General features: G+C 66.2%; 55 protein-coding genes and 2 tRNA genes (2 of these 57 only partly in view). 24 read left to right on the plus strand and 33 right to left on the minus strand.

Features of this window, described 5'->3' with window-relative positions:
• Both AB4Z10_RS16440 and AB4Z10_RS16445 read right to left on the minus strand, forming a co-directional pair.
• Positions 1 to 149: the 5' portion of a prephenate dehydratase gene (locus AB4Z10_RS16440; RefSeq protein WP_441471452.1), read on the minus strand. Its footprint begins 706 nt before the window's first position; only the first 149 of its 855 coding nucleotides appear in the window; its start codon is at positions 147 to 149; the stop codon falls past the left edge of the window.
• Between the two features lie 82 nt (positions 150 to 231).
• Entirely contained in the window at positions 232 to 966 is a 735-nt protein-coding gene (locus AB4Z10_RS16445) for a 3-deoxy-manno-octulosonate cytidylyltransferase (protein ID WP_441471453.1), read from the minus strand.
• A 203-nt stretch (positions 967 to 1,169) separates the two neighbouring features.
• Here AB4Z10_RS16445 and AB4Z10_RS16450 point away from each other — a divergent pair, with 203 nt between their 5' ends.
• The 6 genes from AB4Z10_RS16450 to AB4Z10_RS16475 all read left to right on the plus strand — a co-directional run bounded on the left by AB4Z10_RS16450 (position 1,170) and on the right by AB4Z10_RS16475 (position 8,890).
• Complete coding sequence (locus AB4Z10_RS16450) at positions 1,170 to 1,712, plus strand: c-type cytochrome (protein WP_441471454.1); 543 nt, start codon at positions 1,170 to 1,172, stop codon at positions 1,710 to 1,712.
• A gap of 196 nt (positions 1,713 to 1,908) precedes the next feature.
• The gene (locus AB4Z10_RS16455; protein WP_441471455.1) at positions 1,909 to 3,777 is read left to right on the plus strand and encodes an extracellular solute-binding protein; all 1,869 of its coding nucleotides are present in this window, start codon (positions 1,909 to 1,911) and stop codon (positions 3,775 to 3,777) included.
• A gap of 7 nt (positions 3,778 to 3,784) precedes the next feature.
• Positions 3,785 to 4,870, plus strand: coding sequence for a microcin C ABC transporter permease YejB (locus AB4Z10_RS16460; RefSeq protein WP_441471456.1), 1,086 nt, complete (start codon positions 3,785 to 3,787; stop codon positions 4,868 to 4,870).
• A 2-nt stretch (positions 4,871 to 4,872) separates the two neighbouring features.
• Positions 4,873 to 6,045 carry an ABC transporter permease gene (locus tag AB4Z10_RS16465; protein WP_441471457.1) on the plus strand — a complete coding sequence of 391 codons (1,173 nt, stop codon included), beginning with the start codon at positions 4,873 to 4,875 and terminating at the stop codon, positions 6,043 to 6,045.
• A complete protein-coding gene (locus tag AB4Z10_RS16470) occupies positions 6,042 to 7,670 on the plus strand; it encodes an ABC transporter ATP-binding protein (protein ID WP_441471458.1) in 1,629 nt (542 codons plus the stop codon). The genes AB4Z10_RS16465 and AB4Z10_RS16470 overlap by 4 nt, the downstream gene beginning before the upstream one ends.
• A 2-nt stretch (positions 7,671 to 7,672) precedes the next feature.
• Positions 7,673 to 8,890 (plus strand): phosphopentomutase, encoded by a 1,218-nt coding sequence (locus AB4Z10_RS16475; RefSeq protein WP_441471459.1) that lies wholly within the window; start codon positions 7,673 to 7,675, stop codon positions 8,888 to 8,890.
• A 100-nt stretch (positions 8,891 to 8,990) separates the two neighbouring features.
• Here AB4Z10_RS16475 and AB4Z10_RS16480 read toward each other — a convergent pair whose 3' ends face one another.
• The 8 genes from AB4Z10_RS16480 to AB4Z10_RS16515 form a co-directional block, all read right to left on the minus strand.
• A complete protein-coding gene (locus AB4Z10_RS16480) occupies positions 8,991 to 10,448 on the minus strand; it encodes a methyl-accepting chemotaxis protein (RefSeq protein ID WP_441471460.1) in 1,458 nt (485 codons plus the stop codon).
• A complete protein-coding gene (locus AB4Z10_RS16485) occupies positions 10,445 to 10,714 on the minus strand; it encodes a hypothetical protein (protein WP_441471461.1) in 270 nt (89 codons plus the stop codon). The genes AB4Z10_RS16480 and AB4Z10_RS16485 overlap by 4 nt, the downstream gene beginning before the upstream one ends.
• A 284-nt stretch (positions 10,715 to 10,998) precedes the next feature.
• Positions 10,999 to 11,403 (minus strand): arsenate-mycothiol transferase ArsC, encoded by a 405-nt coding sequence (locus AB4Z10_RS16490; RefSeq protein ID WP_441471462.1) that lies wholly within the window; start codon positions 11,401 to 11,403, stop codon positions 10,999 to 11,001.
• A gap of 101 nt (positions 11,404 to 11,504) precedes the next feature.
• A complete protein-coding gene (locus AB4Z10_RS16495) occupies positions 11,505 to 11,993 on the minus strand; it encodes a UPF0262 family protein (RefSeq protein ID WP_441471463.1) in 489 nt (162 codons plus the stop codon).
• Positions 11,994 to 12,030: 37 nt separating this feature from the next.
• On the minus strand, positions 12,031 to 13,323 hold the full coding sequence (gene hisD, locus AB4Z10_RS16500) for a histidinol dehydrogenase (RefSeq protein WP_441471464.1): 1,293 nt from the start codon (positions 13,321 to 13,323) through the stop codon (positions 12,031 to 12,033).
• A 206-nt stretch (positions 13,324 to 13,529) separates the two neighbouring features.
• Positions 13,530 to 13,976: a DUF2948 family protein gene (locus AB4Z10_RS16505; protein WP_441471465.1), complete on the minus strand. Its 447-nt coding sequence runs from the start codon at positions 13,974 to 13,976 to the stop codon at positions 13,530 to 13,532.
• 45 nt (positions 13,977 to 14,021) lie between these two features.
• The gene (gene murA, locus AB4Z10_RS16510) at positions 14,022 to 15,311 is read right to left on the minus strand and encodes a UDP-N-acetylglucosamine 1-carboxyvinyltransferase (RefSeq protein WP_441471466.1); all 1,290 of its coding nucleotides are present in this window, start codon (positions 15,309 to 15,311) and stop codon (positions 14,022 to 14,024) included.
• A 55-nt stretch (positions 15,312 to 15,366) separates the two neighbouring features.
• The gene (locus AB4Z10_RS16515) at positions 15,367 to 15,528 is read right to left on the minus strand and encodes a hypothetical protein (protein WP_441471467.1); all 162 of its coding nucleotides are present in this window, start codon (positions 15,526 to 15,528) and stop codon (positions 15,367 to 15,369) included.
• A 446-nt stretch (positions 15,529 to 15,974) separates the two neighbouring features.
• Between AB4Z10_RS16515 and AB4Z10_RS16520 the strand changes: the two genes are divergently transcribed.
• From AB4Z10_RS16520 to AB4Z10_RS16535, 4 genes are all read left to right on the plus strand, one after another.
• Complete coding sequence (locus AB4Z10_RS16520; protein WP_441471468.1) at positions 15,975 to 16,916, plus strand: enoyl-CoA hydratase-related protein; 942 nt, start codon at positions 15,975 to 15,977, stop codon at positions 16,914 to 16,916.
• 132 nt (positions 16,917 to 17,048) lie between these two features.
• Positions 17,049 to 19,379, plus strand: a complete 2,331-nt coding sequence (locus AB4Z10_RS16525; RefSeq protein WP_441471469.1) for a putative bifunctional diguanylate cyclase/phosphodiesterase — start codon at positions 17,049 to 17,051, stop codon at positions 19,377 to 19,379.
• A gap of 103 nt (positions 19,380 to 19,482) precedes the next feature.
• A complete protein-coding gene (locus tag AB4Z10_RS16530) occupies positions 19,483 to 20,934 on the plus strand; it encodes an FAD-dependent oxidoreductase (RefSeq protein ID WP_441471470.1) in 1,452 nt (483 codons plus the stop codon).
• A gap of 11 nt (positions 20,935 to 20,945) precedes the next feature.
• On the plus strand, positions 20,946 to 22,424 hold the full coding sequence (locus tag AB4Z10_RS16535) for a sensor histidine kinase (protein WP_441471471.1): 1,479 nt from the start codon (positions 20,946 to 20,948) through the stop codon (positions 22,422 to 22,424).
• A 52-nt stretch (positions 22,425 to 22,476) separates the two neighbouring features.
• Here AB4Z10_RS16535 and AB4Z10_RS16540 read toward each other — a convergent pair whose 3' ends face one another.
• Positions 22,477 to 23,106, minus strand: a complete 630-nt coding sequence (locus tag AB4Z10_RS16540) for a S24 family peptidase (RefSeq protein ID WP_441471472.1) — start codon at positions 23,104 to 23,106, stop codon at positions 22,477 to 22,479.
• 166 nt (positions 23,107 to 23,272) lie between these two features.
• Between AB4Z10_RS16540 and AB4Z10_RS16545 the strand changes: the two genes are divergently transcribed.
• Positions 23,273 to 23,617, plus strand: a complete 345-nt coding sequence (locus AB4Z10_RS16545) for a DUF952 domain-containing protein (RefSeq protein WP_441471473.1) — start codon at positions 23,273 to 23,275, stop codon at positions 23,615 to 23,617.
• Positions 23,614 to 24,702 carry a quinone-dependent dihydroorotate dehydrogenase gene (locus AB4Z10_RS16550; RefSeq protein ID WP_441471474.1) on the plus strand — a complete coding sequence of 363 codons (1,089 nt, stop codon included), beginning with the start codon at positions 23,614 to 23,616 and terminating at the stop codon, positions 24,700 to 24,702. Before AB4Z10_RS16545 ends, AB4Z10_RS16550 begins: the two co-directional genes overlap by 4 nt.
• Positions 24,703 to 24,806: 104 nt before the next feature.
• On the opposite strand, the gene AB4Z10_RS16555 is transcribed toward AB4Z10_RS16550, so the two are convergent.
• From AB4Z10_RS16555 to AB4Z10_RS16565, 3 genes are all read right to left on the minus strand, one after another.
• Positions 24,807 to 25,061: a DUF6460 domain-containing protein gene (locus tag AB4Z10_RS16555; RefSeq protein ID WP_441471475.1), complete on the minus strand. Its 255-nt coding sequence runs from the start codon at positions 25,059 to 25,061 to the stop codon at positions 24,807 to 24,809.
• A gap of 291 nt (positions 25,062 to 25,352) precedes the next feature.
• Entirely contained in the window at positions 25,353 to 26,033 is a 681-nt protein-coding gene (locus tag AB4Z10_RS16560; protein ID WP_149130743.1) for a response regulator, read from the minus strand.
• Positions 26,034 to 26,180: 147 nt separating this feature from the next.
• On the minus strand, positions 26,181 to 27,818 hold the full coding sequence (locus AB4Z10_RS16565; RefSeq protein ID WP_441471476.1) for a cisplatin damage response ATP-dependent DNA ligase: 1,638 nt from the start codon (positions 27,816 to 27,818) through the stop codon (positions 26,181 to 26,183).
• A gap of 113 nt (positions 27,819 to 27,931) precedes the next feature.
• On the opposite strand from AB4Z10_RS16565, the gene AB4Z10_RS16570 reads away from it, so the two are divergent.
• Positions 27,932 to 28,702 (plus strand): SGNH/GDSL hydrolase family protein, encoded by a 771-nt coding sequence (locus AB4Z10_RS16570; protein ID WP_441471477.1) that lies wholly within the window; start codon positions 27,932 to 27,934, stop codon positions 28,700 to 28,702.
• Positions 28,703 to 28,838: 136 nt separating this feature from the next.
• Here AB4Z10_RS16570 and AB4Z10_RS16575 read toward each other — a convergent pair whose 3' ends face one another.
• Complete coding sequence (locus tag AB4Z10_RS16575) at positions 28,839 to 29,906, minus strand: ligase-associated DNA damage response exonuclease (RefSeq protein WP_441471478.1); 1,068 nt, start codon at positions 29,904 to 29,906, stop codon at positions 28,839 to 28,841.
• A 23-nt stretch (positions 29,907 to 29,929) separates the two neighbouring features.
• On the opposite strand from AB4Z10_RS16575, the gene AB4Z10_RS16580 reads away from it, so the two are divergent.
• Positions 29,930 to 30,889, plus strand: coding sequence for a methyltransferase domain-containing protein (locus tag AB4Z10_RS16580; protein ID WP_441471479.1), 960 nt, complete (start codon positions 29,930 to 29,932; stop codon positions 30,887 to 30,889).
• A 38-nt stretch (positions 30,890 to 30,927) separates the two neighbouring features.
• Here AB4Z10_RS16580 and AB4Z10_RS16585 read toward each other — a convergent pair whose 3' ends face one another.
• Complete coding sequence (locus tag AB4Z10_RS16585) at positions 30,928 to 31,731, minus strand: YqhA family protein (RefSeq protein WP_441471480.1); 804 nt, start codon at positions 31,729 to 31,731, stop codon at positions 30,928 to 30,930.
• Between the two features lie 104 nt (positions 31,732 to 31,835).
• Between AB4Z10_RS16585 and AB4Z10_RS16590 the strand changes: the two genes are divergently transcribed.
• The 3 genes from AB4Z10_RS16590 to AB4Z10_RS16600 all read left to right on the plus strand — a co-directional run bounded on the left by AB4Z10_RS16590 (position 31,836) and on the right by AB4Z10_RS16600 (position 35,225).
• A complete protein-coding gene (locus tag AB4Z10_RS16590) occupies positions 31,836 to 34,322 on the plus strand; it encodes a ligase-associated DNA damage response DEXH box helicase (RefSeq protein ID WP_441471481.1) in 2,487 nt (828 codons plus the stop codon).
• Positions 34,319 to 35,038 (plus strand): ligase-associated DNA damage response endonuclease PdeM, encoded by a 720-nt coding sequence (gene pdeM / locus AB4Z10_RS16595; protein ID WP_441471482.1) that lies wholly within the window; start codon positions 34,319 to 34,321, stop codon positions 35,036 to 35,038. Before AB4Z10_RS16590 ends, pdeM begins: the two co-directional genes overlap by 4 nt.
• Before the next feature lie 112 nt (positions 35,039 to 35,150).
• A tRNA-Thr gene (locus AB4Z10_RS16600) sits at positions 35,151 to 35,225 on the plus strand.
• 276 nt (positions 35,226 to 35,501) lie between these two features.
• Here AB4Z10_RS16600 and AB4Z10_RS16605 read toward each other — a convergent pair.
• Together AB4Z10_RS16605 and AB4Z10_RS16610 are read right to left on the minus strand one after the other, a co-directional pair.
• Positions 35,502 to 35,765, minus strand: a complete 264-nt coding sequence (locus AB4Z10_RS16605; RefSeq protein WP_441471483.1) for a PilZ domain-containing protein — start codon at positions 35,763 to 35,765, stop codon at positions 35,502 to 35,504.
• A 382-nt stretch (positions 35,766 to 36,147) separates the two neighbouring features.
• A complete protein-coding gene (locus tag AB4Z10_RS16610) occupies positions 36,148 to 37,083 on the minus strand; it encodes a VOC family protein (RefSeq protein WP_441471484.1) in 936 nt (311 codons plus the stop codon).
• 408 nt (positions 37,084 to 37,491) lie between these two features.
• On the opposite strand from AB4Z10_RS16610, the gene AB4Z10_RS16615 reads away from it, so the two are divergent.
• Positions 37,492 to 37,566, plus strand: a tRNA-Gly gene (locus tag AB4Z10_RS16615).
• Positions 37,567 to 37,811: 245 nt separating this feature from the next.
• A complete protein-coding gene (locus tag AB4Z10_RS16620) occupies positions 37,812 to 38,201 on the plus strand; it encodes a RidA family protein (protein WP_441471485.1) in 390 nt (129 codons plus the stop codon).
• A gap of 121 nt (positions 38,202 to 38,322) precedes the next feature.
• On the opposite strand, the gene AB4Z10_RS16625 is transcribed toward AB4Z10_RS16620, so the two are convergent.
• From AB4Z10_RS16625 to AB4Z10_RS16655, 7 genes are all read right to left on the minus strand, one after another.
• Positions 38,323 to 38,796: a nucleoside deaminase gene (locus tag AB4Z10_RS16625; RefSeq protein WP_441471486.1), complete on the minus strand. Its 474-nt coding sequence runs from the start codon at positions 38,794 to 38,796 to the stop codon at positions 38,323 to 38,325.
• Between the two features lie 11 nt (positions 38,797 to 38,807).
• Positions 38,808 to 39,401 carry an ankyrin repeat domain-containing protein gene (locus AB4Z10_RS16630; RefSeq protein ID WP_441471587.1) on the minus strand — a complete coding sequence of 198 codons (594 nt, stop codon included), beginning with the start codon at positions 39,399 to 39,401 and terminating at the stop codon, positions 38,808 to 38,810.
• Positions 39,402 to 39,585: 184 nt separating this feature from the next.
• Positions 39,586 to 40,524 carry a DMT family transporter gene (locus AB4Z10_RS16635; RefSeq protein WP_441471487.1) on the minus strand — a complete coding sequence of 313 codons (939 nt, stop codon included), beginning with the start codon at positions 40,522 to 40,524 and terminating at the stop codon, positions 39,586 to 39,588.
• Between the two features lie 58 nt (positions 40,525 to 40,582).
• Complete coding sequence (locus AB4Z10_RS16640) at positions 40,583 to 41,872, minus strand: ArgE/DapE family deacylase (RefSeq protein WP_441471488.1); 1,290 nt, start codon at positions 41,870 to 41,872, stop codon at positions 40,583 to 40,585.
• Between the two features lie 179 nt (positions 41,873 to 42,051).
• Entirely contained in the window at positions 42,052 to 42,225 is a 174-nt protein-coding gene (locus AB4Z10_RS16645) for a hypothetical protein (protein WP_441471590.1), read from the minus strand.
• A gap of 95 nt (positions 42,226 to 42,320) precedes the next feature.
• Positions 42,321 to 43,115 carry a bestrophin-like domain gene (locus tag AB4Z10_RS16650; protein ID WP_441471489.1) on the minus strand — a complete coding sequence of 265 codons (795 nt, stop codon included), beginning with the start codon at positions 43,113 to 43,115 and terminating at the stop codon, positions 42,321 to 42,323.
• Positions 43,116 to 43,231: 116 nt separating this feature from the next.
• Positions 43,232 to 43,837 (minus strand): helix-turn-helix transcriptional regulator, encoded by a 606-nt coding sequence (locus tag AB4Z10_RS16655; protein ID WP_441471490.1) that lies wholly within the window; start codon positions 43,835 to 43,837, stop codon positions 43,232 to 43,234.
• A 139-nt stretch (positions 43,838 to 43,976) separates the two neighbouring features.
• Here AB4Z10_RS16655 and AB4Z10_RS16660 point away from each other — a divergent pair, with 139 nt between their 5' ends.
• Entirely contained in the window at positions 43,977 to 44,840 is an 864-nt protein-coding gene (locus tag AB4Z10_RS16660) for a PfkB family carbohydrate kinase (RefSeq protein WP_441471491.1), read from the plus strand.
• Between the two features lie 143 nt (positions 44,841 to 44,983).
• Positions 44,984 to 46,108, plus strand: coding sequence for a helix-turn-helix transcriptional regulator (locus AB4Z10_RS16665; RefSeq protein ID WP_441471492.1), 1,125 nt, complete (start codon positions 44,984 to 44,986; stop codon positions 46,106 to 46,108).
• 141 nt (positions 46,109 to 46,249) lie between these two features.
• Here AB4Z10_RS16665 and AB4Z10_RS16670 read toward each other — a convergent pair whose 3' ends face one another.
• The 5 genes from AB4Z10_RS16670 to AB4Z10_RS16690 form a co-directional block, all read right to left on the minus strand.
• Positions 46,250 to 47,374, minus strand: a complete 1,125-nt coding sequence (locus AB4Z10_RS16670; RefSeq protein ID WP_441471493.1) for an anhydro-N-acetylmuramic acid kinase — start codon at positions 47,372 to 47,374, stop codon at positions 46,250 to 46,252.
• Positions 47,371 to 47,682: a DUF1330 domain-containing protein gene (locus tag AB4Z10_RS16675; protein WP_441471494.1), complete on the minus strand. Its 312-nt coding sequence runs from the start codon at positions 47,680 to 47,682 to the stop codon at positions 47,371 to 47,373. Before AB4Z10_RS16675 ends, AB4Z10_RS16670 begins: the two co-directional genes overlap by 4 nt.
• A 3-nt stretch (positions 47,683 to 47,685) precedes the next feature.
• Complete coding sequence (locus tag AB4Z10_RS16680) at positions 47,686 to 47,973, minus strand: DUF1330 domain-containing protein (protein WP_441471495.1); 288 nt, start codon at positions 47,971 to 47,973, stop codon at positions 47,686 to 47,688.
• A gap of 38 nt (positions 47,974 to 48,011) precedes the next feature.
• Positions 48,012 to 48,719, minus strand: coding sequence for an orotidine-5'-phosphate decarboxylase (gene pyrF / locus AB4Z10_RS16685; RefSeq protein WP_441471496.1), 708 nt, complete (start codon positions 48,717 to 48,719; stop codon positions 48,012 to 48,014).
• 141 nt (positions 48,720 to 48,860) lie between these two features.
• On the minus strand, positions 48,861 to 49,196 hold the full coding sequence (locus AB4Z10_RS16690) for a hypothetical protein (RefSeq protein ID WP_441471497.1): 336 nt from the start codon (positions 49,194 to 49,196) through the stop codon (positions 48,861 to 48,863).
• Between the two features lie 666 nt (positions 49,197 to 49,862).
• On the opposite strand from AB4Z10_RS16690, the gene AB4Z10_RS16695 reads away from it, so the two are divergent.
• On the plus strand, positions 49,863 to 51,650 hold the full coding sequence (locus tag AB4Z10_RS16695) for a peptide ABC transporter substrate-binding protein (protein ID WP_441471498.1): 1,788 nt from the start codon (positions 49,863 to 49,865) through the stop codon (positions 51,648 to 51,650).
• A 154-nt stretch (positions 51,651 to 51,804) separates the two neighbouring features.
• Here the strand turns inward: AB4Z10_RS16695 and AB4Z10_RS16700 are convergent, their stop codons facing one another.
• Positions 51,805 to 52,419, minus strand: a complete 615-nt coding sequence (locus tag AB4Z10_RS16700; RefSeq protein ID WP_441471499.1) for an LbetaH domain-containing protein — start codon at positions 52,417 to 52,419, stop codon at positions 51,805 to 51,807.
• Between the two features lie 249 nt (positions 52,420 to 52,668).
• Here AB4Z10_RS16700 and AB4Z10_RS16705 point away from each other — a divergent pair, with 249 nt between their 5' ends.
• Complete coding sequence (locus AB4Z10_RS16705; RefSeq protein WP_441471500.1) at positions 52,669 to 52,884, plus strand: hypothetical protein; 216 nt, start codon at positions 52,669 to 52,671, stop codon at positions 52,882 to 52,884.
• 332 nt (positions 52,885 to 53,216) lie between these two features.
• On the opposite strand, the gene AB4Z10_RS16710 is transcribed toward AB4Z10_RS16705, so the two are convergent.
• Positions 53,217 to 53,693: a hypothetical protein gene (locus tag AB4Z10_RS16710; RefSeq protein WP_441471501.1), complete on the minus strand. Its 477-nt coding sequence runs from the start codon at positions 53,691 to 53,693 to the stop codon at positions 53,217 to 53,219.
• A 253-nt stretch (positions 53,694 to 53,946) separates the two neighbouring features.
• Between AB4Z10_RS16710 and AB4Z10_RS16715 the strand changes: the two genes are divergently transcribed.
• Positions 53,947 to 54,711: a TSUP family transporter gene (locus tag AB4Z10_RS16715; RefSeq protein ID WP_441471502.1), complete on the plus strand. Its 765-nt coding sequence runs from the start codon at positions 53,947 to 53,949 to the stop codon at positions 54,709 to 54,711.
• A 25-nt stretch (positions 54,712 to 54,736) separates the two neighbouring features.
• Here AB4Z10_RS16715 and AB4Z10_RS16720 read toward each other — a convergent pair whose 3' ends face one another.
• Positions 54,737 to 55,367, minus strand: the 3' portion of a protein-coding gene (locus tag AB4Z10_RS16720; protein ID WP_441471503.1) for a DsbA family oxidoreductase. 83 nt of this gene lie beyond the right edge of the window; 631 of the gene's 714 nt are visible here — the last part of the coding sequence; its start codon lies beyond the right edge, outside the window; its stop codon occupies positions 54,737 to 54,739.

Raw genomic sequence — 55,367 nt, forward strand, 5'->3', positions numbered from 1 at the left:
ATGCCGTAGCGCGCCTTGCCGTCGCTGACGGCGGCGAGCGCATCCTCGAAGGTGGGGCAGGGCAGCAGCTCGCAGTCCGGAAACACCTGGAGAGCCGCCTGCGAAGAGAAAGCGCCGGGCTCACCCTGGTAGGACACGACGAAGGACATGGGGATTCTCAGGCTCCTCAGCTTCTTGTTTTAACGCAGCTCCGAACGCAAAGCCGCCATGCCGCTTTGCGTTCGGAGCTGCTTAGCGGGACTTCAGGATCGCGCGGGCGCGATCGAGATCGGGGGGCGTGTCGACGCCACGCGGCACATGGTCGATGACCATGACGTCGATGCGCATGCCGTCTTCGAGCGCGCGCAGCTGCTCCAGCTTCTCACGCAGCTCCAGCGGCGACTGCGGCAGGCTGACGAAGCGATCGAGCGCGGCACGGCGATAAGCGTAGAGGCCGACATGGTGATAGAGCGGCCCCTCGCCCGCCGGTGCCGTCGCGCGCGTAAAATAGAGCGCACGCATATGGCCGGGCGCGATCTCGCTCCCGACAAGCTTCACGACACTCGGCGCGATCTTCTCTTCTTCGTCGGTGATCACGCCTGCAAGCGTCGCGATATCCACAGCCGGATCGGCGAGCGGCTTCACCGCCGCGGCGATGGCCGAGGGTTCCAGCGTCGGGAAATCGCCCTGCACATTGACGATGATGTCGTAATGCCGCTGCGGATCGAGGATGTCCGCGGCTTCCTTGATGCGGTCCGAGCCGGTCTGGTGGTTGACGCTGGTCATCACCGCCCGGCCACCAGCTGCCTCGATGGCGGCGGCGATTTCCGGCGCATCCGTCGCCACGGCGACGTCTCCGGCCCCGGATTCGACAGCCCGGCGCCAGACATGAACGATCATCGGCTCGCCGTTGATGTCGGCGAGCGGCTTGCCTGGAAGGCGGGTCGCCTGCATGCGGGCGGGGATCAGGATCAGCGGATTCGACATGTTTCCGGGCGGGCTCGGCAGGGATGCGGTTGGGTGCGGCGGGCGGCGTCAAAAGGTCTCAAAGCGGTGCGTGCTTATACGAGTTGCAATGAAGCGCGCAAAGCGGTTAAGCAACGGCGGAGGCTGGAGGCTTTCGAGACTCCGGCTATGCGCTATCTCGTCTCCCGGGCCTCGGCCGCGGAGGGCACCAAGGTTCGGATACGATGAATATCGAAGCCAACAAGATCGCCGGCGCGGTTCTCTCCACGCTGCTTGTCGTGATGAGCCTCAACATGGCGGCGGGCATCGTCTTCGCGCCGAAGAAGCCTGCCGTTCCGGGCTTCGACCTGCCGAGCGAAGAGCCGGCCGCTGCCGGCGGTGGCGCCCCTGCAGCCGCTGCTGAAGAGCCGATCACCGTGCGCCTCGCCAAGGCCGACCCCGCCAAGGGCGAGAAGGCCACCGGCGCCTGCAAGGCCTGCCACACCTTCGAGAAGGGCGGCGCCAACAAGGTCGGCCCGCATCTGTTCGGCGTCTATGGTCGCAACGAGGGCTCTGTCGACGGCTTCGGCTACTCGGCCGCGATGAAGGGCCGCAACGACAAGACCTGGGACGCCGACGCGCTCGACCACTTCCTGAAGAACCCGAAGGCCTATGTGCCGGGCACCGCGATGGCCTTCGCAGGCATCAGCAAGCCCGAGACCCGCGCCGACGTCGTCGCCTATCTGAATTCGCTGGCGGATGCGCCCCAGCCGCTGCCGAAGCCCTGATCGGCCGAAGCTGCGACCATTTGCTTCAGAAAGCCGGGCCTTTGCCCGGCTTTTTTGTTTGGCACCGCCTTGCTCCCGCCTTCGGCTTGCCCGCACAATCGCCGCTTGCCGACCCCGCCAGGTCTCGCCGGCCATTGCCGTAACCCGCCGCGCAGGCGAGATAGAAAAGCGGCGAATCAGACGGAGACGCGAAACGATGGCGATGCGCATCACACGCCGCAGATTGCTGGAAGCCGCAGGCACTGCCGCGGTGGCGGGCGCCCTGCCCGGTCTTCCCGGAGCGGCGCTGGCGCAGGATGTCGAATCGTACGGACTGTCGACCTTCGGCGAACTCGCCCTGCCACCGGATTTCCCGCATTTCGCCTATGTGAACCCCAAGGCGCCGAAGGGCGGCCTGCTTACCGTCCAGATCAAGCGGGGCGGCGGCAACCAGAGCTTCGACACCTTCAATACGCTCAACACCTTCGTCCTGCAGGGTGACGGCGCCGCCGGCATGGATGCGTGCTTCGACACGTTGATGGCCGGCTCCGGCGACGAGCCAGGCTCGCTCTACGGGCTGCTGGCGAAGAGCGTCATCGTCTCCGCCGACAAGCTGACCTATCGCTTTCGCCTGCGGCCGGAGGCACGCTTCCACGACGGCTCGCGCGTCACCGCCCGCGACGCCGCCTTCTCGATGAACATCCTGAAGGCGAAGGGCCATCCCTCCTACCGGCTCCTGCTCAACGAGCTCGTCTCGTCGGAAGCCGAGGGCGACGACATCTTGGTCGTGAAGCTATCGCCGAAGCGCGGGCGCGACCTCCATCTCGTCGTCGCCGGTTTGCCGGTCTTCTCGGAAAAGTACTGGTCGACGCGGGACTTCACCGCCTCGACCCTGGAGCCCCCGCTGGGTTCCGGCCCCTACAAGGTCGGACGTCTCGAGCAGGGCCGCTTCATCGAGTTCGAGCGCGTGCCGAACTACTGGGCCAAGGACCTGCCGGTCAATATCGGCACCAACAATTTCGACCGGGTGCGCTGGGAGTATTTCCGCGACCGGCAGGTCGCGTTCGAGGCCTTCAAGAGCGGCGTGATCACGTTCCAGGAGGAGTTCACCTCGCGCATCTGGGCTACGGGCTACGACTTCCCTGCCGTCCATGAGGGCAAGGTCAAGAAGGAAGCCCTGCCGAAGACCGAGCCTGTCGGCTCGCAGGGCTGGATCTACAACACCCGGCGCGAGAAATTCGCGGACCCGCGCATCCGCGAGGCGCTCGGACTTGCCTTCGACTTCGAATGGACGCGCAAGACCATCATGTTCGGCTCCTATGAGCGCATGACGTCCTATTTCGAGAACTCGGATTCCAAGGCGGTCGGCAAGCCCTCACCGGAGGAGCTGGCACTGCTCGAGCCCTGGCGCGGCAAGGCGCCGGACGAGGTCTTCGGCGAGCCCTTCCTGCCACCGGTCTCGGATGGCTCAGGCAGCGACCGCGCCCTGCTGCGCAAGGCCGACGAAATGCTGCGCGCCGCCGGCTGCAAGCGCGACGGCAATGTGCTGAAGCTGCCGAACGGCCAGCCCTTCGAGATCGAGTTTCTCGATTCCAGCCCGGCCCTGCAGCCGCATACGCAGCCCTTCCAGGCCAATCTCAAGCGCCTCGGCATCAACGCCACCTCGCGCCTCGTCGACCCCGCGCAGTATCAGCGCCGCCTCGACGAGTTCGATTTCGACATCATCAGCCGTGCGATGTCGGGCGGCGCGATCCCGAGCGATACGCTCAGCATCATCTATGGCTCGGAAGCAGCCAGGACCAAGGGCTCGCGCAATGCCGCCGGCATCAGCGATCCCGCCATCGATGCGATGATCGAGAAGATCGGCCAGGCCAAGAGCTATGCCGAGGTCGTCGTCGCCGCGAAATGCCTCGACCGGCTACTGCGCGCCGGGCGCTACTGGATCCCGATGTGGTGGAACGACGAGGAATGGCTGGCCTATTGGGACATGTACGACCGGCCGGCGACCAAGCCGAAATACTCCTCCGGCGCACCTGCGATCTGGTGGTACGACGCCGAGAAGGCCAAACGGATCGGAAAGGCGTGACCGGGGCATGCTGAGCTACATCGCCCGGCGCCTCGCGCTGATGGTACCGACGCTGTTCGGCATCTTGCTCGTCTCCTTCGTCATCGTGCAGTTCGCGCCGGGCGGGCCGGTCGAGCGCGTGATCTCTCAGCTCCAGAACCCCAACAGCGGCGCAGCCGATCGCGTCGGCGGCGGCCAGATGGGCGATGCCGGGGCGCATGGCGAGGCATCGGCCTATCGCGGAGCGCAGGGGCTCGACCCCGCCTTCATCAAGGAGCTGGAAAAGCAGTTCGGCTTCGACAAGCCGGCGTATGAGCGCTTCCTGAAGATGCTCGGCGACTATGCCCGCTTCGATTTCGGCCGCAGCTATTTCCGCGACGCGCCGGTGCTGCAGCTCATCAAGGAGAAGCTGCCGGTCTCGATCACGCTCGGCCTGTGGATGACGCTGCTGTCCTACGCGATCTCGATCCCGCTCGGCATCCGCAAAGCGGTGAAGGAGGGCTCGCGCTTCGACACCTGGACGAGTGCCGTCGTCATCGTCGGCTACGCCATCCCGAGCTTCCTCTTCGCGATCCTGCTGATCGTGCTCTTCGCCGGCGGCTCGTTCTGGCAGATCTTCCCGCTCAGGGGCCTCACCTCGGACAACTGGGGGGAACTCAGCCTCTTCGGGAAGGTGATGGACTATCTCTGGCACATCACGCTGCCGGTCCTGGCGATGGCGCTCGGAGCCTTCGCCACCTCGACGCTTCTGACCAAGAACTCCTTCCTCGACGAGATCCGGAAGCAATACGTGTTGACCGCACGGATGAAGGGCCTCAGCGAGCGCGGCGTGCTCTACGGCCATGTCTTCCGCAATGCGATGCTGATCGTTATCGCCGGCTTCCCCGGCGCCTTCGTGCATGCGCTTTTCGCCGGTGCGCTCCTGATCGAGACGATCTTCTCGCTCGACGGGCTCGGGCTGCTGTCTTTCGAGGCGATCGTCAACCGCGACTATCCTGTCGTCTTCGCCAATCTCTACATCTTCTCGCTGATCGGCCTCGTGGTGCATCTGATCACCGACCTGACCTATAGCTGGGTCGATCCCCGCATCGATTTCGAGAGCCGGGAGGCGTGAGCATGGACACGCTGATCGATGCCCCGCCGTCGGCCCTGCGCAGCGACATCCCGCTGGCGCCGGCCGAGGCGCAGCAGGGCTGGCTCAAGCTCTCGCCGATCAACCGGCGCCGGCTCAACAACTTCAAGGCGAACAAGCGGGGCTGGTGGTCTCTCTGGCTCTTCCTCGCCCTGTTCCTGCTCTCGCTCGTCGCCGAGTTCATCGCCAACGACCGCCCCCTCGTCGTGCGCTACAAGGACGAGTGGCTGTTCCCCATCGCGGTGAACTATCCCGAAGAGAAGTTCGGCGGCTTCCTCGCGACCACCGACTACCGCGACCCTGTCATCGCCAAGGAGATCGCCGCCAACGGCTTCGCGATCTGGCCGCCAATCCGCTACAGCTACCGCACGCATAATCTCGACCTGCCGGTGCCCGCCCCGGCGCCGCCGACTTGGACGCTCAGCGACGCGCAGTGCAAGCCGATCGCCGAGCGCACCGGCGGATCGACCTGCCGCGACCTCGAATGGAACTGGCTGGGCACCGACGATCAGGGGCGCGACGTGGTCGCGCGCCTGATCTACGGCTTCCGCATTTCCGTGCTGTTCGGGCTGATCCTCTGCGCCTTCTCCTCGGTGATCGGCATCGCGGCCGGCGCCATCCAGGGTTATTTCGGCGGCTGGACCGACCTGATCTTCCAGCGCCTGATCGAGATCTGGACCTCGATCCCGGCGCTCTACCTGCTGATCATCGTCGCGGCGATCATCACACCGAGCTTCTTCGTGCTGCTCGGCATCCTCCTGCTGTTTTCCTGGGTGGCCCTCGTCGGCGTGGTGCGCGCCGAGTTCCTGCGGGCGCGCAACTTCGAATATGTGCGGGCGGCGCGCGCGCTGGGTCTCTCCAACCGCACGATCATGATCCGGCACCTGCTGCCGAACGCGATGGTGGCGACACTCACCTTCCTGCCCTTCATCCTGAACGGCTCGATCACCACGCTCACCTCGCTCGACTTCCTGGGCTTCGGCCTGCCGCCGAGCTCGCCTTCGCTGGGCGAGTTGCTGGCGCAAGGCAAGGCGAACCTCCAGGCGCCCTGGCTCGGCCTCTCAGGCTTCATGGTGATCGCGCTGATGCTGTCGCTGCTGATCTTCATCGGCGAAGCCGTGCGCGACGCCTTCGACCCGCGGAAGACCTTCGCATGAGCGCGCCGCTTCTCTCCGTCGAGGACCTCTCCGTCGCCTTCCGCCAGGGCGGGCGGGAGACGCTCGCGGTCGATCATGTCTCCTTCTCCATCGCCAAGGGCGAGACGCTGGCGCTGGTCGGGGAATCCGGCTCCGGCAAGTCGGTCTCGGCGCTGTCGATCCTGAAGCTGCTGAACTATCCGGCGGCGCATCACCCCTCGGGCAAGGTGCTGTTCAACGGGCAGGACCTGATCGCCGCCGACGAGGACGCGATGCGCAAGGTCCGCGGCAACGACATCACGATGGTGTTCCAGGAGCCGATGACCTCGCTCAACCCGCTGCACAGCATCGAGCGGCAGATCGGCGAGATTCTCGAACTGCACAAGGGCTTGCGCGGCGAGAAGGCCCGCGCCCGCACGCTGGAGCTGCTGGAACTCGTCGGCATCCGCGACGCGAGGAGCCGGCTGGACGCCTATCCGCATCAGCTCTCCGGCGGCCAGCGCCAGCGCGTGATGATCGCGATGGCGCTCGCCAATGAGCCGGAGCTGCTGATAGCCGACGAGCCGACCACGGCCCTCGACGTCACCGTGCAGGCCCAGATCCTGAAGCTGCTCAAGGAGCTTCAGGCCCGGCTCGGCATGGCGATGCTGTTCATCACCCATGACCTCGGCATCGTCCGCCGCATCGCCGACCGCGTCTGCGTGATGCTGAAGGGCAAGATCGTCGAGCAGGGGCCGGTCAGCGAAATCTTCGCCAATCCGCAGCACGAATATACCAAGCGGCTGCTCGCCGCCGAGCCGAAGGGCCGCCCCTCCCCTGTCCCGACTGACGCCGCGACGCTGCTCGAAGCCGGGCCGGTCAAGGTCTGGTTCCCGATCAAGTCCGGCCTGATGCGCCGCGTAACCGGGCATGTGAAGGCCGTCGACGGCATCTCGGTGAAGGTCCGCGAGGGCGAGACGCTGGGTATCGTCGGGGAATCCGGCTCGGGCAAGACCACGCTCGGGCTGGCGATCCTCCGGCTGATCGCCTCTGAGGGGCCGATCGTCTTCCTCGGCGACCGCATCGACGGGCTCTCCAGCAAGCAGGTGCGGCCGAAGCGCAAGAACCTCCAGGTCGTCTTCCAGGACCCCTACGGCTCGCTCTCGCCGCGCATGTCGGTGGCGGAGATCGTGGCGGAAGGGCTCGCCATCCAGCAGCCCGACCTCACCTATCAGCGCCGCCGCGAGATCGTGGCGCAGGCGCTCGCCGATGTCGGGCTCGATCCGGCGGCGATGGACCGCTATCCGCACGAATTCTCCGGCGGCCAGCGCCAGCGCATTGCCATTGCACGGGCGATGGCGCTCGATCCGAAATTCGTGGTGCTCGACGAGCCCACATCGGCACTCGACATGTCCGTGCAAGCGCAGATCGTCGAATTGCTGCGCGGCCTGCAAACCAGGCGCAAACTGGGCTATCTCTTCATCAGCCACGACCTCAAGGTCGTACGGGCGCTCTCGCATCGGGTGGTGGTGATGCAGAACGGCAAGGTGGTCGAGGAAGGCCCGGCGGAGGCGATCTTCGCCCGGCCGCGCGAGGCCTATACCCAGGCGCTGCTGGCAGCCGCGCTCAATCTCGAAATCGCCAACGCCACAGCGGTGAGGGACTGAGCATGGCCCGCGCGCTCCTGATCGTGCTGGATTCGGTCGGCTGCGGCGCCGCCGCGGATGCGGCTGCCTATGGCGATGCGGGTTCGGACACACTCGGCCACATCGCCGAGGCCTGCGCGGCAGGCCGCGGTGACCGCGAGGGTGTGCGCAGCGGGCCGCTGCAGCTGCCGAACCTGGTGAGGCTCGGCCTCGCCCATGCCTGCGAGATTTCGACCGGCCGGCCGCTCGCCGGCATCGCGAAACCCGCGCGCCCGGAGGGGCGCTGGGGCTATGGCGTCGAGGTCAGCCAAGGCAAGGATACGCCGTCCGGCCATTGGGAGATCGCCGGTTGCCCTGTGCCATTCCAATGGGGCTATTTCACCGACCTTGCGAACTCCTTTCCGCCGGAGCTGATCGCCGGCATCGTCAAGGAAGGCGCCCTGCCCGGCATCCTCGGCAACAAGCACGCCTCAGGCACGGTGATCATCGAGGAGCTCGGGGCGGAACATATCCGGACGGGCAAGCCGATCTGCTACACGTCGGTCGATTCCGTTCTCCAGATCGCCGCGCATGAGGAGCATTTCGGGCTCGATCGGCTCTATGTGCTCTGCAAGACGGTGCGAGGCCTCGTCGATCCGCTGCGGATCGGCCGCGTCATCGCGCGGCCCTTCGTCGGCTCACCGGAGGAGGGCTTTACCCGCACCGGCAACCGCAAGGACTTCGCCATCCCGCCGCCGGACGAGACGATCCTCGACCGGCTGGCGGCGCAGGGACGCACGATCGTCACCGTCGGCAAGATCGGCGACATCTTCGCCCATCGCGCCACCGGCACCGAGATCAAGCCCTTCGGCAATGCCGCCATGGTCGAGGCGATGCTCGAAGCCTGGGAGGGACTGAACGACGGCGGCTTCTGCTTCGTGAACCTCGTCGATTTCGACACCGAATACGGCCATCGGCGCGACATTCCGGGATACGCGGCGGCGCTGGAGGCCTTCGACCGGCTTGTGCCCCATATCGAAGCGGCACTGAGGCCGGGCGACATCGCCGTCATCACCGCCGATCACGGCAACGATCCGAGCTGGCGCGGCACCGACCATACCCGCGAGCATGTGCCGATCCTCGCCTTCGGTCCCGGAATTGCCCCCRTGCCGCTCGGCCGGCGCGAAAGCTTCGCCGACATCGCGGCGAGCCTCGGCATCTTCCTCGGCATCGGGCCGGTCGGCCCCGGCCGCCACTGGTAGCTTACGCCACGCGTCCTAGCCGACGCGAAGTGGCGATCCATCTCTTTGTCTCGGCATCGGATTTTTCCGAAAGCTGGCTTCCACCTTTCGGTCCGATGCTCTAGGCGGCCGCGACCCGGTTGCAGAAGCTCGCAACCTCGCGGCGGATTTCCTGCGCCTGCTGAGCCAGCGCATTCGCAGCGCCCTGAAGCTGTTGCGCTGCGCCATGGGTCTGCTGCGTCATGACCTCGAAGCCACCGGCGACGTCGGCGCTCCGTTGCGCCCCTTCGAAGGACAGGCGAACCTGATGTGCGATCTCGGCAGTTGCCCGACCTTGCTCGCCGACGGACCGCGCGATTGCGTCGGCGACGCTGTCGACCTCGCCGATTGCCTCGACGATCTCGCGGATCGCCTTGAGCGAACGCTGTGACGCCTGCTGCATCGCGCCGATCTGGTGCGAGACCTCGTCCGTCGCCTTGGCGGTCTGGGCCGAGAGCGTCTTCACCTCGCTGGCGACGACTGCGAAACCGCGGCCCATCTCGCCTGCGCGCGCCGCTTCGATCGTGGCGTTGAGCGCGAGCATGCTGGTCTGTGCCGCGATGCCGCGAATGATCTCGACCACGGCGCCGACATTTTCGCTGCTATGGGCGAGGTTCTCGATCTCGTCGCTCGCGTGGCGCGCCAGTGACGCGGCCGATTTCGCACCATCGGCGGAATGGCCGGCGTTGCGGCCGATCTCGCCGATCGAGGCGACGAGTTCCGTGCTCGCCGCCGAGAGATGCTCGATGCTCTCCATCGTACCCGCCGCCGAGGCCGAGACCAGGGCCGTCTGGCAGCGCACCTGATCGGAGGTGCTCGTCAAGGCGCCAGCCTCCGCCTTCATCGTCATGGCGGACTGATCGAGCACAGCCATGGCCTGCTCCATCTGGACATGAAAACCGGATACGACATCGCGCAGCTTTGCGGCCCGGCGACCCAGCTCCTCTGCCAAATTGCGTTCCTTCTCGCCTGCGACGCGCTCGCGCTCGGCCACAGCCTCGGCCCGCGCGAGATTGGCCTCGTTCATCGTGAACATGCGCTGCAGGATCACAGCGAACACGGCGAGGAAGGCGGTTTCGATGATGACGATCACCGCATGCAGCAGAACCCTGAGCAAGCTGCCGCCCTGATAGAACACTGCGGCCGGCAGCGCATATTGCAGGACGAGATGATGCAGCGCGGTCAGCAAGGCGCCCAGCACGATCGGCCGCCAGTCGCAGAACCCTGCGAGCAGCGCCAGGATCGCGAAATAGTACATGTGCATGTCCGGCTGCCAGAGATGGCCGGCAAAGCTGAAGACCAGGATCGAGACCTGCCCGATCAGCATCGTCGCGATGACGAGCTGGGTCACGATCGCCGGCCCGTTCAGGCGATAGGACGCCAACGCCAGCAAGGCTGACAGCGCCGCGATGGTGACCGGCACGAACCCGTTATCGCCATGAGCCCGAAAGACCAGCGCCAGCAGCGGCACATGCAGGAGCCCAAGCGCGAGCAGGACCTGCGCCACCCTGCGGCGAACGGCGGGGAGTGACCAGATCATCGCGAGGCTTCCACCGCCGCAGCCGCATCGAGGCAGCCGGCGAGACCGGTCAGGACCAGGGAGAACCAGGCGCCTTGCGGCAGCGCCGCCGCCGCGTGTGCCGGGCCTTCTGGCGCGACCACGACGATAGAAGGCAATCGCCCGCTGCGCAGCACGCGATGACCGGTTGCAAGGCTGAGGGAAATGGCTTCGGCCGCGCCCACCCAGGGCGGGAAGACGATCGCTGCCGGCACGCTGCCGTCCTGCGCGCGCGGCAGGCTTGCCATGGCTCCGAAGCTGACGACCAGGCAAAGGCAAGCAACCAGGAGGCCATCGGAAAACGACAGCCTCTCCTCGCGCGCCGCGCAAGGCTCCAAGACGGGGATTGAAGGCATAGGCAGGAACCGGTGGGACGATGGCCGCTCGCCGACACCCAAGCCGCTCCGCGTAAAATTTCACTTAAGCGCGTCATCCGCGTGCAGGCTCAATTGACTGCGGCACCTCGACATGGAACTCGGTCAGGGGGACAGCCGGGCCGCCGGCACAGGCCGCGCCGGAGCGGCAGGCGCCTTCAGCGCTGCAGGCGCTGCTTGATCCGCTTGATCAACGTGTCGCGGACTTCGCGATAGGCATCGAGCTTCTGCTCGCGCGAGACCTGGAACACCGTCGGATCGACGGTCGGCCAGTATTCGACCTCGGCAGCGTGGGTGCGGGTGAGCTCCAGCGCCTTGTGATGCGCCTCGGGCGAAAGCGAGATGATCAGATCGAAGTTGAGGCCTTCCCATTCCTCCAGCTCCTCGACCGATTTCGGCTTGTGCCGGCTCAGATCGATGCCGATCTCGTCGAGGACTGCGAGCGCGAAACCATCGGGCTCGCCTTTGCGGGCACCGGCCGACTGGACATAGATCGACTTGCCGAAGAAGTGCTTGGCCAGCGCCTCGGCCATCGGCGAGCGCACGGCGTTCATCGCACACATGAAAAGCACGCTCTGGATCTTGCGCGGCAGAGCCTGCGCCGCATCTTCTTCACGCGAACCGGCTTCCACCTCGCTTGAAGATATTTTGCGCTCCAAGCCCGTCAGCCCTTCCAATGGAGGGCATAGATCAGTGTGAAGAGACGGCGAGCCGTGTCGAAGTCGATCTCGACCTTGTTGGCGAGCCGCTCGGCCAGGATGCCGGCCGCCTCGTCGTGGAGGCCGCGCCGGCCCATGTCGATCGCCTCGATTTGCGTCGGCGTCGCCGTGCGGATCGCAGCGTAGTAGCTCTCGCAGATCAGCTCGTAGTCCTTGATGATGCGCCGGAACGGGCTGAGCGAGAGATGGTGCGTCACGACCGCCGAGCCGTCCGCTTCCTTGACCTCGAAGACGAGGCGCCGCTCGACCATGGCCAGATGGGCAAGATAGGGGCCGCCATCATGCTCCGGCACGACGAAGCGGTTGCGCTCGATCAGGTCGTAGATGGCGACAGCGCGCTCATGCTCCTGATCGGGCGAGCCGCGCCCCAGCGAGTTCTCGTCAAGTGTTACGCCGACAAGACACTGCTTCTTGGAAGTCGAAACGTCGGACATCGCTCCTCCCGCCGCAGCGCCGCTCGGTGACCGACGCTCAGAGATTGAGCCTGATCGTCACGGATCGGCCATGCGCCTGCAACCCCTCCGATTCGGCGAGCTGCGTCGCGGCCGAGGCCAGTGCCCGCAGGCCATCGGGGCCACACTTCAACAGCGAGGTCCGCTTCATGAAGTCCCCGACGCCGAGGCCGGAGGAGAAGCGGGCCGAGCGCGCCGTCGGCAGCACATGGTTGGGGCCGCCGACATAGTCGCCGATCGCCTCCGGCGTATGGCCGCCGAGGAAGATCGCCCCGGCATTGCGGATGAGGCCGGCCAGACGCTCGGGCTCCGCCGTCATGATCTCGAGATGCTCCGGCGCGATGCGATCGACCAGCGGCACCGCCGCTTCGAGATCGGCGACCAGCAGGATCGCGCCGAACTCCTGCCAGCTCCTGCCGGCGATCTCGGCGCGCGGCAGCGTCGCGAGCTGGGCCATGATCGCCTTCTCGACCTCGGCAGCGAGCACAGCATCATCCGTCATCAGGATCGACTGGGCCGAGACGTCATGCTCGGCCTGCGCCAGCAGATCGGCGGCGATCCAGTCCGGATTGGCGGTCCGATCGGCGATCACGAGCACTTCGGAGGGGCCGGCGATCATATCGATACCGACCTGGCCGAAGACGCGGCGCTTGGCCGCCGCAACATAGGCGTTGCCGGGGCCGACGATCTTGGCGACCGGCGCGATGGTTTCCGTGCCATAGGCCAGCGCCGCGACGGCCTGGGCACCGCCGATACGATAGACCTCGTCGACACCGGCGAGCCGCGCGGCCGCGAGCACGAGCGGATTGGTCTCGCCACGTGGCGTCGGGGCGACCATGACGATGCGCGGCACGCCGGCGACTTTCGCCGGAATCGCGTTCATCAGCACCGAGGACGGGTAGCTCGCGGTTCCGCCGGGCACGTAAAGGCCGACGGCCTCGATCGCGCTCCAGCGCCAGCCGGCTTCGACGCCCATGGCATCTTTGACCCATGAATCCGCGGGCCTCTGACGCTCGTGATAGACGGCGATGCGATCGCGCGCCGTCTCCAGCGCGGCGAGCAGCTCCGCGGAGCAGGCGGCAACCGCAGCATCGATCTCGGCTTCGCTGACGCGCAGCGTCGCCGGCGCGAGGTCGAGGGAGTCGAAGCGGCTGGTATAGCCGATAAGCGCGGAGTCGCCTTGCTCGCGCACCGCGGCGATGATGTCGGCCGCGATCCGATCGACCTCCTCCGAGACCTCACGCTTGGCGGACAGCAGAGCTGCGAAGCCTTCTGCGAAACGTGCGTCCCTGTCGTCGAGCCTGATCGGCATTGGTATCCTCGGGCGTATCCGAATTTATAGCCGTCCTTCCGGGCGTAGCGCAGCGAAGACCCGGAATCCACCATGAGGCGCCAAAGGCCTTCGATGGATCCCGGATCGGCGCCGCTTCGCGGCTTGTCCGGGATGACGCAGCGTTCTTAGACGACGGGTGTCGCGGCTTGAAGCCGGCACAGCCGGAAAACTGGAGAGCCGCCTCGTCAGGCGCCGTTGGGATGGCCGGGCGTCGCCACGGCTTCCCACACCGGCCCCAGATCCTTCATCTGAGCCTCGACGCATTCGACCGAGAGGCGGATCGCAGCGCCTTCTGAAAAATTCAGCGTCACGTTGCCGGCGGGATCATCGCCTTGGTCGAAGGTGATGGCGAGCAGGTTCAGCACCTTGTCCGGATCGTTCTTGTCGAGCTTGGCGCTGCGGACCGAGAGCACCCGGTCGAAATGCAACGCCGCAAGCCGGCGGCGGCGCTTGCCGTGCTGTGCGCCCTCCCAGTCGAAGCGGCGCAGGGCAAGCGCAAAGCGCTTCTCAGCCGGCAGATAACGGAGATCGGCGGCTTTCAGCACCGCATCCTGAAGATGTGCCGAGACGACCGCGAGGTCGTCGGCATCGAGCGCGATGAGCTTAAGTGGATCGGCGGCATCGTCTGACATGATCGTGTTCTGACGAGCCGCCTCAAGAAAATCAACAGTCCAGAATCAACTGCTGATGCGTTCCACCACCGCGCCGCAGCGCGTGAGCTTCGCCTCCAGCGACTCGAAGCCGCGGTCGAGATGATAAACGCGGTTGATGGTGGTGTCGCCCTCGGCGGCGAGACCGCCGATGACGAGCGAGACCGAAGCCCGCAGATCGGTCGCCATCACCGGAGCGCCGGTGAGCTTCTCGACGCCCTCGACATGGGCGACGTCGCCGTCGAGCCGGATCTTCGCGCCGAGCCGGGCGAGTTCCTGCACATGCATGAAGCGGTTTTCGAAGATGGTCTCGCGAATGCGCGAAGTGCCTTTGGCCTTCGTCATCAACGCCATGAACTGCGCCTGCAGATCGGTCGGGAAGCCGGGGAAGGGATCGGTGTCGATATCGACCGCCTCGATGCCGCGGCCGTTGCGACGCACGCGAATGCCTTCATTGGTCTCATCGATATCGACGCCGGCCCTGGTCAGCACGTCGAGCGCGGACTGAAGCAGATCGGCGCGCGCGCCTTCCAGCACGACATCGCCGCCGGTCATGGCAACCGCCATCGCATAGGTGCCGGTCTCGATCCTGTCCGGCAGCACGGCGTGATGCGCGCCACCGAGGCGGGACACACCCGTCACGACGATCTGCGAGGTGCCGGCGCCCTCGATCTTGGCGCCCATCTTGACGAGGCAGGCGGCAAGATCGGTGACTTCGGGCTCGCGGGCGGCGTTCTCGATCACAGTGGTGCCGTCAGCAAGGACCGCGGCCATCAAGGCCGTGTGCGTGCCGCCGACCGTGACCTTCGGGAAGACGATCTCGCCCCCCTTCAGCCCCTTGGGCGCACGCGCCAGCGCGTAGCCGTTCTCGATCGTGATCTCGGCTCCGAGCTTCTCCAGCGCCATCAGCAGCAGGTCGACCGGGCGCGTGCCGATGGCGCAGCCCCCCGGGAGCGAGACCTTCGCCTCGCCCATGCGGGCCAGGATCGGCGCGATCACCCAGAAGCTCGCCCGCATGGTCGAGACCAGTTCGTAGGGCGCGCAGGTATCGACGATCTGGCGCGCGGTCAGCGAGATGTTCTGGCCGGTCTCTGTCGACTGGCCGATACGCTTGCCGGCGACGGTGCGGTCGACGCCGTGGTTGGACAGGATGCGCGAGAGCGCGGTGACGTCCGAGAGACGCGGCACATTGGTCAGCGTCAAGGTCTCGTCGGTCAGAAGGCTCGCGATCATCAGCGGCAAGGCGGCGTTCTTGGCGCCCGAAATCGGAATAGCGCCATTGAGGCGCTGGCCGCCGGTGATGCGGATCTTGTCCATCGTCAGGTCCTGCTCGGCCGCACGGAAACCCGGCAGCCCAAATGAGTGAGGGAAGTCAGGACCGGGGAGGTTCGGCCTGAGTGGGCGGCACCGGCTTCTGAGAACCCACCTCCTCCGAGCGGCGAGCGCGAGCCTGGGCCTTTCGGCGCTTCAGGTTCTCGCGGAGCGCGGCGGCAAGGCGCGCCTGCTTCTCGTCCTCGGCTGTCTGGCGGGTCACGGCATCAGCTCGGTGGGTTTTGCAACTTGGCTGTTTGAACGCGGGAACGCGGCGAATTCGCGGCGCCATGGTTATCCCCACAGCGGGTTTCGGACAAGCGCCGCTGAACCAGCGCGCCGTTCCAGGATGCGGCAAAGCACTGTGCCATTCCGGATCAGGCAAGGCCGGGCTCGGAAATCCCTGAACTGATCATCCCGCAGGCGCCGCCGATCCCGGCAATTTCTTTCCCGATATCGCGCCCCCTCGAAATTTCCTGCCCCTCCCCGCTCCCTTCCGCAAGGGCCCGGCTCTTGCCTCGAGGGGGCCTGCACGGCCCCGAGATCGGTGGCATGACGCTTGGTCATCCGAAAAAGCTTAACGCTATTAACCATTTCCGGGAGTTTCCGTTTACAGTTTGTTAAGCTCGTTTAGTCTGCACGACATCAGGCAGTTCCGGGGGTGGCGTCGTGTTGCAGTCCTTGAAGATCGGAGCAGAAACCGTTTCGCCGGCCCTGCTCGAAAGCTGCGAGGTCATCGACGCGATCCGCTACAAGGCCGGCTTCCTGCCGGAGGTGGAGATCGCCTACGAGCCGGACATAAAGGCGCTCTGGGTCACGATCCGGCCCGAGCTGAAACCGGTCTTCACGCTGCAGCTGCTCGACAGCCTGGTGAAGATTCAGAGCGCGATCGTGGCCCTCTGGGGAGCGCCGGACCAATATCACCGCGCTCCGGTGCGCTTCCTCGCCTTCCGCGGCGCAGGCCCGTTCTTCACGCTCGGCGGCGACCTGGATTTCTATCTTGACTGCCTGGCCAAGAACGACCGCGCCGCGCTCGCCGAATATGCGCGTCTGTCAGCGGAAGGGGCGATCTGGAATTCGGGCGGCCTCAACGGGCTGGTCATCACCCTCTCGACCATCCACGCCAAGGCGATCGGCGGCGGCATCGACGCACCGCGCTCGTGCAACGTGATGATCGCCGAGGAGCAGGCCTCGTTCGTCTACCCCGAGATCAAGTTCAACCATTTCCCGATCACCGCCGTCGCGATCCTGTCGCGCCGGATGGGCCAGCGCGCGGCGGAGCAGATGCTGCTCTCCGGCGAGGAAATGAGCGCGCAGGAGTTCATGGCGGCGGGTGGGCTCGAGGCGGTCGTCCCGACCGGCACCGGCGAAGCCTGGATCCGCAAGTATTGCTCCGATGCCCTGCCGATCCACGCAGCCAAAACGGCGCTCTTCTCGGCCTTCAATCGCCGCTCCGGCGATCTGCGCGAAGAACTCGGCCATCTCGGCCAGATCTGGACCGACTGCATGCTGCGGCTGAGCCCGAGCGCGATCTCGAAGCTGCAGCGTATCGCGCAGACGCAGGACCGCATGTTAGCGCGCGTTTACCAAAGACACCTGGCGCCGGTCTGAATCGTACGGGATGGTCCCGTACGGCACTAGAGTCACACGAAGCATTTACCTCTGCTCCCATACAAACCTTTGATGATACGCTAGGTTTGGGCCTAGCGTGCATGATCGCGCTCGCGGCAAAGGCAGGAGTAGATGTCGGGCACGCTGAAGCGATTGATGGCCGCTGGCGGGCGCGAGAAGGCCGACGATGTCGACCTGACCGGCTACACGCTGCTGGTCAGCTCGCTTTTCTCGTCGCCAGCGTCGATCATCCCGGGCGGTATCGCCGGTATTCTCACCCCGTTCCTATGCTGGCTTTCGACCGGCATGGCGATCTTCATGGGCCTCACCCTGCTGGTGACGTTCATCGTCATCCTGCGCCTCCTGACCGTCATGGCCTATCGCCGACGGAACCACGCCAACGACAGTTACGCGCAGACGCGCCGCTGGGATCGCTACTACTTCCTCGGCGCCACCGTTTTCAGCGCCGTGCTGGGCTACAGCTGCTATGTCGCGCTGGTTCACACCAACGACCCGGCCGCGCACATCACGTCGGTCGCGTCCACCATCGCCCTGGCTTCCGGATACGTCGCGCGCAATGCGGGCCGCCCGAAGTTCGTCGCGGTGCAGCTCATGACCTTCTGCATCCCGATGGCGATCGGGCTGATCGCCGCGCAGAATCCCTATTACCGCTATATCGGCTATTTCGCTTTCCTCTACGTGGCCGCGAACATCGCGATCACCAACTCGCTGCATCGGAACCTGCTGGCTCTCAGCGATGCGACGAAGCATTCAAAGGCGCTCGCCTCCGCGCTGCATTCGCAGAACCTGACGCTCGACGCAGCCCTGAACACGATGATCGACGGGCTGGCGATGTTCGACCGCAATCTCAAGCTGGCGGTCAGCAACACGCCGCACAGCACGCTTTACGGCTTGCCCGAGACGCTCGCCCTGCCCGGCACGCCGTTGACGGCGATCGCGCGCTTCCTGGTTGAGCGGCAGGTGATCAGCCAGGAGCAGCTGCGCGATATCCGGATGGCCCTGACGACGGTCCAGAGCACCCAGCAGGCTGCGAGCCACGAGGTTGTGACGCGCAGCGGGCTCGTGCTGGTCGTGACCTTCGCGCCGGCGGCCGAGGGCGGCATCCTCATGCTGACCGAGGATGCGACGGAGCGGAAGGCGACCGAGGCGCGCATCGAGCAGATGGCGCGCTTCGACGAACTGACAGGGCTCGCCAACAGGTTCGAGTACAACACGCAGATCGCCGAGGCATTTGCACGGCTCGAGCGCACCGGCGAGGCCTTCGCACTGCTCTATCTCGACCTCGACGGCTTCAAGCAGGTCAATGACAGCCTGGGCCACGATATCGGCGACCATGTGCTGATGGAGACTGCGAGCCGCCTGCGCGGCGCGATCCGCAGCAACGACATGCTGGCCCGCTTCGGCGGCGACGAGTTCCTGCTGATCCTGCCCTCAGCCGAACACACCATCGTCACGGCGATCGCGCAGCGCATGATCAATGCGATGACCCGTGCCTTCGATGTCGAGGGCAAGACGGTCTATGTGACAGCGAGTGTCGGCATTGCCATGGCGCCGCACGACGGCACCAACCCGGCGGACTTGCTGCGCCATGCCGATACCGCCCTTTACAAAGCCAAATCGGCCGGTCGGAACACCCTGATGTTCTTTAACCCGACCATGGCCGAGGAGATGCTCGAGCGGCATGAGATCGAGGTCGATCTGCGCAAGGCCTGCGCGGATGGCACGCTCGAACTTTACTATCAGCCGATCATCGACCTGAAAACGCAGGAGATCGTCTCGCGCGAGGCGCTGATGCGCTGGCGCCATCCGACCCGGGGCATGGTGCCGCCCGGCATCTTCATTCCGATCGCCGAGCAGTCCGGCCTGATCGCGGCGATGGGCGATTGGGCGATCCGTCAGGCCTGCAAGGATGCGGCAAGCTGGGAGCCGGGCATCAGCGTCTCGGTGAACGTCTCGCCGCTGCAGTTCCGCGAGCCCCGCCGCATCGTCGAGACGGTCAAGAGTGCGCTGCTGACCTCCCATTTCGAATCCCGGCGGCTGATGCTCGAAGTCACGGAATCGCTGCTGATCGAGGACAACAAGCTGGCGCTTTCGGTCCTCGACGAGTTGCGGGCACTGGGCGTGACCTTCGCGCTCGACGATTTCGGAACCGGCTACTCCTCGCTCGCCTATCTCTCGACCTACCCGTTCGCGCAGGTGAAGATCGACCAGAGCTTCGCCCGCGAGGTGCACACCAACGAGGCTTCCAAGGCCGTCATCGAAGCCGTGTGCCAGCTCGCCCGCCGGCTCCATATGAACGTCGTGGTCGAGGGCATCGAAACCGAGCAGCAGCGCATCGCCGTCCAGCTTCTCGGGGCCCACCGTGCCCAAGGCTTCCTGTTCGGCCGGCCCGAACCTCTTACGACCATCAAGAGCAGAGGCGGCAACCGCAGCGTCGCTTGAAGGCCATGAGGGTGATCCCGCATGGCGGGGAGCGTGTAGGCCTTGATTCCGTCCGCCCGACAACGCATCAGCGATTGAGAACGAGAGCGAAGCGGGACATCCGGTGAGCGACGGCACGGCCAAGGCGGCGAACCCCGCCGCGTTGACACCCGACATCTGCGTGATCGGCGCGGGCGGCAACGGCATCGCGCTGTCGACGGCTGCCGCCGCCTTCGGCGTTTCCGTGGTTCTCGTCGAGAGAGGCGCGCTGGGTGGCAGTTCCGGCCCGCTCGCCATGAAGGCACTGATCGAGGCGGGAGCGGCCGCGCACACGATGCGCGAAGCCGGCCGGTTCGGTCTCAAGGCTGGCGATCCGCAGGCCAACCCGGCCCAGCTTCACGATCACATCCAGCGCGCGTTGGCAGCGGAGGCCGCGAATCACGCCGAGGAACGCCTGAAGGCCCTCGGGATCGTCATCGTGCGAGGTGAGGCGCACTTCGCCAGCCGCAGCACGGTCCGCGTGGGCGCACAAGCGATCAAGGCCCGACGTTTCGTCATCGCCACCGGCGCGTGGGCGCCTCGCCCCGAACTGCCCGGCCTCGAGACGGTGCAGGTGATCGACGTGGACGAGCTTTCCGAACTGACCCGCCTGCCCGAACGCCCTGTCGTCCTCGGCGGTGGCGCAAACGGTACGGCACTGGCGCAGGCCCTGCAGCGCCTCGGAAGCTCGGCGAGCCTCGTCGCCCCGGAAGGATTGCTGCCGGACCATGATGCGGAAGCGGCGCTTCTGGTTCGCCGGCGCCTGCTGCGCGAGGGGCTGGCCCTGCACGAGAGCAACGCTCCGGTCCGGCTGGAACGCAGCCGGACCGGCTTCCGCCTGGTTCTCGCTGGCGAGGGGAAAGAAACCGTCGTCGAGGGCTCGCATCTGCTGCTGGCCGGGCCGCGCAGGCCGGAGATCGCAGCACTTGATCTCGATCTGGGCGGTATCCGCCATGACGCCACCGGCATCGTCACCGACAAGGGCCTGCGCACGAGCAACCGCCGCGTCTATGCGCTGGGTGCCTGCGCCGGCGGAACCGCGGCGCCAATGACCGACCAGGCCGGCGACGACCATGTCGGCCTGATCCTGCGCAGCATTCTGTTTCGTCAGCCCGTGCGGACCGACGCGACAAATTTCCCGCGCGTCGCCTGGTGCCAGCCGGAAATCGCCGCGATCGGCCTTTCGGAAGCCGCGGCGCGCGCCAAGGCCGGCGCGATCCAGGTCCTGCGCTGGCCCTTCGCCGAGATTCCTGGGGCGCGAGCTGCCGACGAGAGCGAGGGCTTCGTCAAGCTCGTCACCGACAGGAAGGGCAGCATCCTCGGCGTCACCATCGTTGGGAAAGGCGCCGGCGAGCTGATTGCGCCGTGGTGCGTCGCCACCAAGGCCGGACTGACGATCGCCGACATGGCCTGGGTGGTGACGCCGGCGCTTGCCCGCTCGGACAGCTCGCGCAGGGCGGCGCTCTCGTTCCATGTCCCGTCGGCCACGAACCCTCGCCTGCGCCGGTTAATCGGCTTTCTGCGGCGCTTCGGTTAAGATTGGCGTCGATGCTTCAACCCGGCTTGCCCAGGAACGATCTGTCGATCAGTCAGCCGCGCGGTCTGACCCGTCTCGGCCTGTCGGCCAAATTGCTGCTCGTCACCGTGCTCTTCGTCATGCTGGCGGAAGTGCTGATCTACCTGCCCTCCATCGCGAATTTCCGGCGCAACTGGCTGCATGACAGGATCGCCGCCGCGCAGGTCGCCGCGCTGGTGCTGGAGGGCGCGCCCGAGGACGGGCTGCCGGAGGGCAGCGAGAACCGGCTGTTGATGGGCGTCGGCGCCCGGTCGATCGCTGCCCGTGTCGGCGGCGCACGCCGGCTGCTCAGCCTCGACTCGATGCCCCCGCCGGAAGTCTCCCGCTCGATCGATCTACGCAATCTCTCCTGGATCAACGCGATCGAGGAAGCGGTCGCCGTTCTGGTTTCCCCCGCCACCCTGCCAATCCGGGTGGTCGGCGAGGCGGTTGGCGGGGCCGATTTCGTCGAGATCGTCATCGACGAGGCGCCGCTGCGCCGAGCAATGCTCAAATTCTCCTGGAGCCTGCTGCTGATCTCGCTGCTGATCACCGGGCTGACGGCGCTCGCGGTCTATATCGCCCTCAACGCGCTGATCATCGGTCCGATCCGGCGTCTGGCGGCGAACGTGATGGAATTCGAGGCCGACCCGGAGAATCCGCAACGCATCATCGAACCGACATTGCGCGCCGACGAGATCGGCGAGGCGGAGCGCGCGCTCGCCCGCATGGAGGCAACGCTCGCCGACGAGCTTCGCACGAAAAAGCACCTCGCCGAGCTCGGCCTCGCCGTCTCCAAGATCAACCACGACCTGCGCAACATGCTGGCGGCTGCGCAGCTCATGTCGGACCAGTTGATAGAGACTCGCGACGCCAAGATCCGCCGCTTCGCACCACGGCTGATCGCGACGCTGGGGCGCGCCATCGAATTCTGCCAGGCCACCCTCGCCTATGGCCGCGCGGCCGAGGCAACGCCGGTCCTCCGCGAGGTCGCCCTGCGGCAGCTCGTCACAGAGCAGGCGGAGATGCTTGGCTTGCCGGGTGACGGGCGACTGCGCTTCGAGAACCGCGTCCCTGCCGAGCTGATCGCACCCTGCGATCCCGACCAGATGGCGCGGGTGCTGACGAACCTGATGCGCAATTCCGTCCAGGCTCTGACCCAGGCCGGGGCAGAAGCCGACGCCCAGCCCCTCTTGGCGGTGACGGCAGGACCCGTGAACGGCTCGGTGGCACTGCGTGTCATCGACAACGGGCCGGGCGTGCCGGAGCGCGCGCGGGCCAATCTCTTTCAGGCCTTCCGTGGCTCGGTGACGCCGGGGGGCACCGGCCTCGGCCTTGCCGTCGCAGCCGAGCTGGTCCGGCTGCATGGCGGCACGATCGAGCTCGAACCCTCCCTCGCCGGCGCCGTGTTCCGGGTCACCCTGCCGCTGCGGCGGAGCAACGGCCACGAGAGCACGCGCCGATCAGGTTGATTCAACCTGATCGGATCCACCTCCGGAATAATTGTTTGAGCAGGCTGGGCGCCTATTGGCTCGCCCAGATCACGCGTGCCATGAAGGCGATATCGGCGTGATTCAGCACGCGGTCGGGATGTTCGGGATTGAGAGAGGCGAGTTCGATCGTCTTAGCGGTCTGGCGCTTGAGCTGCTTGGCCAGCACCTCCCCCTCCACCGTCTTGACGACGACGCGGTCGCCGCGCCTCACCGTCGCGGTCGGCGAGACGATGATGGTGTCGCCGTCGCGATAGAGCGGCAGCATCGAATCGCCGGAAATCTCGAGCGCGTAGGCCTTCTCATCGGCCACGCCGGGAAAGGCGACCTCCTCCCAGCCCGTGCCGGCCGGAAAGCCGCCGTCGTCGAAGAAGCCGCCGGAACCTGCCTGGGCGAAGCCGATCAGTGGAATGGTGCGCGTCGGCGCGGGCTCCCGCCGCAATACGGCACTCATGAATTCGTCGAGGGAAGCGCCCGTGGCGGCGAGAATCTTGGCGATCGACTCGGTCGAGGGCCAGCGTTCGCGCCCGTCCGGCGCCACGCGCTTGGAGCGGTTGAAGGTGGTGGCGTCGAGGCCGGCCTTGCGCGCCAGCCCCGAGGCGGTGAAACCGTAGCGCTGGGCGAGCATATCGATCGCCCCCCAGATCTGGTCATGTGACAGCATCGCGCAGGCCTCGCATTGCTTTCGTCGCCGGGCGGGGATTGAATATAGGAAATATCCCCTATCATCTAAGATTTCAATCCAGTTCTCGCCGCAATCCGGCTAGCGCTTGCGGAATCCTCCTGCCAGGGATTAAGCCGGGGCCCAACCTGTTCCCGTGAGACTGCCGGTGCCTCTGATCTACAAGATATGCCCTGCCCCGCTCTGGCGTGAAGCGGAGCGGAATGGACGCTTCGATGGCGCGCCCGTCGACCTCGCGGATGGCTACATCCATTTCTCGACGGCAGCCCAGCTTGCCGAAACGGCGGCGAAGCACTTCGCCGGGCAGGACGGGCTCCTGCTTATCGCCGTGGATGATTCGCGCCTCGGCCCGGCATTGCGCTACGAGCCCTCTCGCGGCGGTGCGCTGTTCCCGCATCTTTACGCTGCCCTCGATCCGAAGGCCGTGCGCTGGATAGCGCCGCTGCCACTCGGGACCGACGGCAGACACACCGTCCCGGAGGATCTGGCATGATCGGCAGCCTGTTCAACATCGCCCGGCCGCTGATCCACCGCATGGATGCGGAGACGGCGCACCGGCTCGCCGTCACGGCGCTGGCCACGGCCCCCGCGCTGAAGCCGGGGTCGGACGACCCTGTGCTCGCGACGGAAGCCTTTGGCCTGACCTTCCCGAACCCCGTCGGGCTCGCAGCCGGCTTCGACAAGAACGCCGAGGCGATCGACGGCGCGCTGGGCCTGGGCTTCGGCTTCGTCGAGGTCGGCGGGGTGACGCCGCTGCCGCAACCCGGCAATCCGCGGCCGCGTGTCTTCCGACTGATCGAGGACGAAGCCGTCATCAATCGCTACGGCCTCAACAGCGAGGGCATGGAGGCGGTCGCCGCCCGGCTTGCGGCCCGGCGCAGCCGCGGCGGGCTGGTCGGCGTCAATCTCGGCGCCAACAAGGACTCTGCCGACCGTGCCGCCGACTACGCCACGCTCGCTCGCAGGCTGGCGCCGCTCGCCGATTTCCTGACGATCAACGTCTCCTCGCCGAACACGCCCGGCCTGCGCGACCTTCAGGCCGAGGCCGCGCTCGACGACCTCGTGGCGCGTACGCTTGCAGCACGGGACGACGTTGCCGGCAGCGGCCGGCGCACGCCGGTCCTCGTCAAGATCGCGCCGGACCTGACCATGCCCGAGCTCGACGGCATGATCGCGGTGGCCCGCAAGCGCGGCATCGACGGGATGATCGTCTCCAACACCACGGTCACGCGCCCGGCGAGCCTGCGCAGCGCCGCCAAGGGCGAAACGGGCGGTCTCTCCGGCAAGCCCCTCTTCACCGCCTCGACCCGCATCCTGGCCGAAGCCTTCCTGCGGGCCGAAGGACAGTTCCCGCTGATCGGAGTCGGCGGCGTCGACTCGGCCCAGACGGCCTTCGCCAAGATCCGCGCCGGCGCGACGCTGGTGCAGTTCTACTCGGCGATGGTCTTCAAGGGGCCGGGGCTGGCGAAGGAGGTCAAGGCCGGGCTTGCGACCCAGGCGCGACGTGCCGGCCTCACCCGCCTCACCGCCCTGATCGGGCGCGACGCGGCTGCGATCGCCCGCGGCGAAGGGCTGTAACCAGACGTCATGCTCGGGCTTGACCCGAGCATCTCGGAAACCCCTGACTTCTCATCATGCGTTTCTCGGGTCGAAGCGTCGCTTCGCCCGAGGATGACGGCAGCTTACTTCCGCGCCGCGAAGAGCCGTATCAGCAGCCACAGCGGCACGACGATCAGGGCGCCGGCGATGATCCACTGCCCGACCTCTCGCACCGCGCCGAAGCCTAGCCCGGTGATCGAGCGGACGAAGCGTGCCGCCGCCTCGTAGAGGCTCTGCGGCGAGAGGCCGAGGAAGGCCATCGCCGCCCCGACCAGCAGCGAAATGAAGATCAGGCGGACGAGCACGCTGAGCGGCGAACCGCCGAGAAACCGTTCCATGGAAGCGCTGGCCATCCTCTTGCGCCCCGCACATCTCCAGGGCGCTTCGTCATCGTCTTAACCTGAAATCCACCGCGCTTGAACGGTGTCTGAACGCTGTCCTCGATTTCTCGGAGACCATACTTGTCGGCATAAAGCACGGGTCATCCCGGACGCAGCAAAGCGGAGATCCGGGATCCATGCCTGAACCTTGATCGGAGGCGCTCCGCAATGGATCCCGGGCCTCCCTCCGGTCGCCCGGGATGACCCGGCGGATTCTCGAAGGCAGCTCAGCCTATCAGGAAGCGATCATCAAGCCGTGGCCGAGGCCCCGGCCGTCGCCCAGGCGGTGCCGGCGATCTTCGAGGCGGCGATGACCGCCTGAGTGCGGCTGTCGACATCGAGCTTGGTCAGGATCGCCGAGACATGGGCCTTCACCGTCGCCTCGGAGACGCCGAGCTCATAGGCGATCTGCTTGTTGAGAAGCCCCTCGGACAGCATCATCAGCACCCGCACTTGCTGGGGCGTCAGCGTCGAGAGACGGCGGACCATGTCGGCGACCTCGGCATCGACCGGCGCCGACAGGTCGACACCCGGCGGGGTCCAGACCCCGCCGTCGAGCACGGCCCGGATCGCCTCGCCCATCTGCGCGACATCGGCGGTCTTGGGCAGGAAACCGAGCGCGCCGAACTCGATGCAGCGGCGAATCACCGCCGGATCGTCATTGGCAGAGACGACGATTACCGGGATTTCCGGATGGTCGGCGCGCAGGAAGAGCAGGCCCGAGAAGCCCTGTACCCCCGGCATGGTGAGGTCGAGCAATACGAGATCGGCATCGCCGCCGCTGGCCAGGGCTTCGGTCAGCGCTTCCAGGGAGCCAACCTCGCTGACCTCGGCGCCGCCGATCGCATGCGAGACGGCCTGGCGCAGCGCGCCGCGAAACAGCGGGTGATCGTCCGCGATGACGATCCGCGTCGAAGGCTGCTTGCTCATCGCCACCACTCCCTAAGCCCCCGCATCGGTCTGTCCGAAAATCGCATTCCACGTTTCGGGCCGACGCTCTTTTCGGCCCGGACATTTTGCCTCAGGCGAGGAAGGGATCACAAGCACCCTGAGCGCAAGGCCGCAACCCATTGCGCCTCAGCCATTGGTCGGCAACAGCGCTTCCAGCACCTCGATACGGTCAGCCTCGTGCGGCGGCTTGTCCCAGCGGATGCGGCTGATCCGGGGAAAGCGCATGGCGAGCCCCGATTTGTGGCGCGTCGAGCGCTGCAGCCCCTCGAATGCAACCTCGAAGACGAGGCCGGCCTGCGCTTCATGCGTGACCTCGCGGACGGGGCCGAAGCGGTTCACCGTGTTCTTGCGGACATATTTGTCGAGTTCGATGAGTTCCTCGTCGGTGAAGCCGAAATAGGCCTTGCCGACCGGCACCAGCTCCTCGCCGCCTTCCTCGCCCACGCGCCAGACGCCGAAAGTGTAGTCCGAATAGAAGGAGGAGCGCTTGCCGTGGCCGCGCTGGGCATACATCAGCACGCAATCGACCAGCCGCGCATCGCGCTTCCACTTCCACCAGTAGCCCTTGGGGCGGCCGGGCAGATAAGCGGAGTCGCGGCGCTTAATCATGCAGCCTTCGACCGCCGCGGCATCGGCACCAGCGCCGGCCGAAGCCGGATCGGCACGAGCCGACGTCAGTTCTTCCCATGAAGCGAAGCCAATCAGCGGCGAAAGATCGAAGCGCACGCTGGCGAGCCGCGACAGGAAGGCGTCGAGGCGCTTCCGCCGCTCCTGGAAGGGCAGATGGCGGATGTCCTCCTCGCCGTCGACGAGCAGATCGTAGACGCGGATATGCGCCGGGAACTCGCCCAGCATCTTCGCGGTGACGGTCTTGCGGTTCAGGCGCTGCTGCAGCGTGTTGAAGCTCTGGACCGCGCTCTCGCGCATCACCAGCAACTCGCCGTCGAGCGCGCCGTCCTGCGTCAACTCCTCGACGAGATCAGGGAATGCGGCGGCAATATCCTCTCCGGTGCGCGAATAGAGCCGCGTGATGCGCGCACCGTCCGCCTTGCGACCGCTGACCGCCTGGACGCGGATGCCGTCCCATTTCCATTCGGCTGAGAATTCGGCCGGGGCGAGCTTGTCGAAATCGCCGTCCTCGATTGGGTGCGAGAGCATGACCGGGCGGAACGGCGCCGGATCGCGCGCCTCCGGCCGCGCTCCCCTGCCCTCCAGCCAGGCGAAGAGCTCGGCATAGGGCGGCTCCAACCCGTGCCAGACCTGCTCGACTTCGTCGGCCGGCACGCCGCCGAGGCTCGCGGCCGCCGTCTTGGCGAGGCGAGCCGAGACGCCGATGCGGAGCGCGCCGGTGATGAGCTTGAGCAGCGCCCAACGGCCGGTTTCGTCGAGCGCGTCGAGCCAGGAAGCAATGAGGCGCGGCAGATCGGTCTTGCCGGCCTCGCGCAGGCTCTCGACCACCTCGGGCAGATGCGGCACCGCATTGGCACCATGCCGGGCCGGCCACATCAGCGCGACCGTCTCCGAGAGGTCGCCGACATAATCATAGGATAGCGCGAACAGGATGGGATCGGTGCGCTCGGCGATCAGTGCGCGGATCAGCCCCGCCTTGGCATTGCGGAAGACGAGCCCGCCCGTCATCGCCGCCAGCGCATAGCCGCGATCGGGATCGGGCGTGGTGCGCAAATAATCCGCGATCAGCGCCAGCTTCGCGTTGCGGCGCGGCTCGTAGGCGAGGCGATCAAGCAGCCAGGCGAAGCGGTTCATGCTGTCGCACCCGCGCCACACTGCGCCCGTTTGGATTTGTTGCAGCGCATCGTTCAGATACCGTTCATGAAGCAAACCTTAACGGCAGCAGGGTAGCCAGGAGATAGACGCCGATGCGTGCCGCGATGCGGTTCCTTGCCTTGCCTGTCATCGCTGCAACGCTTTCGACCGGAGCCCCCGCACAGGCGGCGAGCTTCTCCTGCCGCGAGACGCCGATCGTACGCTCGAACGCGACGCTGGTGCCGCTCTCCGCCAAGGTCGCGCAGGGCCAGCCGCTCGCGATCCTCGCCATCGGCTCCTCCTCGACCGAGGGCGTGGGCGCCAGCGCCAAGGACAAGACCTATCCCGCGCGCCTGCAGGCGCTGCTGACAAGCGCCTGGCCGAAGTCCCAGATCGAAATCGTCAATGCCGGCATCGGCGGAGAGACCGCGCCGCAGACGCTGGCGCGGCTCAAGGCCGCGCTGGCGGCACGCCGCTACGACCTCGTGATCTGGCAGGTCGGCACCAACGACGCCGTCACCGGCGGTGACCTCGACGCCTTCAGGACGATGGTCGCCGACGGCATCGCGATGGTGCGCGATGCCGGCCCGGCGCTCGCCATCCTCGATCCGCAATTCTTCCCCTCCGTCCGCGATCCGCAGCGCTATGGCGCCTATGTCGAGGCGGTCGGCGATGTCGCCCGGCGCGAGGCCGTGCCCGTCTTCGCCCGCTATGCGGCGATGCGCGAATGGCAGCGCACCGACGCCGAGGCGTTCAAGGCCGCGCTGTGGACGGATGGCTTCCACATGAGCGATGTCGGCTATGACTGCCTCGCCCGCGACATGGCGAACGCCATGGTCGGCATGGCCGCGCCGTCGCACCCGGTCGTCGCGTCGTCGCGATAAACCCTCCATCCGGCCCTCATCCTGAGAGGCGCTTCGCAGAAGCGTGTCTCGAAGGATGCTCCAAAGATCGCTGGAGCATCCTGGAGCATCCTTCGAGACGCCGCTGCGCGGCTCCTCAGGATGATGGCTGGTATCGTCAAACCGCCGCATCGGCCGCCTCCACGACCGGATCGGCCTCGCCCTCGTCGCCATAGCCGACGAGGTGCAGCGGCTTGGCCTTCAACCCCGCCGTGCCGCACCAGTGGACGAGGGCATCGGCCTCGCCATGGGTGACCCAGATCTCCCCGGCTTGAACCTCCTTGATCGTCGCCAGCAGATCGTCCCAATCGGCATGGTCGGAGACGACGAGCGGCAGCTCGACGCCCTTCTGCCGCGCCCGGGCGCGGATGCGCATCCAGCCGGAGGCGAAGGCGGTGACAGGGTCCGGGAAGCGGCGCGCCCAGAGATCCTGCGTCGCGCTCGGCGGGCAGATGACGATCTCGCCGCCCAGCGTCTTGCGATCGGTGTCGGCGACCAGCTTGATTTCGCCGAGCGGAATGCCTTCCGATTGATAGAACGCGGTGATCTTCTCGACCGCGCCGTGAATATAGATCGGCCGCTCGTAGCCGGCCTCGCGGATCAGCGCCATGACGCGCTGCGCCTTCCCCAGCGAATAGGCGCCGACGATATGCGTCCGCTCCGGGAAGAGCCTGACCGATTCCAGCAGCTTGGCCACCTCCCCCGCCGCCGGCGGATGGCGGAAGACCGGCAGGCCGAAGGTCGCCTCGGTGATGAAGACATCGCAAGGCACGGCCTCGAAGGGCGCGCAGGTGGGGTCGCGCTCGCGCTTGTAGTCGCCGGAGGCAACGATACGCAGCCCCCGGCCCTCGACCGCGATCTGGGCCGAGCCAAGGACATGACCGGCCGGCACGAAGCGAAACTCGACCTCGCCGATGCGGATGGCTTCGCCGGGCGCCGCCACCTGCTGCGTGCCGGCGAAGCCCTCGCCATAGCGCAGCGCCATGATGGCCAGCGTCTCGCGCGTAGCCAGCACGGCGCCGTGGCCGGCGCGGGCATGGTCGGAATGGCCATGAGTGATCAGCGCCCGGGCTACGGGGCGGACCGGGTCGATATGGATGTCGGCCGGCGGGCAGTAGAGACCGGCCGGCGTCGGCAGCAGCAATTCGGAGGGGCGCCAGCCGGCGCTTTGTCTGGCCAGCGTCACACTCCTCGGCTACATCGGTCGGTATGACCGATACAGGCTCGACCACGCATTTCGCCAGCTCCGGCGACCCCGTGCTCGACCGCCGCTATGGCTGGGCCGAGGCTGCGCTGAAGGACGGGGATGCGCAAGCGGCCGTCGAGATTCTCGACCAGACGCTGTCGCAGGCCTATCACTTCACCGCCGCCTGGCATCTCTACGGGCTCGCGCAGGAGGCGCTCGGCCATAAGGAGGACGCTGCCACGGCCTGGCGGCAATGCCTCGATCTCGACCCGAACGATCATTTCGGCGCGCGGCTCGACCTCGCTCGCATCGGCGCGATGCCCGCCGAGCAGGCGACCTCGGAGAACTTCTCCGGCGCGCTCTTCGACGCCTATGCCGACCGCTTCGACAGCCATCTCACCGAAACCCTGCAATACACTGCGCCCGCCCTCCTGAAGGCGGCGCTGGTCCGCTGCTGCAGCAACGCCGGCCGCCCCTTCCGGTTCGACACGGTCTACGATCTCGGCTGCGGCACCGGATTGATGGGCGAGGCGATCCACGAGCAGAGCGGCTTCCTCGCCGGCTGCGATCTCTCGCCGCGCATGATCGAGCGGGCGCGAGCCAAGACAGCGCCCGACGGGATGCCGCTCTACGACAAGCTCGCGGTCGCGGGGCTGACGAGCTTCCTCGCCAGCCGGCCGGACGCATCGGCAGATCTCGTGGTCGCTGCCGACGTCTTCGTCTATCTCGGCGAGCTCGCGCCCTGCTTCAGCCAGAGCGCGCGCGTGCTGGAGCCGGGCGGCCTGCTCGCCTTCACGGTGCAGACGCATCCCGGCGAGGGCGTGGTCGTCGGTGAAGACAGGCGGTTCGCGCATGCGGAGAGCTGGTTACTGCAAAGACTGGGTGAGGCGGGGCTTGTCCCCCTACTCGTCGAGCCCGCCAGCACACGGCAGGATCGCGGCGCGCCGGTGCCGGGGCTGCTGGTCGTGGCGGAGCGGCGGTAAAGGAAGGTCCGCCATGGGTCGTTCGCGGACCGCTGGCTCTAATGCCTTGGCGGTTCAATCTCTCCGACACGGTCTGCGATCGCCATGAGCAGCATGGTGAGCGCAAAGCCCAACATGATCGCAATGAGCCATCCGAGCTTTGTACTATCCGCGCTGTTCTCAATATCCAGGAACCACTCCAGAACATTCACCGCCGCTATGGCTACGATGGATGCAAGCAGCCTTTGCTTGAGGCCCGAGAAGCCTACGTTTGCCAGACTGGTCGGCCAGGCAGGACGTTGCTGTATATTGATGGGTGCCAAGAAATTCTCGTAACTCGAGCAAATCACGATCACGATCAGATTCGCCGTCAGGGCGATGTCGACGAGCTTCAGACTGCCAACAATGATTTCGGACGGGTCTGAAACCTGTGCTCGCATGAAAAAATCGAACAGCTTGAGCGCGAAATTGAAGAGCAGCGCCGCGAGGGTGAGTATCAGGCCAAGGAGAAATGGAGCAAGGAACCAACGAGAATTTGCAATGATTGCTTCGAGCGTCAAGCGCAAGCGATCCATGACGAACTCCCTGCGGCTTCTGACCCCGGGCGGAGTATGCGAAGGCTCAAATTGCCAGAATTGCCCGGTCACGCCAATCACAAGGTAATTGGCAATGGAATTGCGGCCGTCAGGGTCACCACGCTTGTAACAGCACTCACGAGCCAGCATGCAGCTGGCGAGGAATTTTTGACCTCGTGTGGCCGAGCGCTTTGGAAACAAATGCTCCCGCTGCCCGGAATCGGCCAGCCTGCCAAACGGCCCGTAACTGGGCCTTCTCCGAGCCCGCTCCGGGTCGGAACCAGCCATTCCGGCCTCTCCAAGTGAACCAGCGCAAGCTTCGCTGCCAGTAGCGGCGATGGCCTCTTTATTCCCCTTTCGTTCTCTCGCGCCGCACCCTATCTTCGGCCGGCATGGCCGCCCTCTCCCCGCTCCCTCCCACCTTCGAGGCCTGGTTCACCGGGCGCGGCTGGAACGTGCGTCCGCATCAGCTCGCGCTGCTGGAGGAGGCTCGTGCCGGGCGCTCGACGCTTCTGGTCGCACCGACCGGCGCCGGCAAGACGCTCGCCGGCTTCCTGCCCTCGCTGGTCGAGCTAGCGGAGCGCGAGGGCAGGCATGACGGGCTGCATACGCTCTATATCTCGCCGCTCAAGGCGCTCGCGGTCGACATCGCCCGCAATCTCGAAGCTCCCGTGCGCGAGATGGGGCTGCCGATCACCATCGAGACCCGCACCGGCGACACCTCCGCCGCCAAGCGGACGCGCCAGATCCAGCGCCCGCCCGACATCCTGCTGACGACGCCGGAGCAGCTCGCGCTGCTGGTCTCGCATCGCGATGCCGTGCCCTTCTTCGCAAACCTGCGCCGCATCGTACTCGACGAACTGCACGCGCTCGTCACGTCCAAGCGCGGCGACCTGCTCTCGCTCGATCTCGCGCGGCTGAAGGCGCTGGCGCCGCAGGTCTCGGCCGTCGGCCTCTCCGCGACCGTGCGCGAGCCCGCCGATCTGCAGCGCTATCTCGGCGGCACCGAGACGCCGGCCGGACTCGTCACCGTCGCGGGTGGCGCCAAGCCGCGCATCGGCATCCTCGATACGCAGCGGCGCCTGCCGATCGCCGGCCACACCACGCTGCATGCGATGGCCGAGGTCTATGACGCCATCCGCAGCCACAAGCTGACCCTCGTCTTCGTAAACACCCGCATGCAGGCGGAATTCGCCTTCCAGGCGCTGTGGAATCTCAACGACGACAACCTGCCGATCGCACTGCATCACGGCTCGCTCGACGCGCAGCAGCGCCGCAAGGTCGAGGCCGCGATGGCGGCAGGCCGGCTCAAGGCCGTGGTCTGCACCGCGACGCTCGACCTGGGCATCGACTGGGGCGATGTCGACCTCGTCGTCAATCTCGGCGCACCGAAAGGAGCGAGCCGACTGATCCAGCGCATCGGCCGCTCCAACCACCGCATGGACGAGCCCTCGGAAGCCCTTTTGGTCCCTTCCAATCGCTTCGAGCTGCTGGAATGCCGCGCGGCATTGGAGGCCGTCCACGAAGCCGCCCAGGACACCCCACCGCCGCGCATCGGCGCGCTCGACGTCCTCGCCCAGCATGTGCTCGGCGTCGCCTGTTCGGACGGCTTCGATGCCGACGCGCTCTACGAAGAAGTTCGAACCGCCTCCCCTTATGCCGATCTCGTCCGCGAAGATTTCGACGCCGTCGTCAATTTCGTCGCGACCGGCGGCTATGCGCTGAAGAGCTATGAGCGCTTCGCCAAGCTGCGGCAGGACAAGACCGGGCTCTGGCGCGCCAGCAACGCCAGCGTCATCCAGCAATACCGCATGAATGTCGGCACCATCGTCGAGGCCACCATGCTGAAGGTCCGGCTCGGCCGGGCGCGCGGCGGAAAGCCCGGCCAGCCCGGCATGATCACGCGTGGCGGGCGCGTGCTCGGCGAGATCGAGGAGTATTTCGCCGAGACCATGGTGCCGGGCGACACCTTCGTCTTCGCCGGCGAGGTCTTGCGCTTCGAGGGCATCGTCGAGAATGAGGCCGTCTGCTCGCGCGCTGCCGCCGGGACCGATCCCAAGATCCCGTCCTATGACGGCGGCAAGTTCCCGCTCTCGACCTTCCTGGCCGCCCGCGTGCGCGCCATACTGGCCTCGCCCGGCCTCTGGCGCACGCTGCCGGAGGAGGTTGCAGCCTGGCTGCAGGCGCAGAAGCAGAAGTCGCGCCTGCCCAAGCCGGGCGAGCTTCTGGTGGAGACCTTCCCGCGCGGCGGGCGCTTCTATCTCGTCGCCTATCCCTTCGAGGGCCGCCTCGCCCATCAGACCCTCGGCATGCTGCTGACGCGGCGGCTGGAGCGCGCCCGCATGCGCCCGCTCGGCTTCGTCTGCAACGATTACGGCATGGCCTGCTGGACGCTCGGCGACATGACCGCCGCCATCGCGCGCGGCGCGCTCGATCTCGACGAGCTCTTCGCGCAGGACATGCTCGGCGACGACCTCGAGGACTGGATGGCGGAATCGGCGCTGATGAAGCGCACCTTCCGTTCCTGCGCGATCATCGGCGGGCTGATCGAGCGGCGCTATCCGGGCCAGGAGAAGAGCGGCCGGCAGGTGACGATCTCGACCGACCTCGTCTATGACGTGCTGCGCCGGCACGAGCCCGACCATATCCTGCTCAAGGCCGCACGCGCCGATGCGGCGACGGGCCTGCTCGACATTCGCCGGCTGGGTGAGATGCTGACACGAATCAGCGGCCGAATCGTCCATCAGCCGCTCGACCATGTCTCGCCGCTCGGCGTCTCGGTGATGCTCGAGATCGGGCGCGAAGCGGTTTTTGGCGAGGCGGCCGACGAGATCCTGGCGGAGGCGGAGGCGATGTTGACCGAAGAGGCGATGGCGTGACGGTTGCCACTACAGGGCTGGACCGAGCGCTGTCGAAAGCGAACGAAGCCTTCATGCTGGGCCGGCTCGCGCTCGTGCCCGATCTCTCCGGCGCGCTCTGGCTGCCGGACGAGCGCACGCTGGTCGTCGCCGATCTGCATCTGGAGAAGGGCTCCGCCTATGCCGCGCGCGGCGTGATGCTGCCGCCCTATGATTCGACAGCGACGCTGACCGCCCTCGCCGCAGTGGTGCGGCGCCATCAGCCGGCGCGGCTCATCGCACTCGGTGACAGCTTCCACGACCGCGAGGCCGAAGCCAGGCTCGCCCCCGCAACGCTCGCCTCGCTGCGCGAATTGCAACAGGGCCGCGACTGGCTCTGGATCACCGGCAACCACGACCCGGCGATCAGCCGCGCCATGGGCGGCGAGAGCGCCGAGTCGATCATGCTGTCCGGCGTAGTGCTCCGCCATGAGCCGGACAGCGCCGCGGCCGGGCTCGAAATCGCCGGCCACCTCCACCCGACCGCGAAAGTGCGGATGCGTGGACGGGCCTTGAGGCGCCGCTGCTTCGCCTTGTCGTCGCGCCGCTGCGTGATGCCGGCGATGGGCGCGTATGCCGGCGGCCTCAATCTGCGCGACGTCGCCTTCCGGCCGCTGTTCCGCGAGGGCCTGAGCGCCCATCTCTTAGGCGACGGCCGAGTTTTCCAGATCGATCCACGATTATTGCTGCCGGATTGAGAGAGCGGGTTGCGCCCGCCCCGCGCTTGTGGCATCAGGGCGCCGCTTCGGAACGACGCCAGCGCCCGCAACCGCCTCAGAGCGACCGCGACGCGCACCGGCCGCCGGACCTGCTGCGGTAGCTCAGTGGTAGAGCACTCCATTGGTAATGGAGAGGTCGAGAGTTCAATCCTCTCTCGCAGCACCAGTCTCAAGCATCTGAAATTCGAAAAATCGTTGCGCCGCTGGGGTTGGCACACACGCCCTGCCGCACGGAGGCGGGTCACATGGCATTTCGCGTGGCCAATCCTCAGGCATCGCTTCGGACCAAGGATCCACGCAACGCGAGCGCGGGCGAGGTCAGCGTGAACGGATGGCCATGCCCGGCTCGCAGCCGTGTCCTACCGGACGCGAAGTGGCGATCCATCACTTTGCTTAAGCTTCGGACTTCTCCGAAAAGTGGATTTCACTTTTCAGTCCGACTCTAGCCGGCAGCCAGCTTCGCGAAGGCGATCCCGATTGAGGTGTGATCCTGCCACATCACCTGCGCAACGCGTTCGGGCCCGGTAAGCGCCGAGGTCAACCGAATCTCTCCTGCCAACTCCACACCCGCCGGTACGCGGAGCTTGGCTCCTCCGTCCGATATGTCACGGATGATGCAGCTGTAGGTGACCCCGCTGCTTGTCCGGATCTTGGCCGTTTCCACCAACCGTCGACGTTCGGAGCGGCGAGTCTGGGATGTCGTCATGGCCGGGCTGATATCAGGGCGATCGTTCTTCAGGGATGAATTCGTTTGTTTGAATTCGATTCATGCAGCCTGACCCCGTCCTTTTCCGCCAGCGGTTTCGGCGGCGCCGATCGATGACAAGAGGCCGTTGCCAGCGCCCCTTCCTCGCACAAAGCAACAGCGCATTGCAGCAGGAATCGGCTTCGGCTCCTGAAAGATCTGCACGGGTCGGCCCGACATGCGCCGGCAGGATCGTGGCCTGCGGCGCCACACGGTACCGGAGCGATGGAAAATCCGCCTTTCGGCGTCAGCCCTACCCGCAATGCCATCGCGAGATGCCGGATCTCACACCCGCGAGCTGGCCGAAGGCACGCGTTCGTTCGGGCATCACCGACCAACGGAGCTAGCTGAACTGATCCAGCGGCGGCAGGATGCGGAGCAACTCCTCCTGCCGATCCTGCAAGCCCGGGGGAAAGATCAGTCGCGTCCCCAGGTTCTCGCGCGTCTCGTCGATCAGAAAGCCCGGACTGTCCGTCGAGACTTCGATCAGCAATCCGTCAGGGCCGCGAAAGTAGATCGAGCGAAAATAATGGCGGTCCTTAATCGGGCTGGCGCTGATTCCGACGCGCTCCTTGAGGGCTTCGGACATGGCGGCCAGATCAGCCTCGTCCCTCGCTCGGAAGGCGACATGATGGATCGCTCCCGCTCCGAGTCTGGGGCGTTGCCGGTCGTTCCGCCGATGCAGACAAATCCACCCACCCGCATCATCGTGCGCGGAGAATTCGATCCAATCGGCTTCGCGCCGCATTTCGGCGAAACCCAGAACTTCGGTGAGAATCCGTGTCATCAGCTCCGTCCCGCGGATGCTCAATGACACGCCGCGGAGCGCGCGGAGGGCGAAAGCCGGAGGGATATCAGGCAGCGACCAGGTCGCCGCGGAGGCAAGCTCGGAAGCAACCAGCGCCAGAGGTGCGTGATCGGGATCCTCAAAGCTCAGTTGGGGGGCTCCACCCGGCGCCCGCTCGCGTCGGAACGGGACGCCGGAGGCAATAAGGCGCCTTTCCCACCAGGTGACCGCCTCCGGTCCAATGGCGAAGGATATATGCTCGCCGCCGTCTGGCCGCTCGCTCGCCGCGGCCGCGCTCAACCAAGCAAAAAATGAAAGGCTGCTTCCCGGCGCGCCGTCCGCATTGCCGTAGATGAGGTGATAGGCGCCCGGATCCTCGTGTGTCACCGTCCGCTTTACCAAGCGGAGGCCGAGTACCCGCGTATAGAAATCGAGGTTGCGCAACGCATCCGTGGCGATTGCCGTGACATGATGCAATCCCCGCCCGGTCATGCCGGCGATCCTCCGCCAGAATGGTGTCGCTTTTCAAAAGCCCGGGTCCGGTTGTGGCTTGATATCCCGTCCGTCGCCCGCATGGGGATCCGAAGGCACTTTCTGGCGGACGTCTTGGACAATGGCGCGGTCATTTGGACGGGAGCGTCGGAAACTCCCCTTCGTTGGAAGATGCTAGCCCGAAACCGTCGAATGGCTCAATCGGATCGGTATTCCTGCGCGGCCTTCCGACCCACAAGGCGCCTGCATCGGTCGCTATGAGCCACGATACGGCAGCGCCGGCTATTGATTTCTTCCCGGTTTGGAGCGCACGCGACTCCGTGCCGCAGAATGCGGGATGACACGGGGTTTGCAAGACGCTAAGAACGCTTCGCTGCGACGCGTCGGGTCTCGACCGCAAGACAGCACGCGGGCGTAGTTCAGTGGTAGAACGTCAGCTTCCCAAGCTGAATGTCGTCGGTTCGATCCCGATCGCCCGCTCCAAATTCCCTCGAATTTTCAGCTTGATGTGGCGGTTCTACCGCCAAATTCCCGTTCGGCGGCAGCTCAGCTCGCCCGAAGCGCGACTCGCGCCTGCACGACTTTACGGCTCTGACCGACCGCCCCGCGCGAGTAACGCGCTGCCCCCAAGTCTCTCGTTCGTTCCGCCCGGGGAATTCCGAGCCGGCGCGTAAAGATGATCTCCACCTTTTGCCACCACATGGCGGGACAGGACGGAGGAGACCGCCATGCCCAAGCGCATCATTTCATCGGACAAGGTCTGCAAGGGCAGGCTGCCCTTCGCGCAGGCGACCGTGGCCGGCGATTTCATGTTCGTCTGCTGCGTCGGCACCAACCGGGACGGCAAGCTCGCCATCGGCGATCCGCGGCGCCAGACCCAGCAATGCATCGACAACATCAAGGCGTTGCTGGAGGAAGCCGGCGGCAGCCTCGCCGATGTCGTGAAGTGCACAGTCTATGTCACCGACCGGGCCTATTGGGAGCCGATGAACGAGGTCTACTTCGCCAATTTCGCCGAGGCCTCGCCGCACCGCGTCTCCTGCATCGTCAACGGCCTCGGCTCGCCCGATTGCATCGTCGAGATCGACGCCACCGCCTATCTCGGCGACAAGGTCTGACGCTGCCGGCAGCAGGCGAACAACGGTTCAAGGCGCTCTGCGCCTTGATCGGAAGCGCTCTGGCATGGATCCCGGATCAAGCCGGGGATGACCGCGCGGGGCCACGCGATAACAATGCAGCCTAGCTCGCTGCGGTCTGGTGCTGCTTCCACGCCGCATAGAGATCAGACCCATCGTCGAGACGGACGGGCACATAGCTGATCTTCATCGACTGCTCGGCGAAAGGCCTCGCCAGATCGGCATAGATTGCCGCGGTGGAAAGCCCATACGGCGCCCCGTCATCGTTGGAGTAGGCATAGTAGACTTCGCCTACGCCGGCGAGCCGCATCGCCGCCATGCACATCGGGCAGGGATGGCCGCTGGCATAGACCGCGCAGCCCGCAAGGTTCGGCGAGCCCAGCTTGCGGCTCGCCGCGCGCAGCGCCGTCAGCTCGGCATGGGCGGTGGGGTCGTTGGTGGCGATGATCTCGTTGACGCCGGTGGCAACCACCTCGCCGCCCCGCACCACGACGGCTCCGAATGGACGGCCGCCCTTCTCGATATTGGCCCTGGCGAGTTCGATCGCCTCGCAAAGGAAACGCTGGGCCTGACTCATGATCGACCTCTTCACCGGGCGCCGGCGGCGCGCAGAATCTGCTCGATCTTGGCGTAGCCGCGGCTGCGCGCGTGCTGGAGCGGGGTGACACCGTCGCGATCTGCGAGGTTCACATTCGCCCCGGCGGCGATCAGATCCTTGACGATCTGCTGATGCGCCTGCCCACCGTCGCTGAGGATGATCGCCTCGAGCAGCCCGGTCCAGCCGAGATTGTTGACGTGGTCGACGTCGACACCGGCGGCGATCAGGGTGCGGACCGTCTCGACATGGCCGCGCTCGCAGGCCGGGATCAGGGCCGTGCCGCCGTAGCGGTTGGTGCTCCTGAGGTCAGCGCCATGCACCAGCGTCAGCTTCAGGATGGCGAGGTGGCCGCGCGCCCCGGCATAGAGATAGGGGCTGTCGTTGATCGCGTCCTTGGCGTTCACATTTGCACCGGCCTCGATCAGCGCCTGGGCCGCGCTGACGTGGTTCTCATGGGCCGCGACCAGCAGCGCAGTGCGCCCGCGCGCATCGCGCGTATCGATGGCAGCACCTTCCGAGAGAAGGCGCTTGATCGTGGCGACGTCGTCACGCGCCGCGGCGGCATGAAGGCTGGTGTCGGTCATGGTCTGTCCGATGGTTCGCTGCGGGCAGAAGGCCAGCAGAAGAAGGATGAAGGCGATGATCGGCGACGATCTGGACAATCACGGACCTCCTTGGTGCCCTGCCTCAGATAAGAACGGCGCCGCCCATCCGAAAATGAAATATCCGGATGCTCTCCAGTGGGCTTTCGAATGAACACGCGAGCCGTCAAGCACGGTGGGCAGTCGGGCGCTGCCGGCGGGGGACCATGATCGCCCCCGAGGCCGCGACCACCAGAGCAAGGCCGAGCCAGTCGGTCGATGTGGGCCGCTCGCCCAGCAGCAACACCGAGCCGAGCACGCCGACTGCAGGGACCATCAGCGTGCCGAGGCTGGCGATGCCCGCCGGCAGACGTGCCACTACCGTGAACCAGAGGAAATAGGCGAGCGCCTGCGCGCCGATGATGTGGAAGCTCAGAGCCGCCACCACGCGCGGCGACAGCAGCTTCGGCACGGGCAGCCCCTCGAAGGCGAGCATGCCGATGCCGGCCACGAGCCCGCCGATCAGCAATTGCCAGGCGGCGATGGCGAGCGCCGGAGCCGAGACCGGCCAGCGCTTGGTCACGATCGTACCCAGCGCCCAGCTCACCGCCGCGAGCAGCGCCAGCATCAGGCCGAAGGAGAGTTGCCCGGCCGCGATCAGCGGCAGGCCGAGACAGAGCAGGCCGGCTATGCCGAAAGCGAGACCGGCGAGGCGCCGGCCGTCGAAAGCCTCACCCAGCACGAGGCGGGCGAGCAGCGTCGCCCAGATCGGCATGGTGAAGGTCAGGATCGCGGCACGCGAGGTCGGCGCCGCGAGCTGCGCGAAGGCGAGCAGCACATTGAAGGCGGCGATCGAGAGGATGCCGGCAACGACGAGGCGCAGCCACTGTCCACGCGGCACGGCGAGCGGAACGCCGCGCGCCAGCGCCACCGCGACGAGGACGAGTCCGGCGAAGCTCATGCCGGCGGCGCGCAACGTCCAGGGCGCGATCTCGGTCAGCGAGATGCGAACCGCGGGCCAGTTGAAGCCCCAGAGTAGCCCGAGCAGCGGGACGAGCAGCAGCGCCCGGCTGGACCGCACGGCGTCCTCCGGGACGCCCGGCGCTCCAGTTCCTTGTTTCAGCATCGTATTCTCCGAAAGCCGGTGTCCACTTTTCGGCCGGATGCTCCGAGCGCCGGCGCGCTCAAGCGTCAATGCTTTCGAGGCCGCACCATTCGGCGACGAAGAGCGCCATGGTGCCGGTGATGCGCTTCAGCGAAGCGAGGCTGACGCGCTCGTCGAAGGCGTGGACGTTCTCCGAAACCGGGCCGTAGCAGAGCGCCGGCACCTTGTCGTAGAGCGCGTAGACGCGGGTATCGAGATAGGCCGCCGTCATGAAGCTCTTCAGCGGCTTGCCGGTCGCGGCGGTGTGGGCGTTCGCCAGCACGCCCTCGGCATCGCTGCCGGGCTCCAGCACATAGCCCTGCGCGTAGAAGCCGTTGAAGCTGACGCGCGGCGGATTATTGGCTAGGAACCTGTCGCCGCGGGAGAAAGCCAGCACGCAGGCCCCGATACGCTTCGCCGTCTCCTCGGCGCTCACGCCGGGATAGATGCCGATGCGACAATCGAGCCGGCACCAGCACGGAACGGAGGAAGCCCAGTCGCCACCCTCGATCTTGCCGATATTGAGGTTGATCGGGTGCGCGATATCCTCGAAATGCGCCCGCCCTGCCTTCTCGCGGTTGAGCTCCTCCTCGAGCCCTCGCAAGGCGCCGACGACGCGATAGGCCGCGTCGATGGCATTGGCGCCGGCGCCCATCTCGCGCACATGCACCGGCTTGCCGCGCACCTCGACCTGGAACCAGAGCACGCCGACATTGGCACGCACCAGCATCTCCCCTTCCGGCTCCGGGATCAGCACGGCATCGGCCTTGTAGCCACGCAGATGCGTCATCAACGCGCCGTTTCCGGTGGATTCCTCCTCGACCACCGACTGGACGTAGACGCTCGCGGCCGGCTGCATGCCGATGCGCCGGAGCGCATCGAGGCAAGCGAGGTTCGCCGCGTGCCCCGCCTTCATGTCGGCGGCACCACGGCCATACATCCAGTCGCCGTCGATCACGGGATCGAAGGGCGGATGGGTCCATTGGTCGGCCGGGCCGGTCGGCACCACGTCGATATGGGCCTGGAGAATCAGCGACCGCCCCTTCTCCGCGCGTGGGTGATGAATGCCGACGACGATGGGGGCATCGGAATGCGTGTCGGAGAACGGCGCGCCACCGGGATGGGCCGCGATCGCCTCGCGGTCCATGGCGAAACGGTCCATGGTCAGGCCCCGCTGCTTCATGGCGCGGAAGATGAAGTCCTGGACCGTATGCTCCTGGCCGCGCACCGAGCCGAAGCGGACGAGGTCCTGCGTGTAGGCGACCTGCTTGTCGAAGCCCGCCTCGACGGCGGCGAGGATCTTGTCGCGAAGGGCGGCGTCGAGAGGCATGGGCAGGCTCCGAGGAAAGGCAAGGTCGGCTGTCACGCTCGGCGCTCCTCCCGAGGAGCCGCGCCGCGGCGTCTCGAAGGATGCTCCAGCGCATTCTGGAAGATCCTTCGAGACGCCGCCTGACGGCTACCGCTCAGGATGAGGGCCGACGATACGAGACGCGACGCAACCTGCGTCAATTAGTGCCTGAAGCGCCCGCCGCCCGGCACTGCCGCCAGCAACTGCCGCGTATACTCGTGCTGCGGGTCGGCGAAGAGCGCCGCCGTCGGGCGGCTCTCGACGAGGCCGGGCCGGGCTTGAATGTCGTTGACCAGCGCCTTCGCCTGCTTCGCGTCGAAGGCGCATTTCGGCACATCGCCCGATGTAGAACGTGATCTTCGACAAGACCGGACCGGCCGCAGCTTGCCAAGGCCACGTCCTCCCCCAATTCGCGGTCGGCCTCGCGGATTCAGCGGGTCATTCCCGCCAGGGCATCGCGCATCGCCGCGCTCGGGATGCCGAACAAGCCGTCATAATGCGTCTCGAGATCGCTGATCACGAACATCACCGTCGAGATCGAGATGACCCCGATCCCCAGCACGATCGCGGCCACGCGCTTGCGCGGCGTCTGCAGGCCGAAGCTCAGGAACACGAGCATCAGCCAGAAGGTCAGAACGCTCGTGAAAAGCGGCGAGACCGGCCCATGCACGTCCTCGATCACGGCCCAGCGCCGCTGCTGCAACTGCAAAAAGGCCGAGCGGCATTCGGCCGCGATGTTGGCGCGGAGCGTGTCGGAAGACGCCAAGCCGTTGATCGCCCGCCCGATGCGGTTGAGCAGGGCACCGAGGGAAGGATCGGCACCCTCGCGCGCCATGACGGACGTGTCGGGGTAGGACATGCCCGCGGGCTTCGGCTCCTGCGGCCAGGTGCTGGCGATGACCGCCGCAGTGTAGCTGCGCAGGTCGAGGTGTATCGGCTCCGCCTCCGGCCCGTAGTTGCGCAGGCACTCGCCGAGCTGGGCGAGCTGGGCAGCGTCGGCGTTGCGGTCGCGATAGGCCTTGTCGAAGCTTGCCTTCACGTTCGAGAGCTGAACGCTGAGCACCAGCGCGGCAAAGGTGACGAGCAGGCTCGTCACCAGCCGCAGCGCCTCCATGGTGCGCTCAGGGAGATTTTCCTCTGACAACCAGCCGCGCAATTTCATGCCGAGAATCGCGCTTGCGCTCAACAGAGCGCAAAAGGTGAAGGCTGCAACGGTCTCGGGCATGGCCGCGGTCGCTCCCGGCAAAGTGCGGGCATACGCACGCTGCTTCACAGGGCTTACGATGATGAGCGGTGTCAATATCCGCTGACGATCAAACTGCCGACGCGCGCGGAACTCGCTCAGCGCGCATCCTCGACATAGGTGGCGACGAAGCGGACAAGCTCGCTCTGCCGGGCCGTTCCGGTCTTGGTGAAGAGGCGCTGGAGGTGCGTGCGCGCCGTCGTCGGCGCGATGCCGAGCCTCCTCGCCGCGACGATCGTGTCGAGCCCCTCGACGATGAGCGCCAGCATGCGCTCTTCCGTCGGCGTCAGCCCGCAGGCTTCACTGACCTGAGCGACGTTCCGCTCCATGGCGCTTTCGGGGTCGTCGACGGTCAGGACGAAGAGGTCGATGCCCGCCAGATGCACGGCATCGATCGCGACCTGCCGTCCGCAGCGCAGCGCCAGCGGCAGCCGCATCTCGCCGAGCGCGCTGCCGCCGCGGCAGCGCTTCATCCAGACCTGAAGCCGCGCCATGAAAGCCTTGTCGCAGGCGGTGAAGCGATCCGTGTCACCCAACCCGTTCCGGGCGAGAGCGGCCGCGCCGCGATTGCTGAAGCGCATGTTCAGGCCGGCATCGATGACGAAGACGGGTTTCGACGCCGCATCCGCCGCTTCCGGAGCCACCCGTCGTGACGGCAACGGCGTAAAGCCCGCCCTGCCGATGACCGAAACATGGAATGACATCGCAACATCCATCCCTGCAATCCATGGCTCGCCGCGCATACGTATGGAGACAGTTCCAGTACGTGCTTCGGTTTCCATTCGTCGCACCGGGGATGAAACCGGTTCAAAGTCTCTCAGATATGGACCGGGATTGGACCTCATGCCGGCGGCTGCGCGCCCGCTCGAATCAGACCTTCAGCGCCAGCCGGTAGGTATAGGTGTCACCGCGGAAAAGGCCTTCGACATATTCGAGCATGACGCCATCCGCGCCGTAGCTGCCAGCTTCGCGCCGACGGCCCTCGTGCGCGCCGATCTGCCGGAGGCGATGCTCGTGCGCATCGACGGGCAGACCGGGAGCGGCGTCGCCTTCATCGACGCGGCCGGCGAGACCAGCCTCGCCATCGCTCCGGGGGCCAATCTCGCCCTTTCGGAGGCGCATGTCCGGGCAAAGGCCAACGCGATCGAAGGAGCCGCCCTCGTGGCCGCGCAATTCGAGATCGCTGACGCGCCCATCCGCGAGGCCTTCGCCCTGGCCCATCGGGCGGGTGTGCCAACCCTGCTCAACCCCTCGCCTTTCCGGACGGTGCCGGAGGACGTCGTGGGCTCGACCTCGGTTCTCATCGTCAACGAAACCGAGGCACGCAGCCTGGCGGCGACGTTCGGCTGGCAGGACGTGGACATCGCCACGCCGGAGCGCTTCGTCGCGGAACTCGGCCCGGCGATCCTGAAACGCGGCCCAAGGCTCGCCGTGCTGACCCGCGGCGCAGCCGGCGCCATAGCGGTCGCGGCAGATGAGCCGCCTGTCGTGCAGCCAAGTTTCCCGGTCGATACGGTCGACGCCCTCGGCGCCGGCGATGCCTTCGCTGCGACGCTCGGCGTCCGCCTGGCCGAGGGCGCCACGCTCTCCGAGGCGCTACGTGACGCTGCAGCCGCGGGCGCGCTGACGACGACGCGGCACGGCGTCGTCGATGCCCTCCCGACAGCCGCGGACATCAGCGCGCTGACCCGGAACCGATCCGGCTGAGGCAGCTGGCGGCACCCGTTAAGGATTGGATTGTTTATGGACTTTTCCCGGACACTCCATGCTGCTACCCTTCCGATCTCAGGATCATGTCCAGCCCATGACCGTCGGGGGCCTTCATGGCGCGTCCGGATGTCGATACCGTCATGTCTGCGATCGACCGACTTCTGATCGGCGCGATTGACGAGGAACAGATGCCGAGCGCCGCAGAGACGATGCGGCAGCTCTTCGACGGCTCGGATGCCTGCTTCGCCAGCTTCGGCCCCTACCCCGAGGATCGGATCGCCTACCCGGCGAACCCCAACCCGTCGAACCCTAATCCGTCCTGGCAGGAGTACTGCAGCGAACTGGCGCCGGGCCTGATCGAGATGGGCGAGATCTTGCGCGGTATTCCGCTCGGCGTCGTCTATCGGGATCACGACGCCGCCGGCACGGCCCCCCTGCGGCGCCCGCGGGCCGGTCAGAGCTGGTTCCCCCTGGCTGACGCTCATGACGGCATGTCCTGCCGCCTTGCGGAGAAAGGACAGACCTTCTGGTTTTTCGATGTCCGGCGCGACAGCAGCCAGGAGCGTTTCGACGACGCCGATGCGTCCTTGCTCCGCCGGCTCTATCCGGTGCTGCGGCGCGTGGCGGAACTGCGCCGCCATATCGGCCGCGTCACGATCCAGCGCGACGAGGCGCGCGGCGCGCTCGACCGCCTCGCCCTTGGTATCGCGATCCTCGATGCGGAGATGCGGATTTCCTATGCCAATGAGGGCGCCGACGAAATCCTGGCCGAGCCGGACGGGCCGATCGGGTTGCGTCAGGGGCGCCTCTACGCCCGTCAGCCGGGCGACCAGCGCCGGCTTCGGCAGCTGATCGACGGCGCGCTGCACTGCGCTCGCGACCCGCTCGCAAACCATCAGGCGAGCATGATCCTGCATGGCGGCGACGGCGGTCATTCGCTTTCGGCCTGCGTCATGCCTGCGGCGCCCTCCCCGGCGCTCCACCGGCAACATGGTCTGGTCATGATCGCGCTCAGGCGCCTCGAGACGGCGACCGACATCATCGCCTGCGCGCGCCAGCTCTTTGATTTGACCGATACCGAAGCCAAGTTTGCGTCCGCCCTGGCAAGCGGATTGTCTCTGACGGAAGCGGCCGTAGCCCAGGGCGTGCGAATCTCGACCGCCCGCACGCATTTGGCGCGGATCTTCCAGAAGACCAACACCCGCCAGCAAAGCCAGCTCGTCTCGCTGCTGCGCAGCGCGGTGCTGCCCCTTCAGCCGCGCTGAGTTCGGCCTCTACCGGGCAGAGCCGACCTGCCAACGCCCCTCCGAGCGACGAAGCTCCCTCTCGCCGCTCACCCGGCGCAAATGTAGGCAGAGCTCGCTCGGCGCCTCATCCTTCAAATGACGGAGGCATGACAGCCATGCTCAATTACGCGCTATGGGCCGGTGAAGCTCGCCTCCCGTCATCGGCAGCGGCACACCCGTCGTGGAGGGCAGGCTGAGTGGCAGACCCTTGACCGAACGGATCGCGAAATAGGCGAAGATCTGCGCTTCGAGCGCATCGCCGTCCCACCCTACAACCTCGACAGGGTCGACGGGCACGCCGAGCCGCTGACCGAGCCGCGCCATGAAATGCCGGTTCAGCCGCCCGCCGCCGCCGACGAGCCAGCGCTTGGGCGCGCGCGGCACATGGCGCAGCGCCGCCACGATGCTCTCGACGGTGAAGGCCGCCAGCGTCGCTGCGCCATCGGCATCCGAGAGCCCCTCGACAACCTGGGCGCGGCGATGGAAATCGTTGCGATCGAGCGACTTCGGCGCCGGCCGGTCGAAGAAGGGATTGGCCATGAAGCTGGCCACCAGGTCGACATGAATGCGCCCGCTCGCCGCCAGCATGCCGTCGGCATCATAGGGGCGGCCGAGCCGGCGCAGGACGAAATCATCGAGAATCGCGCTCGCCGGGCCGGTATCGAAGGCGATGACGGTTTCGCCGTCGATATAGGTGACGTTCCCCACGCCGCCGAGATTCAGCACCATCACCGGCTGCCCCAGCCGCTGCGCCAGGGCGCGGTGATAGAGCGGCGCGAAGGGCGCCCCCTCGCCGCCGGCCGCAACATCGGCATGGCGGAAGCGGTCGACGGCGGGGATGCCGAGCGCATCGGCCACCGCCTGCCCGTCGATGAGCTGCCGGGTGAAGCGCCGTTCCGGCCGATGGTAGATCGTCTGGCCATGCAGACCGACGAGATCGAGATCCGACCAGCCGAGGTTCTGGTCGGCAACGTAACTGCGGATGGCGGCGAGATGGTCGGCCGTCACCGCGGCTTCGAGCGCGACGAGCGGCTCGGCCGAGGCGCGCTCGGCATCGGCGATGACGGCCTGCAGCGCGCGGCGCGTCTCGTCGCGATAGGGATAGGAGACGCCCGCCCCGAAAGCGACGGCATCGCGCCCGTCGCTCGTCACCAGCGACACGTCGATGGCGTCCATCGAAGTGCCGCTGATCACGCCGATGGCGGTCAGCGTCTCGCGTGCGAGATCGCGTTCAGGCGAACTCATTCGCCCGGCTGCGGGCCTTCATAGCCGCCGATGATGATGAGGTCGGACTTGCCGGCGGCGCTCAGATGCTTCATCGCCTCCTGGTATTCCGGCGAGGCGTAGCAGGCGCGCGCCGTCGCCTCGTCCTTGAACTCGATGACGACGTTGTGCTTGCGGCCTTCGCCGCGGGCGAGCTTATACTCGCCGCCGCGGACGAGGAACTTCGCGCCGTATTTGGCGAAGGCTACGGCGTTCAGCGAACGATAGCGGGCATAGGCCTCCTCGTTCTCGACATCGACGCGCGCGACCCAATAGCCCTTGGCGGCCATGGCTCAGATCCCCTCGACGGCGACGAGATCGATCTCGCCGGCGCCCTCGCGCAGCTTGCGAGCCTCCGCATATTCCGGCGAGAAGAGATAGGCCCTGGCCGTCTCGAAATCCTTGAACTCGATGACGACGTTGCGGGCGCGCCCCTCACCCTCGCCGACCGTCATCTGCCCGCCGCGCACGACCGGCACGCCGCCGAACTGCTTGATCACTTCGGTGGAACGAGCGGCATAGGCCCCCCATTTGGTGGCGTCGGTGACCTTGGCGCGGCCGATGACATATCCCTTGGGCATGGTGCAATCCGTTGGCTGAATCGGTTCCGGGCCGGAGCTTACGAAGCTGCGACGATCTCGTCCATGACCGCGCCAGCCGCGGCGCGCGGGTCTGCCGCGCGGATGATGGGACGCCCGACCACGAGATGGTCGGCGCCGACGCGGATCGCCTCGGCCGGGGTGAGCGTGCGCTTCTGGTCGCCGGCGGCGCTGCCGGAGGGGCGGATGCCCGGCGTGACGATGACCATGTCGGGCCCGATGACCTCTCGCACGATCTCCGTCTCCGCAGCCGAGCAGACGATGCCGTCGATGCCGGCTGTCCGCGCCTGCTCGGCGCGCAGGCGCACGAGATCGCGCACCGCCAGCCCATAGCCGGCATCGCGCAGGTCGCTGTCGTCATAGGAGGTCAGCGCGGTGACCGCGAGCAGCTTGAGCGCCGCATCGCCGCGGCCCTCGACGGCACCGCGCATGGTCTGCGGATAGGCGTGTACGGTGAGGAAGGTGACGCCGAGCTTGGTCAGCGATTCCACGCCTTCGCTCACGGTGTTGCCGATGTCGTGGAGCTTGAGGTCGAGGAAGACCTTCTTGCCCTCGGCAACGAGCTGGCGTGCGAGATCGAGCCCGCCGGCGAAGGCGAGGCGATAGCCGATCTTGTAGAAGGTGACGCCGTCGCCGAGCGTAGAGACGAGGCGGTAGGCATCCCACACGGTAGGCACGTCGAGGGCGACGATCAGGCGGTCGCGGACATCGTTGATCTTCTGCATCATCCACCGGCTCCCTGCGTTTTGCGGGAAGGCGCACGATTCGAAGCCGGATGCAAGCGAGCCCTCCGTGAGCGCCGGCCCCCGCGGGAAGCGGCGCGGAGGATCAGTTCCCTCCGCGCGGGAGCCCCAATTGGAGGCTACCGATCACCAACGCTCGTAGCCGCGCCCATAGCCATAACCGGGACGCGGGCCAGGACGGGGACCATAGCCGGGGCCGTAGCCGGGGTGGGGCCGCGGGCCGTAGCCGCGCCCGTATCCGGGCCTACCGCGGCCGTGCTGCTGCTGGCGCATGGTTTCCTGCATGATCATCAGCCTGCGCTCCTTGGCGGCAGTCATGCTGTACTCGACCGGCTGCCTATCGAGGCCGGAGGCAACGCCCGCAGGCAAATCCTGGGCGCTGGCCGCCATGGGCGAGGCGATCACCGCGCCAGCGATCGCAAAAGCACCGGCAATGGTCAAAAAATAGGTCGCTTGCTTCATCTGGTATCCAATCCTCAGGCCGCGTTGCGGCGAACCGCACCAACGTAGTCCTAGCTGGATTGTTCCAACATTGTTGGCAACCCACCCATGCCACTCACGCCTTGTGCGCTGCAGCATAAATGCCCATATTCGTGAAGCCCAAGGCACCCTCCCTCACAACTGAAAGGAGAGATCTGATGCTGGAACGGCACGATTCCGACTGCGCATGCGAGACACAAAGCGAGCGTCGGGAGGATTGCGAGGAGCAGCGGGACGACAAGGAGTTCTCGCCTCGCACCTATCAAGAAGGCTTCTGGAGCTAAGCTTCCATGACAAAAGCGGAGGGCTGACCGGCCCTCCGCCGGTGTACCGGACGCGAGCCTTGCTGGGGCTCCCTTGGGTGCCGGCACGCGCCTCTCCCGCCGGTCGCTCCCTCCGTAGACAATGGCATCCCGACGCCAGTGCTGCACCGCACATGGCCATGGCGCCCAAGGGAATGCGGACAACTGCCATGCGCCGCAAGCAACCCTACCATCCCATCAAAACGCCTTAAGATGGGCTTAAGGTCGCGGCCCGTACGAGATGAGTCGCGATCAAGGCATTACCGTGCCTTGGACTCAGTAAAAACAAGGCTGATACTGATCTATTTCTGGTCGATATCTAGCCGGCGTAATGCGAAGGTCAGTTATGAGCAGTCAATATATCCAGGGAATGGTCGATAATCTGAAAGAGGGCCGCCTGTCGCGGCGCTCCTTCATGCAGCGGATGGCTGCGCTGGGCATCGCCGCCCCGATCGCGAGCCAGATCCTGGCATGGAACGATGTGGCGATGGCGAACGCCACGCTCGAATACAAGCCGACCAAGGCCGGTGGCGGCGGTCCGCTGAAGATGCTGCTCTGGCAGGCCCCGACCCTGCTCAACCCGCATTTCGCCTCCGGCACCAAGGACCAGATCGCCTCGCGCGTTTTCTACGAGCCGCTCGCCGGCTGGGACAAGGAAGGCAACCTCACCCCGCAGCTTGCTGCTGAAGTCCCGACCCGCGCCAATGGCGGCCTCTCGGAGGACGGCACCACCGTCACCTGGAAGCTGAAGCCGGGCGTGAAGTGGCATGACGGCAAGCCGCTCACCGCCGACGACGTCGTCTTCACCTGGGAATACGCTGCCGATCCGGCGACGGCCGCCTACACCACCGGTGCCTACAAGGACATCAAGGTCGAGAAGGTCGACGACCTCACCGTCAAGGTGATCTTCGCCAAGCCGACCCCGTTCTGGGCCGATCCCTTCGTCGGCGTCGCCGGCATGATCATTCCGAAGCATCATTTCGGCGACTACAAGGGCGCCAAGTCGCGCGAGGCGCCGGCGAACCTGAAGCCGGTCGGCACCGGCCCCTACAAGTTCGCGGACTTCAAGCCGGGCGACATCCTCACCGGCACCCTGAACCCCGACTACCACGTCAAGAACCAGCCGCATTTCGACACGTTCGAGATCAAAGGCGGCGGTGACGCGGTCTCGGCAGCGCGCGCCGTGCTCCAGACCGGCGAATACGACTATGCCTGGGACACGCTGGTCGAGGACGAAGTCCTCAAGCGCATGGAAACCGGTGGCCGCGGCAAGATCAGCGCAGCGGCGGCTGGCGACATCGAGTTCATCACGCTGAACACGACCGATCCGTGGACCGAGGTCGACGGCGAGCGCTCGAGCGTCAAGACCAAGCACCCGACGCTGTCGGATCCGGCCGTGCGCCAGGCGATCAACCTGCTGATCGACCGCGACTCGATCCAGAAGTTCATCTATGGCCGCGCCGGCAGCGCCACGGCGAGCTTCGTCAACGAGCCCAAGCAGTTCAAGTCGCAGAAGCTGAAATACGAGTTCAGCATCGACAAGGCCAACAAGATCCTCGACGACGCCGGCTGGAAGAAGGGCTCGGACGGCATCCGCGAGAAGGACGGCAAGAAGCTCAAATACGTCTACCAGACCTCGATCAACGCCCCGCGCCAGAAGGTCCAGGCCATCATCAAGCAGGCCTGCCAGCGCGCCGGCATCGACCTCGAGCTCAAGTCGGTCACGGCTTCGGTGTTCTTCTCGTCGGACGTCGCCAATCCCGACACCTACACCAAGCTCTATGTCGACATGGAGATGTACACGACCACGCAGCCGCAGCCCGATCCGGAGCGCTTCCTCAACCAGTTCGTCTCCTGGGAAGTCGCCAACAAGGAGAACAAGTGGCTGGGCCGCAACGTCTCGCGCTATACCGATCCGGCTGCCGACGAGGCCTACAAGGCCGCCCAGAAGGAGCTCGATCCGGCCAAGCGCGCCGCGCTGCTGATCAAGGTCAACGAGATCTTCTGCGAGGCCAACGTTATCCTGCCGATCCTGTCGCGCAAGAAGGTCGTCGCAGCGGCGAACAACCTCTCCCACGACCATTCCGGCTGGGACGTCGACACCTGGAACCTCGCAGCCTGGTATCGCAGCTAAGAGCTGAGCAGCCCTTCGCGGAGAGATGATCTCCGCGAAGGGCCTGCCGATAAATCGATGCCCCGCCCGCGCATGCAGGCGGGGCATTTCTATTGGGCGGCAGGAGTCAAAACGCCCGATGCGGCGAATGCCCGAGAAGGATAGAAGGCCGGCGTTACAAGTCGGGGCTTTGGTCGACGAGGGCGAGACGTCTCACGATGGTTGCGGGAGAAAGGATAGCGCCGGGAGCAATCACAGCGTTCGCACCAACACGGGTCTTATCGCCAACGAGCGCTCCGAATTTAGGAGTGCCTGTCTCAATCACCTTGCCTTGGTACAAAAAGCGGATGTTTGGTGTGTCAAACTCATTTCGGTAGTTGGCGACGATTGAGCCCGCTTCCAAATTGACAGCCTGACCGAGAACACTGTCTCCAACAAAGTTGAAATGAGCGAGTTTTGAGCCCCTAAACATAATGGTCGACTTCAATTCGACTCCGGGACCGATTACGCAGTCTTGATCAATCCAACAGCCGCCACGTAGCAAACTTCCGGCAGCAATAAAGCACTTTTGTCCAATGATCAGCGGACCTTTCAATAGTGCTCCACCCTCCACGACCGCGGTCTTGTGCACTGCGACCTGCCCGTCACGAACATAATTGTTATCAAGTCTATCTAGCAGTCCTTGAACAATTTCCTGCGACCTGCGGGCGACGCCCCATGCTTCCTCGCTGGAGAACGAGGCGAAGGGGGAGCTTCGCCATAAGGCAACATGCGCGTCGAGAATGCTCACCGCCATCTCTCCATCCGTGGCGCGACCGTTTAAGCGGCTTAGCACAGTGATCTGCAATGGGTCGTGAATGCCTGTCGCGCCAGGCCTCGGGCTTCTCTTCGAAGTTGGCGCATTTGCCGCTCCATCGTTGGGTCCAACGGTGATGGATCAAGCTTTTCGCGAAGAGACCCTCTGTCCCTTTTTCATGCTTGCGGACCGCGATCTGGCTCCTAAATCTGTTGGCATCGAGGGCTTGGGGGAGCAGGAGACGTGCCATTCTCATCGCTGAATGATCCTGTTGACCTCGCTCGCGCGCAGGCAGCGCTGGAAGCTGCCTGGCAGGACGTCAAACCGGCCAATATCGACGTGTTTGACGAGCGAGGGCGGACCAGACTGGCCTATATCGTCGCAGCGCTGGTCGCGGTCGCAGAAGACGAGGACGATCTGAGGCGGCGCGCAGTCGAGCGATATCGCCACACAACCTGACGATCGAAGGCCCCGGCCCATGGGAGACTTTCCGATCTATCGCCCTTGGCCCTGGCCGGCCGCGGCCGGGAGCGGCGGCGCGATGCGCGCGGGAAACTGCAGCGATACCGCACCCACAAGCGCGACGAGCCCGATGACCGCGAGCCAAAGCCAAAAATCCAGAGGCGGTTTCCTGCGAGGAGGCATATCTTAGGAAGCCCGGATCGCAGGGGTTGTTCCTTACCAAGTGATTTCCCGGGCAGAAGGCCGCAGCAGGGACCGCATGCGACTGGCCAATGCGTCGATCGGAGACACCTCTGCAGGCGGGACCACGCCGAATACCGATCAGCTCGTCACTCGACCGGCGTGCACTCCATCCGCACGCGCTCGCCGGGTTGGCTCGCTGTCTGACAGCTCACCCTGGCCGGCAGTAGCGGCGAGGCCGTCGGCGTCGATCCCGTCGGTGCGGCCGTCGTGACCGCAGCAGCTGGGATGATAACGGGGACCGGAGCCGGCGTCGCAGGCCGGGTGCGCGACGAGGCCAGCTGCGGCGCGTGGTGGAGGACGGGCTTGGGCTTCGGTTGGGGCCGGACCGCTGGCAGCACCGGCGGCTCCTCGACCGGCTCGGTTGCCTGAGGCAGGCTCTGTGCGGTGACGACCGCCGGCGGAGGCTGTTCGGGAGACGCGCGCCACGGCGTCCACGAACTCAGCCGCGTGAAGGCCTCCATGGTCGGCCGAGTGATCGTCTCGGCGGTCGGCATCGACTGCATGCAGCCGGAAAGCGCAAAGCCGAAAATACATACGGCTGCGCGGTTCGGGATCGACAGCATCTTCGCCGCTCCTGCTGTAGATTGATCGCGAGCGGGCCGATGGTGCCCGCCCTGCCCCCGTCGAGTCAACCTTTGGCCGCATTCGCGGGAGGCAGAACGGTCGCGGGCGTGGCCTGATCGCAACGCAACCGCGACGACGCCATGACAGGGCGATGGCGATCCGCCAGCGCACATCAGCTTTGCCGGAAAACGGATTCCGGCGGAGGCGCCGATGCTTTAGGGCTCGCGCTCCGTTCTCTGGAGACAGCCGACGATGTCCGTGGCCACGCTGATCGGCTTCCTGCTGCTGACCGGCGTTGCCGCCTATGCCCAGACGCTGACGGGCTTCGCCTTCGGCCTGATCACCATGGGCGGTGTCGGACTGTCCGGGCTGATCTCGCTGCCCGACGCAGCGATGCTCGTCAGCCTGCTGACCCTGGTCAACGCGACGCAAATGCTGCTGAAGGGCTGGCGCGACGTCGCCTGGCGCGAATTCTGGATGGTGATGGCCGCGAGCCTGCCCGCGCTCTTCATCGGCTACCGGTTGCTCGAATGGCTCGCCGACAGCCAGGCCGATCTGCTGAGGCTGGCCCTGGGTTTCGTCATCATCGTCTCGAGCCTGCAGCTCGCGCGCAAGCCACATCCGCGGGAGCGGCTGTCCGGCGCGCCGAGCTTCCTGTTCTTCGGCAGCGTCGCCGGGCTGATGGGCGGGATGTTCTCGACCTCCGGCCCGCCGCTGGTCTACCACTTCTACCGGCAGCCGATGACGCTGGTGACGATCCGCGAGACGCTGGTGACGGTGTTCGCCCTCAATGCGCTCTGCCGCACCGGGCTGGTGGCTGCATCAGGCCACATCCCCTCGCCCTCGGTCCTCTCGGGGCTACTCGCCGTGCCGGTCGTCATGGCCGCGACGCATCTCGCTCGGCGCTATCCACCCGCCATCTCGCCAACGGCGCTGCGGCGGATCGTCTTCATCCTGCTGTTCCTGTCGGGCGTTGCGCTCGCGGCGCCGGGCCTGGTTCATCTGGCGCGCGCCTGACGGCGCGCCCCAGGATCACGGCCGCTCAGAACTGCGGCATCTCCGGCTGCTGCTGCGCTGCCAGAACCTGCTGGAAGGCCTGAGCCCAGACCTCCGGCGGCTGCGCGCCCGAAATTGCGAGCTTGCCGTCGACGATGAAGAAGGGCACGCCGTTGACGCCGACCTTGCGGGCGTGATCCTCCAGCCCGATCACGGTCTCGCGCAGCTCGTCATTGGCGAGTTCGTCGCGGGCGGCCTGCTCGTCGAAACCCTGTTCGACGGCGATCTGGACCAGCGTCTCGATATCGCCAATGTCGCGCCCATCCTGCCAATAGGCCTTGAACAGGGCGGCTGCCATATCGCCGCCGCGCTGCACCGTCGAGGCAGCCGCGATCAGCATATGGGCCATGCGCGTGTTGACGCTCTTCGTCACCTTCGCCCAGTTGAAGGTGACGCCGCTCTCCAGCGCCGCTTCCGACAGCCGCAGCTCGATTTCCTTGCGCTTGCCCGGGCCGAACTTGGCCTCCAGATACTGCGTGCGGTCCATGCCCTCATCGGGCATGTCCGGGTTGAGCTCATAGGGCAGCCAGGTGATGGCGAAGCGCTCGGTCAGCCCATGGCGGGCAAGCGCCGTCTCCAGCCGCGTCTTGCCGATGAAGCACCACGGACAGGCAATG

This window comes from Allobosea sp. RAF48, assembly GCF_052114025.1.
Classification (GTDB): Bacteria; Pseudomonadota; Alphaproteobacteria; order Rhizobiales; family Beijerinckiaceae; genus Allobosea.

Coding starts and splice junctions, on each gene's coding strand:
- AB4Z10_RS16490 (WP_441471462.1), bottom strand. CDS start 11,403: ATGTGTGCGATGAACGCCGTGCGCTCGCCGATGGCCGAGGCGCTGGCC.
- AB4Z10_RS16710 (WP_441471501.1), bottom strand. CDS start 53,693: ATGCTGTCGATCCCGAACCGCGCAGCCGTATGTATTTTCGGCTTTGCG.
- AB4Z10_RS16675 (WP_441471494.1), bottom strand. CDS start 47,682: ATGGCCGCCAAGGGCTATTGGGTCGCGCGCGTCGATGTCGAGAACGAG.
- AB4Z10_RS16715 (WP_441471502.1), top strand. CDS start 53,947: ATGTCCGTGGCCACGCTGATCGGCTTCCTGCTGCTGACCGGCGTTGCC.
- AB4Z10_RS16625 (WP_441471486.1), bottom strand. CDS start 38,796: ATGAGTCAGGCCCAGCGTTTCCTTTGCGAGGCGATCGAACTCGCCAGG.
- AB4Z10_RS16610 (WP_441471484.1), bottom strand. CDS start 37,083: ATGACCGGGCGGGGATTGCATCATGTCACGGCAATCGCCACGGATGCG.
- AB4Z10_RS16665 (WP_441471492.1), top strand. CDS start 44,984: ATGTCTGCGATCGACCGACTTCTGATCGGCGCGATTGACGAGGAACAG.
- AB4Z10_RS16525 (WP_441471469.1), top strand. CDS start 17,049: ATGTCGGGCACGCTGAAGCGATTGATGGCCGCTGGCGGGCGCGAGAAG.
- AB4Z10_RS16580 (WP_441471479.1), top strand. CDS start 29,930: ATGACCGATACAGGCTCGACCACGCATTTCGCCAGCTCCGGCGACCCC.
- AB4Z10_RS16670 (WP_441471493.1), bottom strand. CDS start 47,374: ATGAGTTCGCCTGAACGCGATCTCGCACGCGAGACGCTGACCGCCATC.
- AB4Z10_RS16445 (WP_441471453.1), bottom strand. CDS start 966: ATGTCGAATCCGCTGATCCTGATCCCCGCCCGCATGCAGGCGACCCGC.
- AB4Z10_RS16540 (WP_441471472.1), bottom strand. CDS start 23,106: ATGCTGTCACATGACCAGATCTGGGGGGCGATCGATATGCTCGCCCAG.
- AB4Z10_RS16465 (WP_441471457.1), top strand. CDS start 4,873: ATGGACACGCTGATCGATGCCCCGCCGTCGGCCCTGCGCAGCGACATC.
- AB4Z10_RS16620 (WP_441471485.1), top strand. CDS start 37,812: ATGCCCAAGCGCATCATTTCATCGGACAAGGTCTGCAAGGGCAGGCTG.
- AB4Z10_RS16485 (WP_441471461.1), bottom strand. CDS start 10,714: ATGGCAAGCCTGCCGCGCGCGCAGGACGGCAGCGTGCCGGCAGCGATC.
- AB4Z10_RS16535 (WP_441471471.1), top strand. CDS start 20,946: ATGCTTCAACCCGGCTTGCCCAGGAACGATCTGTCGATCAGTCAGCCG.
- AB4Z10_RS16690 (WP_441471497.1), bottom strand. CDS start 49,196: ATGAAGCAAGCGACCTATTTTTTGACCATTGCCGGTGCTTTTGCGATC.
- AB4Z10_RS16455 (WP_441471455.1), top strand. CDS start 1,909: ATGGCGATGCGCATCACACGCCGCAGATTGCTGGAAGCCGCAGGCACT.
- AB4Z10_RS16635 (WP_441471487.1), bottom strand. CDS start 40,524: ATGCTGAAACAAGGAACTGGAGCGCCGGGCGTCCCGGAGGACGCCGTG.
- AB4Z10_RS16650 (WP_441471489.1), bottom strand. CDS start 43,115: ATGCCCGAGACCGTTGCAGCCTTCACCTTTTGCGCTCTGTTGAGCGCA.
- pyrF (WP_441471496.1), bottom strand. CDS start 48,719: ATGATGCAGAAGATCAACGATGTCCGCGACCGCCTGATCGTCGCCCTC.
- AB4Z10_RS16560 (WP_149130743.1), bottom strand. CDS start 26,033: ATGAGCAAGCAGCCTTCGACGCGGATCGTCATCGCGGACGATCACCCG.
- AB4Z10_RS16605 (WP_441471483.1), bottom strand. CDS start 35,765: ATGACGACATCCCAGACTCGCCGCTCCGAACGTCGACGGTTGGTGGAA.
- AB4Z10_RS16460 (WP_441471456.1), top strand. CDS start 3,785: ATGCTGAGCTACATCGCCCGGCGCCTCGCGCTGATGGTACCGACGCTG.
- AB4Z10_RS16590 (WP_441471481.1), top strand. CDS start 31,836: ATGGCCGCCCTCTCCCCGCTCCCTCCCACCTTCGAGGCCTGGTTCACC.
- AB4Z10_RS16470 (WP_441471458.1), top strand. CDS start 6,042: ATGAGCGCGCCGCTTCTCTCCGTCGAGGACCTCTCCGTCGCCTTCCGC.
- hisD (WP_441471464.1), bottom strand. CDS start 13,323: ATGCCGATCAGGCTCGACGACAGGGACGCACGTTTCGCAGAAGGCTTC.
- AB4Z10_RS16660 (WP_441471491.1), top strand. CDS start 43,977: ATGCCGGCGGCTGCGCGCCCGCTCGAATCAGACCTTCAGCGCCAGCCG.
- AB4Z10_RS16480 (WP_441471460.1), bottom strand. CDS start 10,448: ATGATCTGGTCACTCCCCGCCGTTCGCCGCAGGGTGGCGCAGGTCCTG.
- AB4Z10_RS16495 (WP_441471463.1), bottom strand. CDS start 11,993: ATGTCCGACGTTTCGACTTCCAAGAAGCAGTGTCTTGTCGGCGTAACA.
- AB4Z10_RS16570 (WP_441471477.1), top strand. CDS start 27,932: ATGCGTGCCGCGATGCGGTTCCTTGCCTTGCCTGTCATCGCTGCAACG.
- AB4Z10_RS16655 (WP_441471490.1), bottom strand. CDS start 43,837: ATGTCATTCCATGTTTCGGTCATCGGCAGGGCGGGCTTTACGCCGTTG.
- AB4Z10_RS16565 (WP_441471476.1), bottom strand. CDS start 27,818: ATGAACCGCTTCGCCTGGCTGCTTGATCGCCTCGCCTACGAGCCGCGC.
- AB4Z10_RS16585 (WP_441471480.1), bottom strand. CDS start 31,731: ATGGCTGGTTCCGACCCGGAGCGGGCTCGGAGAAGGCCCAGTTACGGG.
- AB4Z10_RS16630 (WP_441471587.1), bottom strand. CDS start 39,401: ATGACCGACACCAGCCTTCATGCCGCCGCGGCGCGTGACGACGTCGCC.
- AB4Z10_RS16450 (WP_441471454.1), top strand. CDS start 1,170: ATGAATATCGAAGCCAACAAGATCGCCGGCGCGGTTCTCTCCACGCTG.
- murA (WP_441471466.1), bottom strand. CDS start 15,311: ATGGACAAGATCCGCATCACCGGCGGCCAGCGCCTCAATGGCGCTATT.
- AB4Z10_RS16680 (WP_441471495.1), bottom strand. CDS start 47,973: ATGCCCAAGGGATATGTCATCGGCCGCGCCAAGGTCACCGACGCCACC.
- AB4Z10_RS16640 (WP_441471488.1), bottom strand. CDS start 41,872: ATGCCTCTCGACGCCGCCCTTCGCGACAAGATCCTCGCCGCCGTCGAG.
- AB4Z10_RS16555 (WP_441471475.1), bottom strand. CDS start 25,061: ATGGAACGGTTTCTCGGCGGTTCGCCGCTCAGCGTGCTCGTCCGCCTG.
- AB4Z10_RS16505 (WP_441471465.1), bottom strand. CDS start 13,976: ATGTCAGACGATGCCGCCGATCCACTTAAGCTCATCGCGCTCGATGCC.
- AB4Z10_RS16695 (WP_441471498.1), top strand. CDS start 49,863: ATGAGCAGTCAATATATCCAGGGAATGGTCGATAATCTGAAAGAGGGC.
- AB4Z10_RS16550 (WP_441471474.1), top strand. CDS start 23,614: ATGATCGGCAGCCTGTTCAACATCGCCCGGCCGCTGATCCACCGCATG.